52 protein-coding genes (1 of these 52 cut by a window edge) are annotated in these 56,296 nt (G+C 68.6%); 28 read left to right on the forward strand and 24 right to left on the reverse strand.

Features of this window, described 5'->3' with window-relative positions:
- Positions 1–32: 32 nt before the first annotated feature.
- The 10 genes from FZO89_RS00270 to FZO89_RS00320 all read left to right on the forward strand — a co-directional run bounded on the left by FZO89_RS00270 (position 33) and on the right by FZO89_RS00320 (position 6,802).
- Positions 33–518 carry a hypothetical protein gene (locus FZO89_RS00270; RefSeq protein WP_149101389.1) on the forward strand — a complete coding sequence of 162 codons (486 nt, stop codon included), beginning with the start codon at positions 33–35 and terminating at the stop codon, positions 516–518.
- Positions 519–1,145: 627 nt separating this feature from the next.
- Entirely contained in the window at positions 1,146–1,364 is a 219-nt protein-coding gene (locus FZO89_RS00275) for a hypothetical protein (protein WP_149101390.1), read from the forward strand.
- Between the two features lie 90 nt (positions 1,365–1,454).
- Positions 1,455–1,799, forward strand: a complete 345-nt coding sequence (locus tag FZO89_RS00280) for a hypothetical protein (protein WP_149101391.1) — start codon at positions 1,455–1,457, stop codon at positions 1,797–1,799.
- Between the two features lie 97 nt (positions 1,800–1,896).
- Positions 1,897–2,277: a hypothetical protein gene (locus FZO89_RS00285; RefSeq protein ID WP_149101392.1), complete on the forward strand. Its 381-nt coding sequence runs from the start codon at positions 1,897–1,899 to the stop codon at positions 2,275–2,277.
- 91 nt (positions 2,278–2,368) lie between these two features.
- Positions 2,369–2,584, forward strand: coding sequence for a DUF4287 domain-containing protein (locus FZO89_RS00290; RefSeq protein ID WP_149101393.1), 216 nt, complete (start codon positions 2,369–2,371; stop codon positions 2,582–2,584).
- Positions 2,585–2,653: 69 nt separating this feature from the next.
- Complete coding sequence (locus FZO89_RS00295; protein ID WP_149101394.1) at positions 2,654–3,055, forward strand: hypothetical protein; 402 nt, start codon at positions 2,654–2,656, stop codon at positions 3,053–3,055.
- Between the two features lie 797 nt (positions 3,056–3,852).
- Positions 3,853–4,668 carry a hypothetical protein gene (locus FZO89_RS00300; protein WP_149101395.1) on the forward strand — a complete coding sequence of 272 codons (816 nt, stop codon included), beginning with the start codon at positions 3,853–3,855 and terminating at the stop codon, positions 4,666–4,668.
- Positions 4,669–4,713: 45 nt separating this feature from the next.
- Positions 4,714–5,067, forward strand: coding sequence for a hypothetical protein (locus FZO89_RS00305; RefSeq protein WP_149101396.1), 354 nt, complete (start codon positions 4,714–4,716; stop codon positions 5,065–5,067).
- A 522-nt stretch (positions 5,068–5,589) separates the two neighbouring features.
- The gene (locus FZO89_RS00310; protein WP_149101397.1) at positions 5,590–6,036 is read left to right on the forward strand and encodes a hypothetical protein; all 447 of its coding nucleotides are present in this window, start codon (positions 5,590–5,592) and stop codon (positions 6,034–6,036) included.
- A 460-nt stretch (positions 6,037–6,496) separates the two neighbouring features.
- Positions 6,497–6,802, forward strand: coding sequence for a YciI family protein (locus tag FZO89_RS00320; protein WP_222928057.1), 306 nt, complete (start codon positions 6,497–6,499; stop codon positions 6,800–6,802).
- Positions 6,803–7,302: 500 nt separating this feature from the next.
- Here FZO89_RS00320 and FZO89_RS00325 read toward each other — a convergent pair whose 3' ends face one another.
- Both FZO89_RS00325 and FZO89_RS00330 read right to left on the reverse strand, forming a co-directional pair.
- Positions 7,303–8,307, reverse strand: a complete 1,005-nt coding sequence (locus FZO89_RS00325; RefSeq protein WP_149101400.1) for an alpha/beta fold hydrolase — start codon at positions 8,305–8,307, stop codon at positions 7,303–7,305.
- Positions 8,308–8,322: 15 nt separating this feature from the next.
- On the reverse strand, positions 8,323–9,411 hold the full coding sequence (locus FZO89_RS00330) for an Acg family FMN-binding oxidoreductase (protein ID WP_149101401.1): 1,089 nt from the start codon (positions 9,409–9,411) through the stop codon (positions 8,323–8,325).
- A gap of 296 nt (positions 9,412–9,707) precedes the next feature.
- Between FZO89_RS00330 and FZO89_RS00335 the strand changes: the two genes are divergently transcribed.
- The 3 genes from FZO89_RS00335 to FZO89_RS00345 all read left to right on the forward strand — a co-directional run bounded on the left by FZO89_RS00335 (position 9,708) and on the right by FZO89_RS00345 (position 12,941).
- Positions 9,708–11,036, forward strand: coding sequence for a PQQ-dependent sugar dehydrogenase (locus FZO89_RS00335; protein ID WP_262378458.1), 1,329 nt, complete (start codon positions 9,708–9,710; stop codon positions 11,034–11,036).
- 89 nt (positions 11,037–11,125) lie between these two features.
- The gene (locus FZO89_RS00340; RefSeq protein ID WP_149101402.1) at positions 11,126–12,214 is read left to right on the forward strand and encodes a DUF2235 domain-containing protein; all 1,089 of its coding nucleotides are present in this window, start codon (positions 11,126–11,128) and stop codon (positions 12,212–12,214) included.
- 73 nt (positions 12,215–12,287) lie between these two features.
- A complete protein-coding gene (locus tag FZO89_RS00345; RefSeq protein WP_149101403.1) occupies positions 12,288–12,941 on the forward strand; it encodes a glutathione S-transferase family protein in 654 nt (217 codons plus the stop codon).
- A 413-nt stretch (positions 12,942–13,354) separates the two neighbouring features.
- Here FZO89_RS00345 and FZO89_RS00350 read toward each other — a convergent pair whose 3' ends face one another.
- Entirely contained in the window at positions 13,355–14,203 is an 849-nt protein-coding gene (locus FZO89_RS00350) for an extensin-like domain-containing protein (RefSeq protein ID WP_222928058.1), read from the reverse strand.
- A 205-nt stretch (positions 14,204–14,408) separates the two neighbouring features.
- Between FZO89_RS00350 and FZO89_RS00355 the strand changes: the two genes are divergently transcribed.
- Complete coding sequence (locus tag FZO89_RS00355) at positions 14,409–14,777, forward strand: glycine zipper 2TM domain-containing protein (protein ID WP_149103959.1); 369 nt, start codon at positions 14,409–14,411, stop codon at positions 14,775–14,777.
- Positions 14,778–15,107: 330 nt separating this feature from the next.
- Here FZO89_RS00355 and FZO89_RS00360 read toward each other — a convergent pair whose 3' ends face one another.
- Positions 15,108–16,250 carry an NAD-dependent epimerase/dehydratase family protein gene (locus tag FZO89_RS00360; protein ID WP_149101404.1) on the reverse strand — a complete coding sequence of 381 codons (1,143 nt, stop codon included), beginning with the start codon at positions 16,248–16,250 and terminating at the stop codon, positions 15,108–15,110.
- A 347-nt stretch (positions 16,251–16,597) separates the two neighbouring features.
- On the opposite strand from FZO89_RS00360, the gene FZO89_RS00365 reads away from it, so the two are divergent.
- Together FZO89_RS00365 and FZO89_RS00370 are read left to right on the forward strand one after the other, a co-directional pair.
- Positions 16,598–16,987 (forward strand): BlaI/MecI/CopY family transcriptional regulator, encoded by a 390-nt coding sequence (locus FZO89_RS00365; protein WP_149101405.1) that lies wholly within the window; start codon positions 16,598–16,600, stop codon positions 16,985–16,987.
- Positions 16,980–18,854, forward strand: a complete 1,875-nt coding sequence (locus tag FZO89_RS00370; RefSeq protein ID WP_187470979.1) for a M56 family metallopeptidase — start codon at positions 16,980–16,982, stop codon at positions 18,852–18,854. The genes FZO89_RS00365 and FZO89_RS00370 overlap by 8 nt, the downstream gene beginning before the upstream one ends.
- Positions 18,855–18,905: 51 nt before the next feature.
- Here the strand turns inward: FZO89_RS00370 and FZO89_RS00375 are convergent, their stop codons facing one another.
- Complete coding sequence (locus FZO89_RS00375; protein ID WP_149101407.1) at positions 18,906–19,250, reverse strand: RidA family protein; 345 nt, start codon at positions 19,248–19,250, stop codon at positions 18,906–18,908.
- Positions 19,251–19,433: 183 nt separating this feature from the next.
- On the opposite strand from FZO89_RS00375, the gene FZO89_RS00380 reads away from it, so the two are divergent.
- Complete coding sequence (locus tag FZO89_RS00380) at positions 19,434–19,754, forward strand: DUF6122 family protein (protein ID WP_149101408.1); 321 nt, start codon at positions 19,434–19,436, stop codon at positions 19,752–19,754.
- A 194-nt stretch (positions 19,755–19,948) separates the two neighbouring features.
- Here the strand turns inward: FZO89_RS00380 and FZO89_RS00385 are convergent, their stop codons facing one another.
- Positions 19,949–20,536, reverse strand: a complete 588-nt coding sequence (locus FZO89_RS00385) for a YciI family protein (RefSeq protein WP_149101409.1) — start codon at positions 20,534–20,536, stop codon at positions 19,949–19,951.
- Positions 20,537–20,666: 130 nt separating this feature from the next.
- Complete coding sequence (locus FZO89_RS00390; RefSeq protein WP_149101410.1) at positions 20,667–21,122, reverse strand: DUF4410 domain-containing protein; 456 nt, start codon at positions 21,120–21,122, stop codon at positions 20,667–20,669.
- Between the two features lie 359 nt (positions 21,123–21,481).
- On the opposite strand from FZO89_RS00390, the gene FZO89_RS00395 reads away from it, so the two are divergent.
- Complete coding sequence (locus tag FZO89_RS00395; protein ID WP_149101411.1) at positions 21,482–22,441, forward strand: glutathione S-transferase family protein; 960 nt, start codon at positions 21,482–21,484, stop codon at positions 22,439–22,441.
- 12 nt (positions 22,442–22,453) lie between these two features.
- On the opposite strand, the gene FZO89_RS00400 is transcribed toward FZO89_RS00395, so the two are convergent.
- Positions 22,454–22,921: an FKBP-type peptidyl-prolyl cis-trans isomerase gene (locus tag FZO89_RS00400; RefSeq protein ID WP_149101412.1), complete on the reverse strand. Its 468-nt coding sequence runs from the start codon at positions 22,919–22,921 to the stop codon at positions 22,454–22,456.
- A gap of 344 nt (positions 22,922–23,265) precedes the next feature.
- On the opposite strand from FZO89_RS00400, the gene FZO89_RS00405 reads away from it, so the two are divergent.
- The gene (locus FZO89_RS00405; protein ID WP_187470980.1) at positions 23,266–24,318 is read left to right on the forward strand and encodes a sensor domain-containing diguanylate cyclase; all 1,053 of its coding nucleotides are present in this window, start codon (positions 23,266–23,268) and stop codon (positions 24,316–24,318) included.
- Positions 24,319–24,357: 39 nt separating this feature from the next.
- On the opposite strand, the gene FZO89_RS00410 is transcribed toward FZO89_RS00405, so the two are convergent.
- The 8 genes from FZO89_RS00410 to FZO89_RS00445 form a co-directional block, all read right to left on the reverse strand.
- The gene (locus tag FZO89_RS00410; RefSeq protein ID WP_149101414.1) at positions 24,358–25,230 is read right to left on the reverse strand and encodes an endonuclease/exonuclease/phosphatase family protein; all 873 of its coding nucleotides are present in this window, start codon (positions 25,228–25,230) and stop codon (positions 24,358–24,360) included.
- 84 nt (positions 25,231–25,314) lie between these two features.
- A complete protein-coding gene (locus FZO89_RS00415) occupies positions 25,315–26,598 on the reverse strand; it encodes an acyltransferase family protein (RefSeq protein WP_149101415.1) in 1,284 nt (427 codons plus the stop codon).
- A gap of 246 nt (positions 26,599–26,844) precedes the next feature.
- The gene (locus FZO89_RS00420) at positions 26,845–27,375 is read right to left on the reverse strand and encodes a DUF4175 domain-containing protein (protein ID WP_149101416.1); all 531 of its coding nucleotides are present in this window, start codon (positions 27,373–27,375) and stop codon (positions 26,845–26,847) included.
- A 112-nt stretch (positions 27,376–27,487) separates the two neighbouring features.
- A complete protein-coding gene (locus FZO89_RS00425; RefSeq protein ID WP_149101417.1) occupies positions 27,488–29,353 on the reverse strand; it encodes a right-handed parallel beta-helix repeat-containing protein in 1,866 nt (621 codons plus the stop codon).
- 390 nt (positions 29,354–29,743) lie between these two features.
- The gene (locus tag FZO89_RS00430) at positions 29,744–30,556 is read right to left on the reverse strand and encodes an OBAP family protein (RefSeq protein ID WP_149101418.1); all 813 of its coding nucleotides are present in this window, start codon (positions 30,554–30,556) and stop codon (positions 29,744–29,746) included.
- 120 nt (positions 30,557–30,676) lie between these two features.
- Positions 30,677–31,573, reverse strand: coding sequence for an exodeoxyribonuclease III (locus FZO89_RS00435; protein ID WP_149101419.1), 897 nt, complete (start codon positions 31,571–31,573; stop codon positions 30,677–30,679).
- Between the two features lie 121 nt (positions 31,574–31,694).
- Complete coding sequence (locus FZO89_RS00440) at positions 31,695–32,165, reverse strand: GlcG/HbpS family heme-binding protein (RefSeq protein ID WP_187470981.1); 471 nt, start codon at positions 32,163–32,165, stop codon at positions 31,695–31,697.
- A gap of 46 nt (positions 32,166–32,211) precedes the next feature.
- On the reverse strand, positions 32,212–33,708 hold the full coding sequence (locus FZO89_RS00445) for a PQQ-dependent sugar dehydrogenase (RefSeq protein WP_149101421.1): 1,497 nt from the start codon (positions 33,706–33,708) through the stop codon (positions 32,212–32,214).
- Positions 33,709–33,865: 157 nt separating this feature from the next.
- Here FZO89_RS00445 and FZO89_RS00450 point away from each other — a divergent pair, with 157 nt between their 5' ends.
- Together FZO89_RS00450 and FZO89_RS00455 are read left to right on the forward strand one after the other, a co-directional pair.
- A complete protein-coding gene (locus FZO89_RS00450) occupies positions 33,866–36,139 on the forward strand; it encodes an LpqB family beta-propeller domain-containing protein (protein WP_187470982.1) in 2,274 nt (757 codons plus the stop codon).
- A 238-nt stretch (positions 36,140–36,377) separates the two neighbouring features.
- A complete protein-coding gene (locus FZO89_RS00455) occupies positions 36,378–37,079 on the forward strand; it encodes a transposase (protein WP_262378459.1) in 702 nt (233 codons plus the stop codon).
- Positions 37,080–37,092: 13 nt separating this feature from the next.
- Here the strand turns inward: FZO89_RS00455 and FZO89_RS00460 are convergent, their stop codons facing one another.
- The 3 genes from FZO89_RS00460 to FZO89_RS00470 form a co-directional block, all read right to left on the reverse strand.
- On the reverse strand, positions 37,093–37,464 hold the full coding sequence (locus tag FZO89_RS00460) for a hypothetical protein (RefSeq protein WP_262378460.1): 372 nt from the start codon (positions 37,462–37,464) through the stop codon (positions 37,093–37,095).
- 232 nt (positions 37,465–37,696) lie between these two features.
- Positions 37,697–40,225: a diguanylate cyclase gene (locus FZO89_RS00465; protein ID WP_149101423.1), complete on the reverse strand. Its 2,529-nt coding sequence runs from the start codon at positions 40,223–40,225 to the stop codon at positions 37,697–37,699.
- Positions 40,226–40,253: 28 nt separating this feature from the next.
- Positions 40,254–40,472, reverse strand: a complete 219-nt coding sequence (locus FZO89_RS00470; protein ID WP_149101424.1) for a hypothetical protein — start codon at positions 40,470–40,472, stop codon at positions 40,254–40,256.
- 628 nt (positions 40,473–41,100) lie between these two features.
- On the opposite strand from FZO89_RS00470, the gene FZO89_RS00475 reads away from it, so the two are divergent.
- Positions 41,101–42,639 (forward strand): alpha-N-arabinofuranosidase, encoded by a 1,539-nt coding sequence (locus tag FZO89_RS00475; protein ID WP_149101425.1) that lies wholly within the window; start codon positions 41,101–41,103, stop codon positions 42,637–42,639.
- A gap of 166 nt (positions 42,640–42,805) precedes the next feature.
- Here the strand turns inward: FZO89_RS00475 and FZO89_RS00480 are convergent, their stop codons facing one another.
- The 3 genes from FZO89_RS00480 to FZO89_RS00490 form a co-directional block, all read right to left on the reverse strand.
- On the reverse strand, positions 42,806–43,846 hold the full coding sequence (locus tag FZO89_RS00480; protein WP_149101426.1) for a S66 peptidase family protein: 1,041 nt from the start codon (positions 43,844–43,846) through the stop codon (positions 42,806–42,808).
- Between the two features lie 137 nt (positions 43,847–43,983).
- On the reverse strand, positions 43,984–45,033 hold the full coding sequence (locus FZO89_RS00485) for a GGDEF domain-containing protein (protein WP_149101427.1): 1,050 nt from the start codon (positions 45,031–45,033) through the stop codon (positions 43,984–43,986).
- 578 nt (positions 45,034–45,611) lie between these two features.
- On the reverse strand, positions 45,612–46,160 hold the full coding sequence (locus FZO89_RS00490; protein ID WP_149101428.1) for a YaeQ family protein: 549 nt from the start codon (positions 46,158–46,160) through the stop codon (positions 45,612–45,614).
- 254 nt (positions 46,161–46,414) lie between these two features.
- Between FZO89_RS00490 and FZO89_RS00495 the strand changes: the two genes are divergently transcribed.
- From FZO89_RS00495 to FZO89_RS00505, 3 genes are read left to right on the forward strand one after another with little or no spacing between them, the layout of a single operon-like run.
- Positions 46,415–47,272, forward strand: a complete 858-nt coding sequence (locus FZO89_RS00495) for an N-formylglutamate amidohydrolase (RefSeq protein ID WP_149101429.1) — start codon at positions 46,415–46,417, stop codon at positions 47,270–47,272.
- Positions 47,269–48,492 (forward strand): tyrosine/phenylalanine carboxypeptidase domain-containing protein, encoded by a 1,224-nt coding sequence (locus tag FZO89_RS00500; RefSeq protein ID WP_187470983.1) that lies wholly within the window; start codon positions 47,269–47,271, stop codon positions 48,490–48,492. The genes FZO89_RS00495 and FZO89_RS00500 overlap by 4 nt, the downstream gene beginning before the upstream one ends.
- Positions 48,489–49,550, forward strand: coding sequence for an ATP-grasp domain-containing protein (locus FZO89_RS00505; protein ID WP_222928059.1), 1,062 nt, complete (start codon positions 48,489–48,491; stop codon positions 49,548–49,550). The genes FZO89_RS00500 and FZO89_RS00505 overlap by 4 nt, the downstream gene beginning before the upstream one ends.
- Positions 49,551–49,628: 78 nt before the next feature.
- On the opposite strand, the gene FZO89_RS00510 is transcribed toward FZO89_RS00505, so the two are convergent.
- Positions 49,629–50,441, reverse strand: coding sequence for a DUF5694 domain-containing protein (locus FZO89_RS00510; protein WP_149101431.1), 813 nt, complete (start codon positions 50,439–50,441; stop codon positions 49,629–49,631).
- Positions 50,442–50,630: 189 nt separating this feature from the next.
- Between FZO89_RS00510 and FZO89_RS00515 the strand changes: the two genes are divergently transcribed.
- Complete coding sequence (locus FZO89_RS00515) at positions 50,631–51,326, forward strand: hypothetical protein (RefSeq protein WP_149101432.1); 696 nt, start codon at positions 50,631–50,633, stop codon at positions 51,324–51,326.
- On the opposite strand, the gene FZO89_RS00520 is transcribed toward FZO89_RS00515, so the two are convergent.
- Entirely contained in the window at positions 51,323–52,135 is an 813-nt protein-coding gene (locus tag FZO89_RS00520; protein WP_149101433.1) for an alpha/beta hydrolase, read from the reverse strand. The two genes, FZO89_RS00515 and FZO89_RS00520, sit on opposite strands and share 4 nt — an antisense overlap.
- A 404-nt stretch (positions 52,136–52,539) precedes the next feature.
- Here FZO89_RS00520 and FZO89_RS00525 point away from each other — a divergent pair, with 404 nt between their 5' ends.
- Both FZO89_RS00525 and FZO89_RS00530 read left to right on the forward strand, forming a co-directional pair.
- Positions 52,540–55,197 (forward strand): glycoside hydrolase family 3 C-terminal domain-containing protein, encoded by a 2,658-nt coding sequence (locus tag FZO89_RS00525; protein ID WP_262378679.1) that lies wholly within the window; start codon positions 52,540–52,542, stop codon positions 55,195–55,197.
- A 146-nt stretch (positions 55,198–55,343) separates the two neighbouring features.
- A protein-coding gene (locus FZO89_RS00530; protein ID WP_149101434.1) for an alpha/beta hydrolase crosses the window boundary here: on the forward strand, positions 55,344–56,296 show its 5' portion. 37 nt of this gene lie beyond the right edge of the window; only the first 953 of its 990 coding nucleotides appear in the window; its start codon is at positions 55,344–55,346; its stop codon lies off the right edge, out of view.

Consider the following 56,296-nt stretch of genomic DNA (forward strand, 5'->3'; position numbering starts at 1 on the left):
CTCAGGCGTTAGGCCGCAGAAGAAGAGATATGGTGCGTCATTCACTCAATTGTCTAGGCAGCTATCTCGCGACCCTTTCACTAGTTGCGGGTCTCGCAGCCTTCGACGCCCGGAAAGAATCAGGGCAGCGTGACGGTTTTGCTCTTTACGAGGCATCGGGGAGGCTTAAAGGCCCAACTAATGGCGCCCGCTGCACGGTCTTTGGTGGCTTTGCGGAAAAGCTCTGTATCTACACGCTGCCGGAACTCGCGACTAAGCTCGATGCCAAAAGGCTACCCGTGCTCACCGAGGGCAATTTGCGCGTGTACAACGGTCACTTGGTAGTTTGTCCAAGCGAACCCACAAGTAGCCCCATCTTCATGCTTGATATACAAGACAATAATCTCCGTGCTCAAGATATAGCGGTCATGATCGGCAAACGTGTGGAGATCGCTGGCCATTACGATAGTTCTGGCAAAGCATGGAGCGACGGCGAGCAAGCCGGGTTGATTGTGGTTGGGTCAATGCGGTGGTTATAACGCTGCGGCCTAACAATTCATTCAAGCCGACCCCGCTTCGCGGGTCGGCTTAATTCAGGCGTTAGCGCTCATGAGACAGTCCAACATGATACGTGCCGCAACGACTTCACTACTTTGTTTCTGCGTTCTGTTGTCCACATTCGCGGCCGTCGCGTTTGATCGGAAAACAATCTATATGCGTGACTTGGAAGGATCATGGCTCGGACGGACACGTATTGAGCGCGAGCATTCTCCAGCTTGGGGTTACGCTCGCCTTAGCATAGACGGTTCAGGACAGGGGCACTTGACGTTGCTTGATGAAAGAGGCGCTATCTCCGTCTACAAAATTTCCAAGACCGAACTGGGTGGACCGGATGCGAGGTTTAGTAGCAGCGTAGTACGGGGTGGCGACCCGTCTAGCAAGCTAAGCGCGTACTTCAACGTCAGCGGGCTTTGGGTCGTTCGTCGGTACGGAGAACGCGGATATCAAACCATGAGCCTTCAGCCCGAGGGAGAGCTTCTCCGTCAGATCGATGCAGTCATAAAGGCGCGCTCTCAACAACAACCGCATGAGCGCTAACAATTCATTCAAGCCGAACCCGCTTCGCGGGTCGGCTTAATTCAGGTGTTAGGCGGCACGAGAGGACTATGGCGACTCAATTTCAATTATCTGACGACGAAGCTTTAGTGCTCTTCGAACTGCTTTCTTCTGGCAAGCTTGCGCAAGTCACGGATACAGTGGAAGCACATGCGCTTGGAGTGGTTCTGACCAGCCTGGAGAAGCAACTTGTTGCACCGTTCTCTTCTAGCTACTCGGAGCAACTGGCAGCAGCAAGGTCATCTTTGGTTGCGCGCTATGACGGGTAGTAGTCTGGCGGTGCCGCCTAACAGTTCATTCAAGCCGACGCCGCTTCGCGGCGCGGCTTAATTCAAGTGTTAGCCCTCACGTGAGGCCATATGCGACTTCTAGTCTCAGCAATCGTCTTGCTTCTCTGTAGCACGCTTGCTTTCGCACAGAACTCCCCTTCGCCAGAGCAGAAGCTCTACGCCGTTATCTTCGACGTCACGGTTGATGCATCAGGCAAGGTCGAGGATCTCGCTGTTGCTAAAGTCATTGACCCAGCCTCCGGAACTACAGACCCGGTGGAGGTTGAGGTTCCGGAGTCATTTGTTCGAGCAGCACGTAGCTCTCTTCTGCAGCGCAGCTACTCCGCATCTCGCAAGCAGTTCTACACGTACATCTACTATGACCCGCTGCAGCCAGATCGCGCGGACATCGACCCAAAGGCTGGCCGGCTGTGATGGCTAACCATTCGTTCAAGCCGACGCCACTTCGTGGCGCGGCTTAACTCAAGTGTTAGGGCTCATCGGCACCATTCACGCAACATGGAGGTATGCAATGAAAGCTGTCGCCGTTTCAACAGTACTGTTGAGTTCTTCTCTCACGGCGTTTGCCGCGATGCCGGAGCAGGTCCAGTTTGTTGGCTCCATTCAGCACGACGACCTGACGCCGGTCACCTTCGACCTCCACTTGCCATCCAAACAGAGCGCTACCTTGAAGCTGGCGGATGGCTCAACGCTGGAGCTGGTCACTCCTGGCGGCCAAGCCAGCCCGGACGGGGCACGCATTCGTCTGCTATCCCCCGCCGGCGAGATCATGCACGCGGCCACCGTGCCTGATCCGAGTCTGGCAAGTACGTCGTTCGCATACAGGATCTGCGACGGGCAAGTGACCTACATGAGTCCCGCGCCTGCTGTGGTTCCGGATTGCGGGGCGTGAGCCCTAACCATTCGTTCAAGCCGACGCCGCTTCGCGGCGCGGCTTAACTCAAGCGTTAGGCCCCCTATGATCGTCCACGGAGACTCAGGCCATGGCGAGTAACGAGAAGCCCAAGGGTCCGGCTTCGTACTTCCCCTCCATCGAGAAGACGTACGGGAAGCCCGTGGCGCACTGGTTCAAGGTGATCGATTCTTTGAAGCACTTGAAGCACATGGAGCAGGTGGCGCATCTCAAGCAAGAGCATAAGATTGGCCATGGCCACGCGAACGCCCTTGTTGCGTATCACCGTGCGCAGTCGGGGGCCTAACAGTTCATTCAAGCCGACGCCGCTCCGCGGCGCGGCTTAATTCAGGCGTTAGGCCGCTCTGGAGGCAGTATGGATTCCGCAAGTTTTGTATGGGATCACTTCAAGCTCAACGCCGAACAAAGGCTTAAGAGCTTCAATTTCTTCCTACTGCTTTCAATCTTCGCCAATGGCGGCGTGTTCACCGCCATCCAGAATAGAGTCGCCTCTCCTGTGCTTGGCCTTCTTGGACTGTTCGTTGCCCTCCTCGCACTGGTCTTCTGGCTGGCAGATGCACGGAGCAGGCAACTCATCCAGCTGACAATTCCGGCACTTAAGGAAATCGAGAGCACATTTCCGGAGTCGCATCGCCTCTTCGCAATTGACGCCGCAAGGCAAGGCAAGTTGGTTCGCTACACATTTGCGTTTCGTATACTAATGGCTGCGCAGTTTTTGTTCGGTATCGGGGTGGCGCTCTATGGCTTCTTATACTGAGCGCCCTAACAACTCATTCAAGCCGACGCCGCTTCGCGGCGCGGCTAAATTCAGGCGTTAGGGCTCACATCAGATATGCGGCCACCCATAATTCTTGACGAGCACGGCGACATCAGCTTCTTCCCGTCCGTGGAGGCGGCTGCCCGCTACGTCGAGCCGACTGATGTGTGTAATGGTGAGTACGTCGCGTATGACAGCTCCGGATTCCTGCTCAAGCTGGCTCCAACTGAGTCAGTGGTGAACATTTCCGGTTATCTGTCGGACCGGCCTCAGCAAGACCAATTGGAGCAGGCGCTTCGCTCATTCGTAGAGCGGGCCACTGGCGGTCCGGTCCCAGCAGAGGTAACGTCTCTTGAGGGGTTGTTGGCACTTTGCGTCAACCAGTTCGGCTATACGGGGTGAGCCCTAACAATTCATTCAAGCCGACGCCGCTTCGCGGCGCGGCTTAATTCAGGCGTTAGGCATCAAGAGAGAGATCTATGCGCGTCGATCTAGCGCTCTTCGATGGGGACGAGCTGTTGGATCGGGGCGAGCTCTTGGTGGGCAACACTGCACAGACCAGTTCATTCGCCCTGTTTCAGGCGACCTGTGAGCGGAGGGGCAATGCAGCGGACATTGTTCTGGCGAACTTCCCAGAGCACGTCGATCTCACCAAGGTCACTCTTGACATGCCGATCCATGAGTCCGCAGATTGGGAGTCTCTTGATCTTGGCAGGTACACGCTGGCTTTCTGGTGCCGGCTTGATGCCTAACAATTCGTCCAAGCCGACGCCGCTTCGCGGCGCGGCTTAACTCAGGTGTTAGCCAGCACTATGCGAACTCTTCCGGAACTTGCCAAATTCGTGAATGGCTCTGGCTTTCCACTGCAGATCGCGGTGGAGCGCGCCGTTCACCAAACCAGCACCAAATGGGCCGTTCTCCACAGAGAACATGCGTGGCTACATGCCAATGGTCAGAGTGGCTTCGCAGACTTGATCATTGCCAATGACCATAACTGCGTAATGACCATCGAGTGCAAACGCGTACAAGAGTCCGACTGGATATTCATAACGGAGGACAGTCCAGAAAAGACTGTCTCTAGCCGCATTTTTATCAACAACACCAAGGGCCATGGCCGAGAACACCACGGCTACTTTGACTTACAGAGCTCACCATCTTCCTTTGAGTCAGACTTTTGCGTAATCGCCGGTCAGGACGCGAAATCCCGTCCATTGCTCGAAAGGATTGCGTCCGAAGTTTGCACGGCAAGTGAGGCAGTAGCCCAAGAAGAGTGGCCGCACGCCAACGCGAGGAGTTACGGGTTCAGATGCTACGTCGGAGTCGTCGTAACAACAGCAAGGCTGTCCGTGAGCGCTATCGATCCGGCCGAGGTCTCATTGGCTGATGGTCAAGCGGAGAACCAGACGATCACCGAAGTACCGTGGATTAGATTTCGCAAGCAACTTTCGCACGATCTCGCTGTGCCCCCGGAAAACCTTGATTGGAGTTTCAATGGAATCTCAAAGGCCAAGGAAAAGCTGACGTTCGTTGTCAACTCCGGACATTTGGTTAGGTTCTTGGACAAGTGGGGTTTGTTCAATGAGTCTTTGCGTCCACTCGTACGCGCTGGCTAACAATTCATTCAAGCCGATGCCGCTTCGCGGCACGGCTTAATTCAAGTGTTAGCACTCATGAAATGCCGTCCGCCGCTGCTGCTGATATTGATCGTCACCCTCTACCTGTTTTTTGAGATTGCGCTCCTTATCACAGGGCCAGAGCCGGTTAAGTTTGTTCGCATCGGCATTGCCGCTGTGCTTGGCTTCTTCATGCTACGCGGCAGTTCGGTAGCAATCTTCTTCTGGGCTGGCACATCTGTACTCGCAGCCATCTATGGATTCACTTGGACGCTCAAAGTGTGGCAGAGCAATCCTCAGACCGCCGCCATTATCTTTGCCTTTGGCGGGCTACTCTTGGCGCAGGCCTTCTATCTGATGTTTAATCGGTCAGTGGGAGCGTTCAGGACGTCGGTCTGATCGCTAACAATTCATTCAAGCCGACGCCGCTTCGCGGCGCGGCTTAATTCAGGCGTTAGGGCTCAATGTCAGAGTTCATTGCGTGTGCAGTTGCAAATGTCGCCTTCCCGGCTTCGTTACCGGAGGTCGGCCGTCTCGATTACGACCTCTGGACACTGCGGCTCACTTTGCACTTTGGGGACCAACCACCGGGCTACCTGATCTTCAAAGACCTGTCTGGCTTTCGGGTTCTCCGGGAGGGAGACTTGCTAGAGTACTGGGGCCCTGTGCGTCCGAAAGGTTGGCTCTGGGAGGTTCAATCGGGCGGGTGGCGCGACTCTGAATCGCAAAGGTCGGGCTTTATCAGCGGAGGTATGCGGGGCATTCGAGAGTTCTTGGTGGTTGGGCAAGTGGACTGCATTAGCGTTCTCTCGTCGTCAGCCCCCGAGTTCACACGGGTTGAGCCCTAACCATTCGTTCAAGCCGACGCCGCTTCGCGGCGCGGCTTAACTCAAGCGTTAGGCCGCAATGGGAAGATCGCCGATGCGTGATGGCCAGTTAGTTCTGAAACTGTGGCGTGAAGCCATTAGGGCGCACAATCATCCAGAGACAGTAACTTGGCTTCCTCACCAGGCTATGGTTCTTAGAGACCGCTTGTACTATCGCCCGCCCAAGCCTTGTCTCACTGATTGTTCCATTCTCACTGCGTTACAGCATCTACCTGCTGAGGAGCCGGGTGTACTCATGGTTATCGGCACTGACACCAAGACCACCTTCGCCACGCTCCTTATGGATCCGTTTGGCTCGGATGATGAAGTATTCCTCGCGGAACAGAATTTCTATCTGTTTCTAACGCCGTATGTTGAGCATCTGGAGCGCGTGGAATCTCATGCAAAGTGGTTCTGGAAAAAGTATGTGCTACCCAATCTTTCGCCAAGGTTGAGCAGCCTTGACTACGCATTCTCTCAGTCTCAGGCTCGTGCGGCCTAACAATTCATTCAAGCCGACGCCGCTTCGCGGCGCGGCTTAACTCAGGCGTTAGGCCCCACATGCGAGATCGCGCCGAATACGAAAGGGCCTTTCAGATCGTCGGGCAAGTCATCCGCGACTGGGATCCGTACGGGCTACTGGAGTCTGGTGCCCCGGTAGACGAGTTCGATACCGAGATTTCTCTGCTTGTGTCGCGAGTTCCCCGCATGACAAGCGAGGCCCTCGCTGCCCAAGCTGTTTCAGAGGTGTTCTCCGCCCGGTTCGAGCCTGAGCGTTTTCCACCGGATGCGTGTGCCGAGCCCGGTCGCGAGCTGTTTGCTAGGCTTGCCTCAGCAGACCTGTTGGTGGGGGCTGCCTAATCATTCAAGCCGGCGCTTCGGCGCGGCTTGACTCAGGGTGTTGGGCCGCAGGAAGGAGCTATACGGTGCCTCGATACTTGATTTCGTTTGATGACGGCTCGATGGACCATATTCCCGATGAAGATTGGCCATCGGTAGGCGAGGCATCGCATGAGGTGGTGCGGGAGGCAAAGGCTGCAGGAGTCTGGATCTTCGGCGGCGGTGTCGAGCGCCAGCAATCGACCATAGTTGCGACAGACGGGACCATCACAGCAGGACCAGTACCGGAGACGAAGGCTGTCGTTGGAGGATTTTCGATCATCGAGGTTTCGACGCGCGAGGAGGCACTGATCTGGGCTGCCAGAATTGCCGCAGGATGTCGATGCGCACAGGAGGTCCGGGAAATCATGTTCGACCCGGAGTCGTAACGCATGGCTGGCCTGCGGCCTGACAGTTCATTCAAGCCGGCCCAAAGGGGACGGAGGGAATTAAACCGAGCCCTGTCATCGTCGGTCCGCCACGGATCGGTGCAAAGGCCACCCACATAGTGCCGCCGCCCGCCCGAATCGGTCCGAGGGCCGGTCAAATCGTGCCGCGTCCCACCTTAATCTGTCGGACGCCCGACCAGTTTGCTCCGCGATCCGCTCCCGGAGCCCAGCGCGCGAGCCAAATCGGGCGGAGCGCGGGCTTCCGGAGGCGGCGGCTGGACAAATTTTGTCCAAGGGTGGGCCTTTTCGGTTGGCGGTCCGGCCGAATCGCTCGGCGTGTGGAGCCCGAGACTCGGCGGGCGGGCTGAGCGCGCCGGGTTCCTGCGCTGGATCCGGCGGACTGGGCGCGTCGGGAACGGCGCTTGAGCGTGCGGCGGCAGCGGTGGGATCAACGACTTCGGTGCAGCACTTCGGTCGTGCCGGCTATCGCGCGCGGTAGCTCATTCGGGTGACGGTTGCCCGGCGAATCCAGGCTCGTGTCCAGCGTCATCTTCTACTTCCACCCGTTTCAGGAAGCCAAGTACCGCCCGCTTCAGTTCTACCCCATGCCCGACAAGCAGATGGCCGCCCGTGTCGAAGACGACCAGCTCGGCGTCGGGAACAGTCCGGGCGGCGAACTCCGCCGCGGGGAGCGTGTTGAACAGGTCGTCGCGGGCGGTGACGATCAGGGTGGGCACGGCGATGCGTTCGAGCGGCGGCCGGACCGTGTCCGGGGTGCTGTCGAGGTTGATCCCGGCCACGCGCCGGGACAGCGGCTGGACGCTGTGGACGACGTCGAACACGGCCTCGCGTTCCTGCGGGGTTGCCGCGTCGAGCAGCGCGGGGTCCACGCCCAGGAAACGCACGAGCGTCGACGGTGCGGTCTTCTCCACCGCCCACCACGCGAAGTCGGCCCCGGCACTGACCAGCCGGAACGCCAGCGCGCTGCCGCGGCTGTCCTCGATCGCGACCGGGTTGTCGGGCGCATAGGTGCCGGGCACGATCAGGACCAGCGCCGACACCCTGTCCGGATGTCGCAGCGCCAGTTCGAGCGCCGAACGCGCGCCGGCGGATACGCCCACCACTACCGCCCTGTCCACGGCCAGCGACGAGAGCAGCGCGGCGTGGGCATCGGCCTGCGCGGACACGGACGCTTCGCCCGGCAGCGGCGTGCCCAGGTAACCGAAGCGCGACGGGGCGATGACCCGGAACCCTGCGTCGAACACGCCGGCGACATTGGCCAGCCCCTGGTCCCAGCCGCCGCCGGCGCCGTGGATCGACAGCACCGGCACCCCCTCGCCTGCTTCCGAGTACTCGATCGGGCCAGCGGAGGTGAGCGCGACCGCAGCGCCTTCGACGGCGATGTGCGCACGGCGCATGTCGCGCCGGTACGCGCCGAGTACCAGGACCAGCGCGAGCGCCGATGCCGCGAGCACGAGCAACGCCATCTTTCCGGTCCTGCGCATGCTCCCTCCGTTTCGCTAGACCAGGATGGCGGCCACCGGGCGGCGCGGAGAGTACGGAAGCAGCGGCCCGTAACCGAAGCGCAACATCAGATCGGGCCGCATGCCGGGCGCGCCGACGAGCGTGGCCAGTTCGGGGCGCAGCCGTGCCACCTCGATCGGCTGGTTGATGTAGGCGTGCCGGAGGCCGAGCGTGGTCGCCGTCAGTGCGAACCGCTGGCAGGCGCGGCCGACGGCGATCCAGTGCGCCCGGTCCTCGCGCTCGGCGAGGAAGACCGCGATGCCGGGCGAGGAATCGATGTGCCTGGCGTACCTCTCGTTCTCGGCTTCGGCGGTGACGAAGGCATCGAATGCGGGGCGACCGAGGACATCCGGCAACGGCGGGTTGCCGTTGGCGCCGGAGTACAGACCGTCGCCCGTCGCCATGGCGCTGCGCGGATTGAAGCGCAGCCAGGCCTTGAGTTCGGCCATGAAGGCGGGATCGCGCATCTGCGCATCGTTGCCGGCGACCACCAGGTCGCGGACCCGGTCGATCTGGGCGCGATCGGTCAGGATCAGCAAGCGCACGCCCGGCATGCGGGCGGCGCGCTGCAGCGTCTCGATGTCGGAGGCGGCAACGGGGCGGCCATCGTAGGGCGCGCGCGTGGATTGCCGTCGCGCAATCGCCGCCAGCAGCGGCTCGCGGCGCGGTTCGGCTCTGGACCAGGCGTAATGGATACTGCCGTCCGCCTGTGGCGCCAGCGTGCCGGGTCGCCCGCTCGCGGCACCGGCGATGGCCAGGTTCTCGGCCGCACAGCCGAGGCTGACGTAGAGGTGGTGGTCGTCCGGATCTCCGACGGGCGTGGCCCGCGATGGATCGGGCAGGATGTCGAGCGAATGCTCGCCGATGCGAAACCGCCACGGCTGGGTGTTGTGGCTGTTGGCGGCAAGCGTCGCGTAGCGCACCAGATCGCCGACCCCCGCGTTCGTCGGCAGCGGCGCGCGCAGTCGTTCGACATAGGCCGCGTAAGCGTCCGCGGTGCCGACGCGCGAACGCCAGCCGAGGGCGCCGCCCCCCGCCAGCAAGGCAAGGCTGCCTGCTCCTGCCACCACGGTTCGACGTTTCATCGTGCCTCCTGCGGCCAACTCTACGCACCTGGTACGACACGTCGTTGACTTCGCTCAATGTCGCAAGCGCCGTGGCATCGGCTGTCGGCCAGACCGGGTGAACACGGAAGATGTTGCGACGCAACGGCGCGCGCGTGCCCGACGGCGCAAATCCTGCCAGCGGTCCGAAGCCGGTCTTCGCACCCATCCGGGCGCACAACGGGATCACATCCCGATAACGTGACCGGCGCTACTGGAGTCCCGTGGCCGCGTGCGTATCGTAGGGCCACCTCCCCCACCCGCCGCAGGAAGCCCGGATGCGCCTGTCCTTCATCGCCCTCGCCTGTTCCGCGTTGTTGCTCACCGCCTGCGACGATGTCGTCGTGGAAACCTCCGCCGTCGAAGACAAGTCGGAGGACGGCACGCTGGCAACAGCGGCACCCCGCATGGCTGTATCGCAGCGGCCCCGGTTTGCCCCTGCCGAGGCGAGCGATGCGCCGGCGCAAACCGCCTCGCCCCCGCGCAGCCCCGCACGCGCACCGGCCAGCGCGGCGGCTGGCGAACGCGGCACCGGCGGCCGCGGGCCGCGCCGCCAGGTGGTCGAGCCCGATCCGCCGTTCCAGAGCAACCCGGTCGCGACGCTCGACCAGCCCTGGGCGATGACCTTCCTGCCCGACGGCCGCCTGCTGGTGACCGAGAAGGCCGGCGAGCTGCGGCTGGTGAACGTGGCCACCGGCCAGGTCGGCACGATCAGTGGCGTGCCCTCGGTCGCGTTCGGCGGCCAGGGCGGGCTCGGCGACGTCATCCTGCATCCGCAGTACGCCAGCAACCGCCGTATCTACCTGAGCTACATCGAGCAGAGCGGCGCGATCTACGGCGCGGTCGTGATCCGCGCGCGACTGGACCTGGATGCCGGCAACGGCGGCAACCTCACCGACATCACGCGCATCTGGGAGCAGGTGCCCAAGGTCAGCGGCCAGGGCCATTTCAGCCACCGCCTGGCGTTCGATGCCGACCGCAAGCTGTGGATCACCTCCGGCGACCGGCAGAAGTTCGACCCGGCGCAGGACATGGACGGCAACCTCGGCAAGATCGTCCGGCTCAACGACGACGGCAGCGTGCCCAGCGACAATCCCTTCTTCGCGCAGGGTGGCGTCGCCGCGCAGGTGTGGACGCTGGGCCACCGCAACCCCCTGGGCATCGCCTTCGATGCGGAAGGGCGGCTGTGGTCGCACGAGATGGGCCCCGAAGGCGGCGACGAACTCAACCTGATCCTGCGCGGGCGCAACTACGGCTGGCCGATCGTCTCCAATGGCGACCATTACGGCGGCGACCCGATTCCCGACCACGACACGAACCCGGACTTCGAGGCGCCGAAGGAATGGTGGACGCCGGTGATCGCGCCGGCGGGGATGATCATCTACTCGGGCGAGCTGTTCCGGACCTTCCGCGGCGACGCCTTCATCGGCGGCCTGGCCTCGCAGGCGCTGGTGCGGGTGCGCTTCGACGGGACCGACGCGACCGAGCACCGGCGCTATCCGATGGGTCGGCGCATCCGCGAGGTGGAACAGGGACCGGATGGCGCGATCTGGCTGCTGGAGGACGGCGCCGACGGACGGCTGCTGAAACTGACGCCGCCGGACTGACCGCCTGCACGCCGCACCTGTCCTTCCCCGCCGCGGCGCCGCGTTGACTGCAACGAGGGCGCCCCCGCGCCCGACCGGCAGGCGGCGAGATGAAGCGGATCGCGATCTTCTGCGACGGTACCTGGAACAGCGCGGACCAGGCCAACGAAGGGGCGCCCTGCCCCACCAACGTGATCAAGCTCGCCCTGCGCACCGCCCAGCGCCGCGATGGCGTGTCGCAGGTCGTGTACTACGGCCAGGGCGTGGGCACCGGCGGCTCGATCGACAAGCTCACCGGCGGCGCGTTCGGCAAGGGCCTGGACGACAACCTGTACGCGGCCTACCGGTTCCTGGTGCTCAACTACGAGCCGGGCGACGAGATCTTCCTGTTCGGTTTCAGCCGCGGCGCGTATACCGCGCGCAGCCTGGCCGGCATGGTGCGCAAGTGCGGCATCCTGCGGCTGCGCCACGCGCTGCGCTACCGCGACGCGATCGCCCTGTACTGCGACGCGGTCCACCCCGACGACGACCGCGCGCGCCGCTTCCGCACGGAATGCTCGGTGACCCAGGGCGAGGACATCCCGATCCGCTTCATCGGGGTCTGGGACACCGTCGGCGCGCTCGGCATCCCGGTGCGAGGCTTGCGCTCGCTCACCGCGGACAAGTATCGCTTCCACGACGTGGAGCTGAGTGGCATCGTGCAGCACGCCTGCCAGGCGCTGGCGATCGACGAGCGGCGCGCGCCGTTCGAGGCCGCCCGCTGGGCCTACAAGCCCAAGCCGGGGCAGACGGTGGAACAGGTGTGGTTCTGCGGGGTGCACAGCGACGTCGGCGGCGGTTATCCGATCGAGGAATCCGGGCTGTCGAACATCGCCCTGCAGTGGATGCGCGACAGGGCGGCCTCCGCGGGGCTGGGCATCGACCCGGATGTCGATGCCACCTATCCGCCGCGTCCGGATCCGATGGCCGCGCTGCATGTGTCGAAGAAGGGGCTGTACCGGCTCACCCCCGGCAACGACCGCGTCATCGGCGTGGCCGCCGAGCCGACGCAGCAGCCCGACGGCACCTCGTCCACGCGCGATCCCACGCAGTCGCTGCATCCGAGCGTGCTCACGCGGTGGGACCGGGATCCGGACTATCGCCCGGGCAACCTGCGCGACTACTTCCGCAGCATCGGGGATCCACGCGGAGAGGGCTGAACGTGGTGCGGGCCCCGTGTCGATCCGCGGGCTTCCGGATCGTCGCGTCACGGACTGTCCATGGAACGCCCGCATGAAGCCCATTCTCTACGCCCATCCGTTCTCGTCCTACTGCCAGAAGGTCCTGGTGGCGCTGTATGAGCACGGCACGCCCTTCGAATACCGTCGCATCGACGAGGACGAGCACATGCGCGAGCTGGCGGCGCGCTGGCCGATGCGGCGCTTCCCGATCCTGGTCGACGGCGGACGCACGGTGATCGAGGCGAGCACGATCGTCGAATACCTGGAGCTGCACCATCCCGGCGCGACGCCGCTGATCCCGCAGGATCCGAAGGCCGCGCTCGAGGTGCGGATGATGGACCGCGTGTTCGACAACTACGTCTCCACCCCGCAGCAGAAATGCGTGTTCGACGTGCTGCGCCCGGAGGATGCGCGCGATGCGCATGGCGTGGCCGAGGCGAAGGCGATGCTCGACACCGCGTACGAATGGCTCGACCAGCGCCTGGCCGACCGCACCTGGGCGGCCGGCGAACAGTTCAGCCTGGCCGACTGCGCGGCCGCGCCCTTCCTGTTCTACGCGTACTGGACGCACGCGATTCCCGAGCGGCATGCGCACCTGCGTGCATACCGGCGCCGGCTGATGGACCGCCCGTCTTTCGCGCGGGTGGTGGAGGAAGCCAGGCCGTACCGGAGCTTCTTCCCGCTGGGGAAGATAGAGGACGAGTAGCGGCCGCCGGCGCAGGGCCGCGGCTTCTGGGGCGCTCCGCTTACCCCGGCTACGTGAGTTCGTGGCGGGAAGATCGGCGCCCCCGGGTGCGCCTCGCTTACCCGGGCCACGGGTTCGCGCTGTCCTTCCGTAGTCCGGATACGGCCGAAGGCCGCATCCGGGGGATGCGCGACGGACGCGGAGGTCGTCGCTTCCCGGGTGCGCTTCGCTTACCCGGGCTACGGGTTCGCGCTGTCCTTCCGTAGTCCGGATACGGCCGAAGGCCGCATCCGGGGGATGCGCGACGGACGCGGAGGTCGCCGCTTCCCGGGTGCGCTTCGCTTACCCGGGCTACGGGTTGGCGCTGTCCTTCCGTAGCCCGGATAAGGCCGAAGGCCGCATCCGGGGGCGGTGCGCGCCGGCCATGAGACGCGTCAGCGGCAGATGCGTCCGCCGCCGCGGTCGAAGTGGAAGTGGTCGGCGTGGGCGGCGTTGTAGTCCGGGCCGAGCACGACATCGAACCACTGGCAGGCGCCGTCGCGCACCGCGCGCAGGAAGGCGGCATCGTCGGTGAGGGTCTCCGGACCTGCCGCGGGTTCGGGATCGGCGGCGGATGCGGGAGCGTCAGCGCCCGATGCGGCGCCGTCCGCTTCGCGTTCGCTGGAGGCTACGGCGTCGGCCGTATCGTCTCCCACTCGCGGCGTCCGCGCCCCTCCCCAGTCCCCGAGCACGCGCACGCGGCGCCCGTCTTGCAGCACGAAGCCGGCGATGTCGAGCGCATCCGCGGTGGCGTGGCGACTGCGGCGGCCGCCCTCGCGACCATACCGGTTGCGGCAGGAATACGAACCGAAATGCTCGATCCGCGCGACCGGACTGCCGAGGTGCGTCCGCGCCGCCTGCTGCAGGGCGTGTCGCTCCCACATGGCGAGCGAGAGCGCCGCCCTGCAGCTCAGGGTGAACGCTTCGCCCACCGCCAAGCTGGTCCGCGAGATGCGGACCGCGTTGTCGAAGCCGCAGCCGGGGCCCGTGCTGCGGTCGTCGACCGGCACATGGCGCAGTTCCGCCTGCGCGAGCGCGTCCAGGCAGGCTGCGCGATCGGCCGATGCGCGGTCGAGCTTGAAGCGGGTCAGCGGGTTCGGCGTGTCGTCGATGCGCAGCGGTGCCCAGGGGTTCCAGCGGTCGGGAATCGCGATCGCACCGGACGTCACGCTCCATGCCAGCAGCGCGATCAGCAGCAGGAACAGCAGTCCGCCGTAGCGGCGGCGTGGCGGGGCGTCGGACATGCGCGGCATGATCCCGCCATCACGCACAAGCGCGCGTGATGGCGGTGCGGCGCGCCTTGCGACGCCGTGGCAGCGCTGCGCAGAAAAAGCGCGCGGGCATGTCCGGCAACTGAATCGCGCGCGTCGATCTCGGCGTATTTTCACCGCTGGCTCGCGGCGTGGTCGCCAGCATGGCCGCACCCGAACAAGACCCGGAGTTCGCGACATGAACATCAGACCGATCCACGCGATTGCCGCGGCGACACTTGCCCTCGCCACCACGGGCGCGGTGCAGGCACAGACTTACGGCGAGCAGGACGAAGGCCGCACGTTCAGCGACGGAAGCCGCGTGGTGTGCGAGGACGTCGAAGTCCGGCGCGGCAGCAAGGATCCCAACCGTATTGCCGGGACCGCGGCAGGTGCGGTGATCGGTGGCGTCGTCGGCAGCCAGATCGGCAGCGGCAAGGGGCGCGATCTGGCGACGGTGGGCGGTGCGATCGCGGGTGGCGCCGTCGGCCGCAAGGTGCAGGGCGATCGGCAGGAGGCGCGAGGCGATCGCGTGGTCGAGCGTCGCTGCGAGCGCGTCTGGCGCTGAGGCATGCTCGCAACCCGTGCTTGCGGCTTCGGGCACGTTCCGCTGCGCGGTGAGCTGAGGAACACCGGGTTCGTTCGTCAGCTCGACAGCGTCTGAACTCGACAGCGTCTGAAAATCTGCCACTTCGAGCGCAGCGAGAAGCGCTTTACAAGGGCGAAGCTGGGCAATCCATGCGCCTGATTTACCCTGGATTCCTCACTGCGTTCGGAATGACAATGCCGCGTTCGGAATGACAAGGCCGAATGACAAGGCCGCGTTCGGAATGACGATCCCGCATTGTTCAGGGATTCCCTGCAGGGCCGGCACTGCAGGTGTTCTTGGCGTGCTCGCCTACGCAGCCCGCGCCTTCCACGCCTTCAGCAGCTCGGCCTCGCGCTCGCGGCTGAGGCCGGCCTCGAGCTTCGCCTGGCGCTCGGCGGGGAGGCTGCGGAACCACGCCAGCAGATCCTGCACGGTGGTGGCCAGCGGGCGGAACGTCAGCCCGGCGGCGATCGCGCGCGAGTTGTCGACCGCGCCGTAGCCGCCGTAGGTCGCGTGGGTGCGCGACACCCAGATCGGCAGGCCGACCTCCTGCGCTTCCAGGAAATCGGCCGGCACATGGGTGAAGGTGGCGGGTCCGCCGGTGACCGCGTGGCAGCCATGCACCATCGCGTCCATGCCCAGCGCGTAGTCCGGGCCGCAGGCGTTGAAGGTGCCCGTCGTGCCCGCCTCGGCCAGGCGGATCATCCACTCGCCCAGGTCGCGGCCGTCGATGATCTGCACCGGATCGCGGCCGTCGCCGGGCACCAGCACTTCGCCGCCCTGGGCGATGCGGTGCGGCCAGTAGGTGAAGCGGTCGGTCCCGTCGCGCGGACCGACGATGTAGCCCGGTCGCACGATGGTGGTGCGCGGGCCGAACTGGCGGCGTGCCTCGGCCTCGCTCAGGGCCTTGAGCGGACCGTAGAGGTTGGCGATGTCGGCCATCAGGCTTTCGCGCGTTTCCGCCATCGCGTCGGCACCCTTGTAGGCGGCAAGCGGCGCGTCCTCGGTGATACCGGCCTTCGATCCGTCGGCATACACGGAGATGGTCGAGATGAAGAGGTAGTGCCCGACGTTGTCCTTCAGCACCTGGCCCGCGTCGCGCACCCAGAACGGCAGCGTGGTCGGATTGTCGATGCAGACATCCCACTTGCGGCCTTCCAGCGCCTGGAGGTCGCCGGTATTGCGGTCGCCGTGGAGCTGTTCCACTTCGCCCGGCCATTCCGGCGACGGGCTCTTGCCGCGGTTGAACAGCGTCACCTGGTGGCCGCGCGCCAGCGCGTACTGCACCTGGAACGGGCCGGTGAAACCGGTGCCGCCGAGGATCAGGATCTTCAGCGGACGCGCCGCCTTCGCGACGGGCGCCGGCGCAGCGGTGGCGGCGAGCGAAGGCAGCGCGGCGGACGCGGCGGCGAGCGCGCCGAGCTTGAACAGGTCGCGGCGGGAGGTACGCATGGATTGAATCCCCGATGATGTGCACGCGTTCTAGCACCCGCTGGAGGCGCCGGCCCATGCCGGAAGTCCGGGTGGCCGGACTGCGGCCAGTCCCGGCATGTTCGGCGCGTCCCTGGCCACGGTCGCCGCAGCCGCCATACGCTCCATCCTCCCCTTCGGCCGTCAGTCTGCCCTCGAGCGCAGCGAACGATGACGCGACACCCGGCCCTGGGCATCACACCGGACCACTGCAAACCGCCAGAAACGGCAAACCGGGGACGAGCTGATCCAGACCAGTTGGTCTAGACAATCCATTCTAGATGGAATAGCGTGGCGACCATCGATCCCCGCCGGACATCAGTTGCCACATGGCCCGCAACCCGCCGCCCCCCAGGCCCACCGCCGCCGAACTCGACCTGCTGCGCCTGCTCTGGCGTCTGGGACCGTCGACGGTCAAGCAGGTGCACGAGGCGCGCCTGCGCGAGCGCCCCGACGCGACCTACGCCACGGTGCTGCGCCTGCTCCAGGTGATGCACGGCAAGGGCCTGCTCAAGCGCGACGAGAGCCAGCGCTCGCACGTCTACGCCGCTGCGCAGGCGCGGGGCCCGTTGCAGACGCGCCTGCTGGACGAGCTGATCCACAAGGCCTTCGCCGGCTCGGGCAAGGACCTGGTGATGGCGGCGCTGCGCGGGGGGCGGGTGAGCGATGCCGAGCGCGAGGAGATCCAGCGTTTCCTCGAGGAGAGCCGCGATGACTGAGTTCACCGGGCAACTGGTTCCCGCGCTGGCGATGGCGCTGCTGCACTTCCTGTGGCAGGGCGCGGTGGTCGGCCTGCTGGCCTGGCTGGCGCTGGTCGCCCTGCGCGGCGCGCGCCCACAGGTTCGCTACGTCGTGGCTTGCCTGGCATTGCTGGTCTGCGCCGCATTGCCGGCCTGGCATGTGCTCGATGCGATCGCAGCGGCGCGTGCTCCGGCATCTTCGCAGGCAGCCGTGTCCATGCCGGAAGGCGGCGCCTGGCACGTGGCGATGTTCCTGCCCGATGCAGGATTTTCCTCGACCCATGCCACGCCCGCCTGGATCGTGGCGCTGTGGGCGGCAGGGTGCGCCGTGCTGTCGCTGCGCATGGCGATGGGACTGCACTGGGTGCGGCGGCTGCGCAAGGGCGGCGTGCCGGCCGCTGCGGACTGGCAGACGCGCATTGATGCCATCGCCTCGCGCCTGGGCCTGGCAGCGGTTGCGTTGCGCATCGTCGATGCGGGCGACAGCCCCTTGACCGCGGGCTGGTGGCGCCCGGTCGTGCTGCTGCCCGCTGCGGTGCTTGCGCGGATGCCGGCCGATCTGCTCGAGGCGTTGCTCGCCCACGAGCTCGCCCATGTGCGCCGCCGCGACTACCTGGTCAACCTGCTGCAGGGCGTGGTCGAGGTCCTGCTGTTCTACCACCCGGTGGTGTGGTGGCTGTCGCACCGCATCCGCCATGAGCGCGAGCTGGTGGCCGACGATCTGGCTGCAGCCGCGCTTGGCGATCGGCGACGGATGGCGGTCGCGCTCGCCGAACTCGATCGCATCGCTTCGCCACGATCGTCCTTTCCCCGGATCCATTTCGCGCAAGCCGCGCACGGAGGTCACCTCATGTCCCGCATCCGTCAACTGGTCCGTCCCCAACGCCGCAGTCCGGGCGCCCTGCTCGCCCTGCCCGTGCTGGGCCTGCTGGCCACCGGCGCCACGTTCTACGTCCACGCCGGCAAGGTGGATGCCTTGCCGGTGACCCCCGCCTCGATCGCGCAGGCGGTCGTCGTCGCCGCCAATCCATCCCCCGTTCCGCTGGCTACGCCCGCATCGGATCCTGGCGCGGCCGCCTCGACGACCGCAGCGCCCGGGACGACCGCCCATGCCGATCGCGAAGACGGATACGCACTGGTCCGCGAGGGGGAAGACGGCTTTTCCATGTCCGGGCACAGCGCCGATTCCGACGCCATCGGCATCGCGTCGCGCGCCATCGACGGCGATTTCCTCTGGTTCCGCCGCGACGGCAAGGCCTGGATCGTGAGCGACGCCGACACCGTCGCCCGAGCCCGCGCCGCGTGGCAACCGATGGCACCGCTGGAGGCGCAGATGCGCACGCTCCAGGGCAGGATGCAGCCGCACAGCGAGCGCATGCAGGCCCTGTCCGCGCGCATGCAACCGTTGCAGGCACAGGCCGGCACGGAATCGACCGCGATGCAGGCGGCCGGCGCGCGCATGCAGGAACTGGCCGGGCAGATGCAGGAGATCGCGCAGGAACAGGCCGCCTTCGCCCAGCGGATGCAGGCGGGCGACCCGCAGCAACTGCAGTCCGAAATGGAAGCGCTCGAGGCGCGCCAGCAGGTGCTGCATGAGGAAATGGAACGGCACGCTTCGACCATGGAGGCCGAGGGACGCCGGATCGAGGCCAGCCACGCGCCGATGCAGGCGCTGGGACGCGAAATGGAGGCCGCAGCGAAGCCGATGGAAGCCATCGGCAAGGAGATGGAGGCGGTGGGCGCGCGGATCGAACAGGTGGCGAAGGTGGCCGATGGCGAAGTGCGTCGGATCATCGACGATGCCTGGGCACGCGGGCTGGCGTCGCCCGCGCCCGCCACGCAGTAGATCACGCAGACGGGAGTGCCGGCGGCCAGGTGGCCGCCGGTCCGCCGGGACTCAGACGGCCGCGGTCACCACGATCTCGACCTTCCACTCCGGCCGCGCCAGTCTGGCCTCGACCGTTGCGCGCGATGGCGCGTTGCCCGCGACCACCCAGGCGTCCCAGGCGCGGTTCATGCCCGCGAAGTCGGCGATGTCGGCAAGATAGATCTGCGCGCGCAGGATCCGGGTCTTGTCGCTGCCCGCCTGCGCCAGCAGCGCGTCGATCGCCTCGAGCACCTCCCGGGTCTGGATCTCGATGTCGGCGCCATCGGTCTCGGGGACCTGGCCGGCAAGGTAGACCACGCCGTTGTGGATGCTGGCCTCGGACATGCGGGGGCCGGCGTCGATGCGCTCGATCATGGGCGTTCCTGCTAAGAAGGAGCCGGCACGATAGGCCAATCGATGGCGCGCGTGAAGCGCTGGGGCTCCGCGCGATCCGGCATCCCCAGCGGATGCGTGCGTGACATCGCACCGGAGTCATGACAGCCGCCCACGGTCGCGTCATCCTGTGCTCCCGCCTTCGCGCGTCCCGCCCGTCCGCGCATGCCCGAACTCGAATTGCGCGCCGTGGTCCACCTCCTGCTGCACGCGACGGTGCCGCTGGCGGTCGCGCGCCTGTTCTGGCCCGCACGGTGGAAACGCGCCGCGCTGTGGATGCTGGCCGGCTGGGCGATCGACATCGACCATCTGCTTGCCGACCCGGTCTACGCCCCGGGCCGCTGCAGCATCGGCTTCCATCCGCTGCATACCTGGCCGGCGATCCTCGCCTACGGCGCACTGGCCATCCCGCAGCGGACGCGCTGGTTCGGCACCGGCCTGCTGATCCACATCGCGCTGGACGCGATCGACTGCCTGATGATGTGAGGTGCCGGCCTGTCGGGCCGATCGCGATGGCAGGCCTGCCATCGTGGCCGGTTGCCGCGGCGGTGCGCCGACGGCCCGTGCGATCCTCGCGAAGCCTGGGATACACGGCGCGGCGCACCCACGCTCACCGGGGTAATTCGATTACTTAGATAACTTGTTTAACATGCTGATTATAAACAAATCAACGTCGTCGATTAGCTGGCGGGCCGGCTGTGCGCCGTTCCGGCAGGCGCCGGCCCCGGACCTGTAGAACCGGCTCCGGAGCCGCCCGTGCCAGGGGCGCGCGAACTCGGGCGATCCCGCGGCGCGGCGGGGGGCACCAGCCGTTCGTGCCAGGCCGGGAGCAGCATCAACGCCGCGCTGCCGTACCAGGCGTGGTACTCGGGGACCATTTCACCCTGCACCACGACCGGGTCGGTCTCCGCCAGGGCCTTGGCCTCGTCGAGGCTGTCCACCGCGAACACGTACAGGCCGCGCCAGCCGTCCGGATGTTCGACGAAGGGCCCGGCCAGCACCAGCTGGCCCGCGTCCGAGAGGCGCTGCATGTTGGCGAAATGTCCGGCGAACATCGCGTCGCGCTCGGGCCCGTCGGCCATCCGCCGATCGCCCGTGGTCAGGATCACCAGCACGTAGCGGCGCATGCCGCGCTGGTCCGCACCGACGCGCGCGGCCAATGCCGCGTCGTGACCGGGGGGTGCGCCGGAGGGATCCGCAGGGGGCTTCGCGGCAACCGGCATCGCCAGCGTGAGCCAAAGGGCCGGCAGGAGGATCATGGCACGCATGGCGCGACTCCGTTGGACGGTGCGCCGAGTCTAGATGCGCCAGGGGCGGCGCGCGTGGTCGTCGGACGAACGGGGCGTCCCGTCGGTCCCGCCGGACGCCGACCGCCGCCCCCGCACCGCCGTTTCGCGCCTAGGGCAACTGTTGCAGCCGCGCCACGATCTCGTCGGCATGCTTCTCGTGCAATCCCGCGGTCGACCCGAAGGCGGTCGCGTTCGCGCTTTCGACCTCGAACTCGCCCAGGACGCCGCCGCCGGCATCGAGTACGCGGACCCGGCTGGCCACCTTGTCGCGTCCGGCCATGATCCCGGCCCATGCGCGCGCACCGTCGGAGCGTGCGTAGTAATGCGTCACGGTGACCTCCACCCTGCCCTCGCCCCGCCCGGATGCCAGCAGGCCCGCGTCGCGCAGCCGCTGCTGGATGAAACTGTCGAGGCGGGCGATGCCTTCTACGTCGTCGCCGCCTTCGTTGGCGAAGGCGTACGCATAGGTCCTGCCCTGCGCTTGCGCGGAATCGTCCTGGGCATTGCAGGCGGAGGCGAGGCCCCACAGTGCGAGGCACAGCAATGCAATGGTCTGGCGAATCACGGGTCCCTCCGGTCAGTGTCCACGACGGTGCGGGTCGACCGCGTGCGGACGATAGCCGCACAGTCGTGAAACTCCCGTTCCGGCATCCAGCGCTGCCATACCCTGCCCTGCCGGTATTCCGCCATGGGACGGCGCCCGAAGGCCGGGGATGCGTATCGCGCATCGCCGTGCGCACGAGCAGCATGACGACGTTCGATCCCGATCCCTGCAGCCGACGGAGCGCCCGCGCGCTCTCGCGAGACTTTCATGCGGCAAAAGCGCGTGCGCGGGGCGTTCGGTCCGCGGTCGGCCACCTGGAGTTGACGGGCGCAGCGGCATACTGGCGTTCGCAATCGGGACCAAACTACGGAGGCATTGCCATGGGCATGCTGGTCGACGGCCGCTGGACCAACGACGAGGACGCGCTCACCGACGCCAGGGGACGCCTGCAGCGTCCCGATGCGGCGTTCCGCAACTGGATCACCGCCGACGGCAGCGCCGGCCCGACCGGCGAAGGCGGTTTCCCGGCCGAACCCGGTCGCTACCACCTCTACATCGCCCGCGCGTGTCCCTGGGCGCACCGCGCCACGATCTTCCGCGAGCTCAAGGGGTTGCAGGACCTGATCGGCCTTTCGGTCACCCACTGGCTGATGGCGGAGGATGGCTGGACCTTCGCCCCGGCCCCGGGCGTGATTCCCGATCCGCTCTACGGCGTCGACACCCTGTGGCAACTCTACGTACGTTCGAACCCCGGCTACACCGGCCGCGTCACCGTGCCCGTGCTTTGGGACAAGACACGGGGCTGCATCGTCAGCAACGAATCGGCCGACATCCTGCGCATGTTCAACAGCGCCTTCGACGGCGTCGGCGCGCGCGCCGGCGACTACTCGCCGGTCGCCCTGCGAGAGGAGGTAGACGCGGTCAACAAGCGCGTCTACGACGGACTCAACAACGGCGTGTACAAGGCCGGATTCGCGAAGACGCAGTCGGCCTACGACGACGCGGTGGCCGGCGTGTTCGAGACGCTCGACTGGCTGGAACAACGGCTGTCCGCTTCGGAATGGCTGTGCGGCGCACGCATGACCGAGGCCGACTGGCGGCTGTTCACCACGTTGTTGCGGTTCGACGCGGTCTACCACGGCCACTTCAAGTGCAACCTGCGCCGGCTGGTCGACTACCCGGCGCTGTGGCGCTACACGCGCAGGCTCTACGCGCATCCGGCGGTGGCGCCGACGGTCGATTTCGACCACATCAAGCGCCACTACTACCAGAGCCACCGCCACATCAATCCGACCGGGATCGTGCCGCAGGGCCCGATCCTCGCGTTCGACGCGGAGTGACGCTCTACCGGCTCACGGCGAGCCGGCGCGACCGTTCTGCTTCTCGTCCTCGGTCGCCTCGCGCACCTCGAGTACGCGTACGTCGAAGTGCAGCGTCTGCCCGGCCAGCGGGTGGTTGCCGTCGATCCGGACCTTGTCGTCGTCGACCGCCACGACCGTCACCAGCAGCGGCCCGCGCTCGGTGCGCGCCTCGAACTGCATGCCGGGTTCGACCTTGTCCACGCCCTTGAACGAATCGCGCGGCAACTCCTGCACCAGGCCCTCGTTGCGCACGCCGTAGCCTTCTTCCGGCTTGACGTCGACCTTCAGCGTGTCGCCGGCATGGCGTCCGGCCAGCGCCTTCTCCAGGCCCGGGATGATGTTGCCGGCGCCGTGGAAGTAGCGCAGCGGCCGCGCGTCGGAGGACTGGTCGATGACCCGGCCGTCGTCGTCGGTCAGGGTGTAGTGGATGCTGGCAACGCACGCAGGCGCAATCTCCATGGAAGATCTCCTTGGAAGAGTGGAAGGAAGGGGAATGGTCCGGAAATGGCACCGGTGAAAAGCACGGTGCGGAGTGTGGACGCGCCACCACCTTAGCGACTGCGCGCGGATCGCGCAAATCCGGTCTGGGTGAAACCTGCGGGGAAAATTCCCGATTTCCTGCTGCAGGCGCACAACGAGCGGCCTGGTGCCGCGACGCGCGTACGATGGATGCGGGGCGCCGGCGGCACCCCCGGAGCGCAAGTGCCCGACGCGTGGCGCCCGCTGCCGCCCGCCGGGGTCTTCAGGTTCCGGCGACAGCGTCGGGGATACCATGCCGGAACCCTTGCCACCGATACAGGCGGATGCCGCACGACTCGATCGCCGGGGACCCGCGAAACCGGAACCTCCAGTTCGTCCGCCGCATCCACGGCATGCGCATGCTCGGGACGCTGCTGTGCATGCTGCCGATCGCGTCGGTGCTCGACGAGCGCGGTGCCTCGCCCTGGGCCTGGGCTCTGCTTGTGGCGAACGCGCTGGCATGGCCGCAGGTCGCCTACTACACGAGCCGGCGCGCGCGCGATCCGGTGGCCGCGCAGTTCCGCTGCCTGCTGCTCGACTCGGCCTCCGCCGGGGCCTGGGTCGCCCTGATGGCGGTCAGCACCGCGCCCGCGGCCCTGTTCGTCACCATGGCCACCGCAGACAAGATCGCCGCAGGCGGCTGGGCCTTCGTGCGGCGATCGACGCTCGCGCTGCTGGGCACCTTCGTGCTGGTCTGGGCCCTGCTCGGCTTTCCCTTCCAGCCGCTCACCTCGCAACGCACGCTGCTGCTGTGCATTCCCTTCCTGTTCGTCTACACGGTGGTGCTGAGCGTGGTGACCCACCGGTTGAGGAGCCGGATCCTCGACCAGAACCGCGAACTCGAACGCCTCAACCGCACCGACCCGACGATGCAGGTGCCGAACCGGCCACACTTCGAGGCCGTGGCCTCGGCGGAACTGGCGCGTTTCCGCCGATCGGGACGTCCGGCGACGCTGCTGCTGCTGGACGTCGACAGTTTCAAGGCGATCAACGACCGCTACGGCCACGGCATGGGCGACGTCGTGCTCAAGCGCATCGCCGCCCTGCTGCGGGTGAGCGTGCGCGAGGCGGACCTGCCGGCGCGCTATGGCGGCGACGAGTTCGCGGTGCTGCTGGTCGACACCGACACGACGCGGGCGATGCAGGTCGCCGAACGGATCCGCCAGGAAGCCGCGCAACAGACCTTCGATGCCGAGCCGGGCCTGCGCTGCACCCTCAGCATCGGCGTGGCGGAGGTGACCGCCGACGACGCCACGCTCGATGCATGGGTGCACGCCGCCGACGCGGCCCTGTACCGGGCCAAGGCGGCGGGCAGGAATCGGGTGGTCGCTGCCTGAGTGACGCGCGATCCGGGGCCATGCCCCACGGCCCGGTGCTCAGTGCGGAGGTTCGTCGCCGCTTCCGCCGTCGCGCACCGCGGCCGGCTCGAATTCGACCAGCAGCGGGAAGTGGTCCGAGGGCAGGCGCCCGTCCACCGCCCGATCCAAGGTGCGCGCAAGGCGCACGCGCAGGCCGCGGTGCATCACCCAGTCGATGCGTTTGCCGGCATCGCCGGTGAAACCATGGAAGGTGCCCTCGGGACCCTCGCGCCGTGGCGCTTCGATCCAGGCGTCTTGCAGGGCGCCGGTGAGCGCGCGATGCACGGCACTGCCGGGCGTGTCGTTGAAATCGCCGACCACGATCACCGGTACCCCGGGCGGCAGCTCGGCAAGCCGTCGCAGGACGAGTTCCGCACCACGCACGCGTGCCGCTCCGTCCTCCGCGCGGTACGGCAGGTGGGTGTTGAACAGATAGAACCGCTGCCGGTCGGTGCGACGCTCGAACAGGCCCCAGGTCGCCATGCGCGGGTACGGGTGCCCCCAGCTGATGCTGCCCGCCACCTCGGGCGTGTCCGACAGCCAGAAATGGCCGGATTCGAGCAGGCGCATCGCATCGCGCCGGTAGAACACGGCCATCTGCTCGTCGTCGTCTCCCGCACCGCGGCTGCGTCCGAACCACGCGTACTGCGGCAGGCGCGCGGCCAGGAATTCGCCCTGGGCGCGGACCAGCTCCTGGGTCCCGAGCAGGTCCGGGTCCGCGTCGCGGATCGTGCGCACCATCGCGTCGCGGCGCAGCTCCCAGCGGTCGGGACCGTCCGCGTCCACCGGTACGCGGACGTTGAAACTCATCACCCGCAGCGGCGTCTCCGGCGCCATCGACTGGCAGGCGCACAGCGCCAACAGCAACAGGCAGGCGCACAGCGGTTGCATGAGTCGCGACCGGATTGCGAAGGCGCGCAGGCAGAGGATCATCCGCGCGGAGTCTAACCGGACTCCCTGCGCGCCATCGATGCTTCAGCCCGTGCCCGATCGCCGCCGCAACTGCCAGGACGCCAGCGCGACCGCGGGCAGCGCCACCACCGCGCCTGGCCACACGCCCCACGCCAGCGCCGCCGCGAGGCCCGCATACAGCGCCACGCCACCGACGATCGCGCGCCTGGCGTCGTCGACCGCGGGCACGTCGCGATCGCGCCGCAGCTCGAAGCGCAGCACCAGCGCGATCACCGGCGCAACCATCAGCAGGCACAGCGCGATCCAGCCCGCGCGCCCGGCCCAGAAGCCCGGCTCGCCCGGCAGGCCGGCGTCGATCGGCAGACCCAGCCGCTCGCCTAGCCATGCCGCCGGCAGTTCCGCCAGCTTGTGCCACAGGTACAGCGGCATGCCCAGCGCGCCGAGCACCGCGATCGCGCGGGCGGGCGCGTGTCCGGCCAGCAGCCGTCGCGCCAGCGGTTCGAACAGCAGCACCGCGCCTGCCTGCAGCCACATCACCCCCACCAGCGCCAGCGTCGGCGGCAGCATGTTGTTGCCGGCCAGCGCCACGCCCACCATCGCCACCGGATACCCGCTGGCGAGGGCCAGCAGCAGCCACACGGCGCCCAGCACGAGCAGGCCGGCACCCGCCCCCGCGCCACGGAACCTGCCCCGCTTCCAGGCGATGCCGAGTTGCTGCGGCAGCAGCCAGACCACCAGCATGTTGAGCCAGGCGATCCCGGCCGGCCGCGCGTCGACCAGCGCGCCCAGCCGGCGCACGTCATCGGGCGACGAGGCGCCCGCGCGCAGAAGATCGAGTCCCGCCGCGACCGCGACCAGCCCCAGAACCGCGCCCAGGCCGAACCGTGCATCCAGGCGCAGGCACCACGGCAGCAGCGCCTGGACCGTCAGCAGCATCAGCAGGAACCACAGGTGGATGGTGAGCGACTGGTCGAACACGCCGAGCAGGCGACCGCCCGAAAGCAGCGATGCCGCCGCCAGCGCCACCAGCACCGCCAGGTAGGTGACCGTCGGCCGTGCCAGCGACAGCGCGCGCGCCGCCCACCAGTTCCACTGTCCGCCCCCGGCCACGCGCCGCGCCACCCCGTCGCTGCTGACGGCCGCGGAGACGAACACGAACAGCGGCACCACCTGCACCACCCAGGTCAGCAGCCCGGCCGCGTCCCATGTCGCAAGCAGGTGGTCGGTATCGACCAGGCGACCATCCTCCAGCCGCGGCAGGGTGGCGATCCAGTGTCCGAACACCACCACCAGCAGCGCACAGGCGCGCAGGGCGTCGGGGTACGGGTCGCGTTGCGGCGTGGACATCAGGACCAGCCTGTGCAGGGGAACCAGCCGAATGTTAGCCGCCGGGAGATGCGCAATGGCCCGGCGTGCCAGGCATGTTGGGTGATGGCGATCCGCCGCCGTTCGCCGATGTCGCCTCGCGCGGGCGATGCCTGGCGCCCGAAGCGCGGTGTCGGGAGCCGGCGAGGGCCTGCAGGCGTGCCTCAGGCGCCAGGCGCCGGCGGGGCACCGGGCTCGTCGGGCGCTCAGGCGGCCGTGCGGCGGGGATCAGAGCGTCTGCGTGATCTCGCCGCCACGGCGCGAGAGGAATTCCGCGGCGCGCGTCTGCTGCTCGGCCGACAGGGCGTGGACCACGATCGTGGTACCGCCCTCCTCCATCGCATCGCGCGTGGCCTGGATGTAGCGGTCGTGGTCGGGGCGCAGCGACACCAGGCCACCGATCAGCAGGCCGGCGGTGGTGCCGAACCCAAGCGCCGCCAGCCCGGCGGCCCATGGCGATTGCACGACGAAGGGCACGCCCGCCCACGTCAGGATCCCGAACAGCAGCAGGCCGAATACCGCGCCCGCGATCCCCAGCCGGACATGCGCGATCACGATCGTGCGCCAGATGCCACCGCCCTCCGGCTCCAGCTTGATGTCCACGTCGGCGCTTTCGGGCGTGACCATCTTGACCTGGGCCGGTTGCAGATCCAACTGCGCGATCATGGCCGCCGCGGCGTCGCGCGCGGCGTCACGGCTGGCGAAGACGGCGGCCAGCTTGCTGTTGGACACCTCGCCGGTCACGGGCAGGTCTGACATCGCGGCGGTCCTCGTTGCGAGCCGCGATTCTTGCAGGGTCTGCGTCGATCCGATGTGAGAAGACCGCGACACCGCGGGCGGCGATTGCCGCCGCAACCCGTGCCTGCCGTGTTCAGTCGGGCGCCGGAACCGCTCCCGGCAGCGCAGTCTCCGCCTGCCAGCCCAGCGCCTCGCGTGCCTCGGGCGCCACCGCCACTTCCTCCATCCCCGGCGGTCGTCCGGCCAGCTCGAAGCGACGCAACTCGACGCTGCGGAACAGCGCACCCGCGTGCCCCTGCAGCGACACGCCACGCGTCTCGAGCCCGGTGGCCTTGCGGAAACCCTGCAAGGTCGCGAAGCGCGCCTCGCAGTCCTTCGCCGCGACGGGGCTCCACACGATCAGCGGCTCGCCGTCCTCGTCGGCCCGGGCGTAGACGTTGCCGTCGACCCGCGTGGTCATCGGCCGCCTCAGCGTGTCGCACAGCGCGGCCGGCTGTTCGAACCGCAGCAGCGACGCGTCGAAACCGGCGCTGGCGGCCAGCAGGTTGCCTTCGAACGCGTGACCCTCGCGCTCGTCCACGTCCGGGCCGGTGCGCGGATGCCAGCCGAAGTGGTCGCCCTGCGCGCTGCGCTCGTTGCGGTCGATCAGGACCGGCGAATCGAGGAAGGTGTTGTGGTAGATGCGCGCATCGGCGCTGTTGAGGATGCGGACGCCCTGCTCGTTGTCGACGAACACGTTGCCGGCCACCACCACGCCCCTGGAGATCTCGAAGAAGAAGCCGATCAGCGTGCCTTCGACATGGTTGTTCGCGAACACGCCGTCGACATTGCCCACGTCGTACCACACGCCGTTCGAATGCGGATGGTCGATCACCAGGTTGTCGCGCACCGTCACCCGGTAGGACTGGTTGAAGATCTTCACCGCCGCCGGGTAGTAGCCGGTCAGCTGCTCGATGTTGTTGCGGCGGATGATGTTGCGCTCCAGCAGCACGTCGGACGAGCCGATGACGTAGATGCCCTCGGTGCCGGTGTCGCTGATCAGCGAGTTGCGGATCACCAGCCCGTCGCCGCGGAAATAGCCGGCCACGCGCGAGGTGAAGCTGATGGTCACGTTCTCCAGCGTGGTGCCGACCACTTCCTTGCCGTGGTCGGCCGGGTCGGACACGTCCACCGGATCGTCGGTGGGTTCCTCGTTCGGGCCGGTGGACGGCTTCTTGCCCTCGATGTCGATGGCGCGGAACGCGTACTGGGTGAAGGTCAGGCCGCGGATGGTCGGGCCCTTGCGGTCGGACGGCTTGCCGTGCACCTCGCGCGAGGGCCGGTGCAATGCGATGTCGTGGGCGGTGATCTCCACCAGGCGATCGGCCGGATCGACGCCGATGTAGACGTAGCCCTGCTCGTAGTCGATGTAGTAGCCGTCCTCGCCCAGTTCGCCGGCCCAGCCCTGCGACAGCAGCGGCTTGCCGTCGACGAAGACCATGTCGTTGTTGAACCGGTGCAGCGGCGTGCGCATGCCCTCGCGCTCGCGCCGCCACCAGGCCAGCGGCTGCGCCGGGAACAGCGTGGTCCACTTCGTGCGCCAGACCCCGTCGCGCAGTTCCTCCCATTCGCTCGCCACGCGCGTGCCCTTGAACACGGGCCGCTCGTCGCGGTACGGCTGCAGGGTGATGCCCTGGTTGAGCTGGAGCCCGCCGGTCCGGTAGGTGCCGCCGCGCAGGACGATGGTGTCGCCGGTGACCACCCGTGCGATCGCGGATTCGATCGTCGTCGGTCGTGCCAGCTCCGCCCCGGTCGCGTTCGCCGTGCCGTCCGGCGCGACGTAGTAGACCGTGCCCTGGCCGGGTACCTCGTAGGACCGGGCGACGGGGCCATACGGCCCACCGGACGGCTGCGCGAAGGCCGGAACGGCCACAGCCACGCCGGCTGCGAGCAGACCGAGCACGAACAGTCGGGACAGACGGCGACGATGCGCGCGGAGCACGCAGTGGATGGACGGCATGTGGTTTCCTCCCGGGTGGCGACCGCGCGACGCCACGCGGCATCGGCAATGTGTTAGCGCTACCAGAAGGTAGCACCGGGACGCCGTTGTTGCGACCCGATCCACGCTTGCGGTGGCGTGCAAAGGTTTGCTGCTTCGCAACATTCCTGAGCGCCATGCCACCTGGGACGGGCGATCCGTCACTCGCCCGCGCCCGTGCACTCGCCCGCGCCCGTGGTGTCTCTCGTGCCGCAGACCCGTGACGCCAGCGCGTGTGGCTCCACGCTGCCACGAATCACGAATCACGAACGCGGACAGGATTCCCCGCCCGTCCCTGGTCCCGCGGCGTGCCACAACCCCCATGACGACCTCCGCGCGGCTGGCTGCAGACGCGGGACGCCGTCGTCGCGATCAGCGCGGCGGCACGCGCGAACGCGCATTGTCCTGCGGTGCGTCCCCGTCGCGCTCCCGGTCCCGTGCTCCGCCATGCGAGGCATGCGCGTGCCCGGTCGGGTCCTCGAGCTGGATCGCGTTTCCCCGCTGCCAGGCGTCCGCGCCGGGCAGGACCGGCGGCACCTGGATACCGGCGCGATCGCGCCTGCGCTGCGTACTGTCCACGCCCAGGCGCGCGTCGCGGGCGGCGACCATGTCCGGATCGGCCTGGCCGTCGGCGGTGAAGCCCATCATCAGCTGCGGCACGCCGTACGGCAGGTCCTTGTCCAGGTCGGTGTGCCAGGTATGCCAGGTCTTGCCGTAGGTACGGACCAGTTTCTCCATCAGCTCGCGTTCGGCCACCCGCGGCAGCCCGGGTGCCACCAGCTGGCCGGATTTCACTTCGTGGACATGGCTGTGCCAGAGCGCCTTCTCCGCCTCCGGCAGGCCCGCGAACAGCGACTCGCCGATGATGTACTCCACGCCCATGATCCTGGCCTCGCGCACGTTGCCGTCGTAGATCACGCACTGGATGACGTCCTCGTTGAGCACCGAGCAGTAGTGGTGCGCCTCCATCTGCGCCTGCAGCCGGCCGCTGTAGAAGTGGAAGCCGTCGAGGTAGGCGTTGATCGCGTCGATCGGGGGCTTGTCCTGCAGCATCGCCGCGCCGGCGTCGAGCACGCGCGTCTTCGGGGGCTCGTCGCGTCCGGGTGTCTCCACGTTGGGCACGGTATCGCCGCCACCGCAGGCGGCGAGCAACAGGGCCAGCGAAGCCGTGACCAGTGATCGCATCGCGTGATTCCTCCGTTGCGGCCGGCATCGATCGTGCGAGCCGGCGGGCAGGATCCCGGCGGCCGCAGCCCCCGTCTCTGCGAGGCTAGCGACGCCTCCGGGGCGAGCGTGTGAACGCGTTCAGTCTGCCGGTGCTCGTCGCGGAGCGCGCCTGGCCGGGCTCGCGGTACGCGGCTTCGCCGGAGCGGTGCTGCGGGCGGCCTTGCGGGCACGAGGCGCCGGTGCGGTGGCGGTGATGCGGATCCACGTCGGCGCGTGGTCGCTGGCCTTGTCCTGCAGGCGCACCCAGCGGTCGACGCCTGCATCCACCAGGCGTGGCGCCAGCGCGGGGTTCAGCAGCAGGTGATCGATGCGCAGGCCCCGGTCGCGCTCGGCATGGCGACGGAAGTAGTCCCAGAACGTATACGGCGCGGCCTCGCCGAAGTGGGCGTGGAGCGCGTCGGTCCAGCCCTGGGCCAGCAGTTGCGCATATGCCTCGCGCACTTCGGGCTGGATCAGCGCGTCCTTGCGCCAGGCCCAGGGGTCGTAGACGTCGCCGTCGGTGGGGATCACGTTGTAGTCGCCCATCAGCACCACTGGATGCGGCAGGTCGACCAGGCCCGACGCATGGCGCGCCAGGCGCTGCATCCAGCGCAGCTTGTAGTCGAACTTCGGCCCGGGTTGCGGATTGCCGTTGGGCAGGTACAGGGCCGCGACGACGATGCCGTGCACGGCCGCTTCCAGGTAGCGGCTCTGCCTGTCCGTGGGATCGCCCGGCAGGCCCCGCCGGCTTTCCAGCGGCAGCACGCCGCGCCCCAGCAGCGCCACCCCGTTCCACGAACGCTGTCCCTGCCAGAGCGCGCCGTAACCGGCTTCCTCCAGCGCGGCCGCAGGAAAGGCGTCATCCGCGGCCTTGAGCTCCTGCAGGGCGACCACGTCCGGCGCTTCCTTCGCCAGCCACGCCAGCAGCTGCGGCAGGCGGGTACCGATGCCGTTGACGTTGAAGGTCGCCAGCTTCAGGGTCCTGTCGCGCGCCATGGCTTCGCCGCTGTAGGGAGGGCGACAGGTTGGACCGAACCAGGCCACGTTGCCAGCACCGTGCCCGGGGCTCGCGCCGGAGGTCCGCTGCCGGCCGTGCGTCGCGGCGCCCTGCCCCGTCTCAGGGAGGCGCCACCACCAGGCCCGCGGCTTCCGCGGCCAGCGTCCCGCACTCGGCATCGAATTCCGGCGCCGCACCGGACACGCCGACGCCGCCGATGCCCGTTCCGTCCCTGGTGAACAAGGGCACGCCGCCTTCGACGGTCGCGATCATCGGTGCGGACGGTATGTTCCAGGTGCCCGTCACCGCGGACGGATTGAGGTAGACGGCAGCCGAACGCCCTTTCCATTGCGCCACCGCGCCGGTCGCCGGCGTCGCGCCGTCGTGCCGGCCGAAGCTCACCAGGTCGCCGCCGTGGTCGAACACCGCGACCGCAATCGGAACGCCGGTGCCCGCCGCGCGGGCGAGGCAGTGGTCGCGGATGGCGTCCGCGGTGGCCGACTGGAGTACTGCGCGCGACTCCTGCGCCGCGATGGAAGGGCTGATGCACAGCAGGGTGGCCGCGGCCAGGCAAGCGACGAGATGGTTCATGGAATCTCCCTGAGATGGTGGGTGGAGGACGCGCGTCATCCAGCGCTTATTGCCGGCGCTCCTCCTGCGCCGTGAGCCTCAGGATCTGGCCCGGGTTGTCGGTGACCAGGTAGATCGCGCCGTCGGGCCCGACCACCGGTTCGTACGGACGTCCCTGCGTGGTGACCAGGACTTCTTCGTGCTGGACGCGATCGCCGTCGATGGTGAGTAGGCGCAGCTGGCGCGGCGAAAGCGCGGTGACCAGGGCCTTGCCCTGCCACAGCGGGAACTGGTTGCCGGCGTAGAACGCCAGTCCCGACACGCCGATCGAGGGCCGCCAGTACCATGCCGGCTGTTCCACGCCCTCGGCACGCTGGTGCGGGGTGAGCACGGTGCCGTCGTAGTTGATGCCGTGCGTGACCACCGGCCAGCCGTAGTCGCCGCCGCGGCGGACGATGTTCAGTTCGTCGCCGCCGCGCGGACCGTGCTCGGTCGCCCACAGGCGTCCGGTGGCCGGTTCGATCGCCATACCCTGCGGATTGCGGTGGCCGAAGCTGAAGACCGTGGCCAGCGCATCGTCGCGAGCCTGGAACGGGTTGCCGGGTGCTGGCGTTCCATCCGGCAGCACGCGATGGATCTTGCCGCTCGGCCGTCCCGGTTCGCGCGAGAGTTCCTGCACGCCGCGATCGCCGACCGAGAAATGCAGCCGCCCGTTGCGATCGAACGCCATGCGTCCGCCGAAGTGCCAGAACGGTTCGCCGTAGTGGTCGTGGTCGGCTTCGTACACCACCTGCTGGTCGACCCAGTCGTTGCCGCGCAGGCGACCTCGCACCACGCGGGTCATGGCCAGCGGACCGCCTTCGGGGCCGGTTTCGTCCAGCGGGTGGCTGTAGCTGAGATAGATCCAGCCGTTGCTGCGATAGTCCGGGTCGAGCGCGATGTCGAACAGGCCCGCCTGGTTCCAGCGATGGCCGTGCACGTAGACCGGCGGAACACCGGCCACCGGCTGCGGTTGCAGCACGCCGTCGCGGATGATCCTGAGACGGCCCGGCCGCTCGCTGACCAGCACGGTGCCGGGGTCGAGGAATGCCATCGCCCAGACCGTCTCGAGCCCGTCGGCGAACACGTCCAGGCGCACCGCGTAGTCCAGCGTATCGACCACGCCGGGGACGGCATCGAACTCGCGCGGCGGTTCTTCGGCGGCGGCCTGTTCGTCTTCGTCCGCTTCCGGCTCGGCCTGCCCCACGCGCGCCGGCAGGAACGCGGCGATCGCGGTGATCTCCTCCGCGGCCAGGGTCCCGCCGAAGGCCGGCATCCCCTGCGAGGGCACGCCGGTGCGGATCACCCGCTCGATGTCGCCCCGGGTACCACCATAGCGATACGTCCGCGCGGACAGCGCCGGCCCCAGGCCCGTCCCCTGGCGGTCGGCGCCGTGGCAGGACGCGCAGTTGCGCTGGTAGAGCGCCGCGCCGTCGGGCGGATCCGCGGCCGCCACGGCGCCAGCGAATACGAGCAGCGCCGCGGCCGCGGGCATGGCCAGGGTTGGGATGCGGGCAACACGCATGGCACGTCCTCATGGGCAGCGGCGAGCCGCCGCGACCCGACGAGGAGAGCCCGTAAGCCCGGTCCGGTGGGATGGAGGCAACCTAGGGTTTTGCTATAGATTCGATGCAGGCGCCATCCGGCGTCGCCGAGGAGCCCGGCAGCGGGCGATGGGACGGGTGAGCGAGCAGACGGCCATCGGCAAGATCGACGCGGGGTCCGTGGAGCGCCCGGGCCGCGCCGGGCCCGTGAACTTCAGCGCCGGCGAGGCGCTGGTCCAGCCCTCGCTCAACCGGATCTCGATCCGCGGCCGCGTCGCCCAGGTCGAACCCAAGGTCATGCAGGTACTGGTGCTGATGGCGGAGCGGCCGGGGACCGTGATCGCGCGGGACACCTTCCTCGACACCATCTGGGCCGGCACCGTCGCCGACGACTACCTGCTCAACCGCGCGATCTCGGAACTGCGCAAGGTCTTCGAGGACGATCCGCAGACGCCGCGCTACATCGAGACGATCCGCAAGGGCGGCTACCGCCTGGTCGCTCCCATCGCGCCGGCGAGGGTGGCCGCCGCGCTGGCGCCGCCCGCACCGGAAGCGCTGTCGGAAAGCGCGGAAACCGCCGGAACCGTGCAACCCGCCGAACCCGCAGTCGCCGGCGTCCCTCCGCCCGCGCAGGCGGCTGCGCAGGGCGGGCGGCCACGGGCGACGCGGCTCGTCCTGGTGCTGGCGGCCGCCGCGGCGCTGGGGCTGGCTGGCTGGTTCCTGCTGCCGCGCGCGCCGTCCGGCCCTGTCGGCGGTCCTGGCGGCGCGTATGAAATCCGGCCGCTCACCAGTTTCGTCGGTCGTGAACTCGAACCGGCGCTGTCGCCCGACGGCAGCCGCGTCGCCTTCATCCGGGACGGCGATGGCGGCTTCGATGTCTACGTGAAGACGATCGGCAGCGAGGAGGTGCTCAACCTGACCGACAGCCCGGTCGACGAACGCCATCCACTCTGGACCGCGGACGGGCGAGCGCTGCTGTTCGCGCGAACCGACGACGGCGGCCTCTCGGTCATGCGCGTTTCCGCACTCGGCGGCGGCGTGACCCGGGTGCTTCACGATGACACGATGCGCGAGATCCGCGGCATGAGCCTGTCGCCGGACGGCACCCGGATCGCCTACGCCGCGCGCGAGGCCGCCAGCGAGCCCTACCGCATCGTCCTGGCGACGCTCGATGGCGGCGAACGCCGGACCCTGTCGATGCCCGATGCCGGAACGCTGGGCGATACCGACCCGCGCTTCTCCCACGACAGTCGCACGATCGTGTTCGTCCGCGGCGTCAACGAGGTCACCCGCGACGTGTACCGGGTGCGCGCCGAAGGCGGCGTGGCGACGCGCCTGACCTTCGACAACCGCAAGATCAACGGCCTCGCGTGGTCGCCCGATGGCGAACGGATCCTGTTCACCTCGACCCGCTCGGGCATGTACACGCTGTGGTCGGCGGATCCGGAGAACGGTGCGCTGGAGACGGTCGGAGTGGGCAACGAGGACATCCACCAGCCGGCGACGACGCCGGGTGTCGACGCGATCGCGTTCGAGCAGTGGATGCACCGCTCGCAGCTGCGACAGATCGAGCTGAGCGCAGAGGCGGACGCCAGCGCCGGCGCCGCACACCAGTTGCGCTCGACCCGCTGGGATTCCAGCCCGGCGTGGTCGCCCGACGGCGAGCGCATCGCCTTCGCGTCCAATCGCAGCGGCCCGCACGGCGTGTGGATCAGCCGGCGCGACGGCAGCGGCGCCGTGCAGGTCGCCGCGTTCGACGGGATGTTCGTGGACAATCCGGCATGGTCGCCCGACGGCAGGTCGATCGCGTTCGACGCCAGTCCCGGCGGCAGGACCGCCATCTTCACCGTGTCGCCCGAAGGTGGTACGCCGCAAGCGCTGGTGGACGGGCCGGGCGACAACCGCAATCCGGCCTGGTCGCGCGACGGCGCCTGGCTCTATTTCGAATCCAACCGCAGTGGCGAATGGCGCGTCCATGCGCTGCCTGCCGGTGGCGGCGAGGCGGTTGCGGTCACGCCCGGGCCCGGTGTCCATCCGCGCGAGACGGTCGACGGCGGCCAGTTGCTCTACAGCAAGCCGGACCAGCCGGGGCTGTGGGCACTGCCCCGCGTGGACTGGCGGGACGCTGCCCGGCGCACGCCGGAGACCCTGCTCGTCGCCGATCTCGATCCGCGCGACGGCGGCAACTGGGCGCCTGCGGATGCAGGCCTCTACTACCTCCGCCGTCCGCCTGTCGGGGGCACGGTCCTTTCGCTGTTCGCTCCCGCGGACGCGACCTCGACCGACGTGACCACCCTGCCGCCGGACTTCGAGGGCTGGGGTTTCGACCTGTCCCCCGACCAGTCCCGGCTGCTGTTCTCCGAGATGCTCACCCGGGAAAGCGACCTGCGCATCGCCACGCCCCGGGGATAGGCGGCAGCGGATCGGGCCGGATGCGCGGCGACGATGCCATTGCTGCGTTCGTCGCGCGCCGACGCGACATTGCGGACGGTTCGCGCCGCCAACCCGCGCGGCGCGGGAGACCGCAGCGCGGAGTGCGGGGCGAGCGCGGTGCCCGCGCGGGCTTTTCCTACACTCCGGACGGCTCCGGACGGATCGCGTGCGCGGCGTCGCCTCGGCAGACTGGAAGCATCATCGCAAGGACGCGATCATGCCCCGCCCGCCCCGCTTCGATCTCCCCGGGATCGCGCAGCACGTCGTCCAGCGAGGCCGCGAAGGCGCGCCCTGCTTCGTCGACGACATCGACCGGCTCCACTACCTGCGCGAACTGCGCGACGTCGCGCGTCGCGAGTACTGCCGCGTGCACGCCTACGTGCTGATGCCGGACCACGTGCACCTGCTGCTGACGCCGATGGCCGCCGGCCGCGTGGGTCGCCTCGTGCAGCAGCTCGGCCGTCGCTACGTACGTCGCTTCAACGCACGCCACCGGCGCAGTGGCGCGCTCTGGCAGGCACGCTACGCCGCCTGTCCGGTTCTCGAGGACCGCTACCTCCTCGCCTGCCAGCGATACATCGAATGCAACCCCGTGCGGGCGGGGTTGGTGGGCCGACCCGCGCAGTATCCCTGGTCCAGCCATCGCGCCCATGCCTTCGCCGAAGACGACCTGGTGTCGCCGCATCGGGCCTGGCTGGCGCTGGGCGCCGATGCCGCGACGCGTCGGCGCGCCTGGCACGCGTGGTCGACGCGGCCGGTGGCGGCAGCGGAAACCGACGCGATCCGGGAGCACCTGCGATGCCAGCGCCTGCACGGCCCGGCACGGTTCCGTGGCGCCGGGCCCACGCAACGGGAACGCGTGCCGACGTCGCGCGACCCGATCATCGGCGGCGAAGACCCGCGCGCGTTCCGACCGTGACCGCGGCCTTCGCTCAGCGCACCGGCGCCAGGCCGTGCGAGGCCTGTTCGCAGACCACGACCTCGCCCGGTTCCCCGGACGAGCCGGTTGCGCGCACGCGCATGCCGACGGCGAGCGCGTCCATGTCGACGGGCGCCGCCTTGCACAGGTTCCAGCGCGCCGGCAGGTGGACCGCGACCTGGTCCCGACCGGGGACGTCGAGCATCACGATCGCATTGCCGTCATAGGTCCAGGGCCGGGTATCGATCGACGCGATCGTGCCTTCGACCGACGACGTGCCGCCGGAAACCGGGGCCGGATCGGGCGCGGTCGCGCAGCCTGCGACGGACATGACCAGGCAGAGCACGCCGGGCAGATGGGGGACGTGGCGGGAATGGCGTCGCATGTGGATTCCTTTGCGGCTGGATGGTCGCCCCATTGTGGCGTGGCCGGGGCCGGAACGCGCCGGGGATTCGCCCGGTCCAGGCGTCGATCGGACCACGCTGGCGTGCAATCGTGTCGTCGTCCGTGCTGATGCCGGGCGATGTGCACCGGAAAGGACGCCACTTCGCGAAGGACACATGCGGACGCGCGCCAGCCCACGAATCCGCTGCCGCCCTGCGCTTCACGCGCATGCATCAGCCGGGCGGATCATCCGCGGGCGCCGTCCCCGGGCCCTGCGCAGCCGGATCGCCGCGCAACTCGCCGAGCGGCAGGATGACCAGCGTGGTGTATTCCTCGTAGCGCGCATCGGGAACGTCGCGCAGGGCGAGGCGTTCCAGGCGCGCGGTCTCTATCGGCAGCCGCGCCGCCTCGTACAGGATCACCTCGTGGTCCGCCGGGTACCAGCGCAGCAGCTTGTCGACCAGCGCCTGCAATCCCTCGCGCTCGGCATGGAAGCGGCTGCAGGACAGGTCCCCGGACAGCGCCACCTGCCACAGCAGCACCAGCCCGCAGGTGTCGGGCACGCGGTCGTAATGCAGGAAGTGGGTCGCCTCCATCGACTGCACGCCGCGCCGGCCGGGATCGATCCCGAGATCGGCGTAGAGGCAGGCTTCGGCGGAAATCCCCGGCTCCATGCGCGCGGGAATCCCCTCCGCGCGCGCCTTGCGCACCACCGCATGCGGCACGTCGGCGAACACGCCCGGATGGCCGTAGAACACGGCGCAGACCCGCTTGCCGTCCCGCAGTTGCGCCATGATCGCCGCATCGATCTCGCGATAGGTCTGGCGCCGGTCCTTGCCGTCGGCGTAGTACGCGCCGAGGTTGATCGCGTCGGGGCGGAAGTTCTGGATCATCGCCAGCGCGAACGGATCGGTCAGGCAGAACACCACCTGCGCCTCGCGGATCTCCGACAGGCAGCGCTCGTTGACGTGGCGCCCGAACTCGATGCCGCTGCCGACCACGACCAGGCTCGCGGCAGGTGCCGATGCCGCGGCGGCGGCATCGTTCGCACAGACGACGCGCCCCCGGCCGTCGCGCTTGGCGCGGTACAGGGCCTGGTCGGCATCGTGGATCAACTGTTCCAGCGTGGCCGTGCCGCCATCGTCCTGGCACACGCCGGCACTGATGTTGAAGCCGAACGTCTGGCCGAAGACGGTGATCGGCTCGATCCGGTCGCGCAGGCGCTGCAGCAATGTCCCGGCCTCCGCCGCATCCGCATCGAGCAGGATCGTGAACTCGTCGCCGCCGCTGCGCCCGGCGATACCGCGTTCTCCGACCACCTCGCCGATCCATGCTCCGAGCGAGCGCAAGGCCTCGTCGCCGGCAGCGTGGCCGTGGCTGTCGTTGACCTGCTTGAACAGGTCGATGTCGGCCACGATCGCGGAGAACGGACGGCCGCCGGCGCGCGCCCGTGCGAACGCCGCCTCGCCCAGCTTGCGGACCTGCTGGTAGTTGTACAGGCGGGTCAGGCTGTCGCGTTCCGACTGCCAGCGGTAACGGCGGCGTTCGCGGAACGAGCGGCGCAACAGGCCCGACAGCAGCAGCGCGGTGATCAGCAGCCCGGCGATTCCCAGGATCAGCAACCACTGCCGGCGCTGGGTGGCCGTGACCTGCAATGCCGCCAGTTCCCGCTCGGCTTCGAGCAATGCGATCTGCTGTTCCTTCATCCGGGTGTCGAACTCGACCTGCAGGTAGGTCAGGCGCCGAGCGCGGGCATCCGCTTCGGCGGCGGCCGAGGCCGACATCGCCTGCTTGAGGTGCGCGAGCGCCGTGGCCGGGTCGCCGCGCCGTTCGGCCAGCCTGGCCAGCAGGTGCTCGGTCTCGGCAATGGCGAGGTTGGATTCGTGTTCCCTGTAGTAGCGCAGGGTGTCGAGCAGCAGTGCCCGGGCGTGGTCGAGGTCCCGGTTGGATACGATCAGGCTTTCGGCAAGGACCAGACGCGTGCTCCAGGCGCCGGCCGCGTATCCCGCGGCCTCGAACTCCGCGAGCGCCTGCCGGGCCCAGCCCCATGCCTCGTCATGACGCCCCTGCTTCGCCGCCATCTTGGCGACGCCATACCTGCCCACGGCAGTGAAGACCGGGTCGCCGGCATGGGTGCAGGCTTCGATCTGCCGACGCCGCCAGGCTTCCGCGGCGCGGAAATTGCCGGCATGGTCCTCGGCCAGGGCCATTTCAGACAGGGCCACGCACAGCCCTCTGGGATCGTCCCTGGCCTCGACCGCCTGGACGGCGCGCAGCGCCATGTCCCGCGCCTTCTCCGTTTCCCCGACCAGGGTATGCAGGTAGCTGGCGGTCCCGAGCAGCGTGTGCGATTGCTCGGGCGCCTCGGGCAGGTACGACAGGCCCTCGTTGAGCCAGGTGAACGCCCGCGACCAGTCCTCGATGTTGGCGGCCACGCTGGTGGCGGTTCCGTAGATGCGGATGCGCAGAGCGGCCGGCATCTCCTGCTCGAGCAGCGCAGCCAGGCCCTCCATCGCCTCCGTCAACTGGCCGGCGAGCGCAAGGTTGCGCAGACGGACATACTCGATACGCTGGCGCTGCCCGGTCGAGAGCGCATCGGCCTGCGATGCCAGCGCTTCGATTCTTGCGTTCGATTCCCGCCAGTGCGCGGTGACCGCCAGCGCCTCGATCTCGCTGACCTGCTCCTCCAGCCTGTCCGCGGCGAAGACCGGCATGCCGACGAACGCCAGCAGCAGGACCGCGAGCAGGATCAGCCGGCGCATGTGCTTGTGACGGACGAAGACGCGAAGGCTATTTTTCGTAACACTTGATGCTGTGATTGGTGGCGAACTGTCCGTCCGTCAGCCCCGTGAGCTCCTTGATCGCGGTGTAGTCCTTCTCCACCATCGCCCTGCGCTCGGCGTCGGACAGGCCGGCGCGCCGCATCACCGCCTCCGGATCCTTGTCGTACTCCGCGGCCAGCGCCGCATCGCTGCCCAGCTTGCGCATCAGATCAAGCAGTTTCGACATGCTTCTCTCCCCCTGAATAGACCACGCATCGTCACCCCGCGAACGCGACCTGGCGCGATGCAGTGACCCCATGACAACCACCACGACGCGTGCGCCGCATCCGGCGCCGCATAACAGGCCGACATTAGCACAGGACCATGCCGTTCCGGCGCCTGCGGCCGGCGCTTGCGCGCCCGCGGCGGAGACCCGGACACGCTCGCCGGGCGGTGCGCCGCAGGTTCGCGATGGCGCCCGGTCGCCGCACCGTCCGGGCAGGTCCAAAGCCCCCGGTCGCGTGCGCACGACCACGCGCCACCATGTCGAAACAGGTGGCATCGCATACGCAACCGCATATGTGCGTCCTGCCGCGCTCCGGATTGCCGCTACGGGGCCGGGAAGCGATCGGCGCTCGCCAATGTCCGCAGGATCGTGGCGTTCCGGGGTACCGGTGCGCTGGCACGCCCGGGCTGCAAACGTTCCCGTCCCGGATGTTCCGGCCCAAGCGCACGTGCCGGCGGTGCGCGCGATTCGACTCCGCCACGGCTTTTCGACAGACTCTGCCCCGTCCGCCGCCAGGCACGTCTGCGTCCATCGCGCGTACGCAAGGCCTGGCTGCGGACCCGTCCAGCCCAAGGAACGCCAAACGCCCATGACCGTCCTGACCTCCCTGCGCGCCGCCGCCTGCTGCGTGATGCTCTCCGCGACCCCGCTCCTCGCCTCCGCGGGCACCGTCACCGGCAGCGTGCGGGCCGACCAGCCCGGGCCGGTGATCGCACCCGAACTCTACGGCCAGTTCATGGAGCAGCTCGGCACCGGCATCGACGGCGGCGTCTGGGTCGGCCCGGATTCGGACATCCCCAACACCCGCGGCTTCCGCAACGACGTGCTGGCGGCGCTGAAGGAGCTCCAGGTCCCGGTACTGCGCTGGCCGGGCGGCTGCTACGCCGACATCTACGACTGGCGTACCGGCATCGGCCCGCGCGACCAGCGTCCGGTCACCCTCAACCGCTGGTGGGGCAACAAGGAAGAGCACAACGCCGTCGGCACCCACGAGTTCTTCGAATTCGCCGAGATGCTCGGCGCCAGGACCTTCCTCAACGTCAACGTCGGCACCGGCAGCCCGCGCGAGGCCGCGCAGTGGGTGGAATACATCACCTCGCCCACCAATTCGACGCTCGCGCAGGAGCGCCGCCGCAACGGCCGCGAGGAGCCGTGGAAGATCGACTTCCTCGGCATCGGCAACGAGCCCAACGGCTGCGGCGGCCGCATGCGTGCGGAGACCTTCGCCGACCTGTTCCGCCAGTACTCGGGCTTCATCGCCCCGCATGGCGGCACCACGATGATCGCCTCCGGCCCGGACGCGACCAGCGCCGAATGGACCCGCACCACGATGGAGATCGCGGGCGAGCATCTCGACGCGTTCTCGATGCACTACTACACCCTGCCCACCGGAGACTGGAGCGCGAAGGGCCCGGCCACCGGCTTCGACGAGGCGCAGTGGCTGGCCACGTTCGAGCGCACCTACATGATCGAGCCGATGATCCGCGAGCAGTCCGCGATCATGGACGAGTTCGATCCGGAGGCGGAGAAGGCGCTGGTGATCGGCGAATGGGGCACCTGGTACGACCCGACGCCGGGCTCGCCCGGCGGCTGGCTGCAGCAGCAGAACAGCATCCGCGACGGGCTCGTGGCTGCGGTCAACCTCAACATCTTCCACCGCAACGCCAGGCGCCTGCGGGTGGCGGGCATCGCCCAGATGGTCAACGTGCTGCAGGCGATGCTGCTGACCGACGGCGCGAAGATGCTGCGCACGCCCACGTACCACGCGTTCCGGATGTACCGGCCGTTCCAGGGCGCCACTTCGCTGCCGCTGCAACTGGACTCGCCCGGTTACGGCAGCCTCCAGGCCGTCGACGGCACCGCCGCGCGCGGCCGCGACGGCAAGCTGCATGTCGCGCTGGTAAACATCGATCCGGACACGGCGATGGAAGTCTCGCTGTCGCTCCAAGGCGTGCAGGCGACCCGCGCGTCCGGGCAACTGCTCACCGCCGACGCGATCGACGCGCACAACACCTTCGACGATCCGGACCATGTGAAGCCCGCGCCGTTCGATGGCGCGCGCATCTCGGAGGGGACGCTGACCACCACCCTGCCCGCCAAGTCGCTTGTCGTGTTGACGCTGGAGTAACCGCGAGGCGAACACGGTTGCCGGCCCGCAGAGACCGCCTCGCAGGTTCCGGCCCGCGATCCGGAGGCGGCTCCGTCGTACCTGGCGGCATCCGGACACACCGCCTGCCGCGCATCCATCGCCGGCGGCAGGCGGCTCCCAACCGGCGTGTGCGGACCGGAGCGTTCTAGGCGGACTGGAACACCGGTTCGAGCAGCCGGAAGGTGCCGGCGTCGGCATCCAGTTCCACCTGCCCCCCGACCGGCACGATGAACTGCTGGCGGATGTGGCCGATCATCGCGCCGCGGTAGGCCGGGATGCCCAGCGGTCTGATGTGGTCGTCGAGGATCTGCGACAGGGTCAGTGAGCCGTAGCCGTCGCCCGGGTCGCAGTCGGTGCACTCGCCGAAGATGAAGCCGGCGATCCGGTCGAGCGCGCCCATCAGCCTGAGCGTGGTCAGCATCCGGTCCACCCGATAAGGCGCCTCGGATACGTCTTCCAGGAACAGGATGCGGCCATCGAAATCCGGCAGGTAGGGCGAGCCGGCGATGGCGGTGAGCACCGTGAGGTTGCCGCCCACCAGTTCGCCCCTCGCCTTGCCGCCCGTGATGGTGACCGTGCGGTTCCTGCGCGGCACCAGTTCGTCGCCGGCCTCGACCAGGTTCCGGTAGTGCATCAGCTCGCGCTCGAAGAACAGGCGCCGGAACTGGTCGACGTTGAAGCGGTTCCAGCTCCCCGCCCCGATCGGACCATGGAAGGTCACCAGACCGGTCTTCGCGTGGATGGCGCTGTGCAGCGCGGTGACGTCGGAATAGCCGAGCAGCGGCTTGGGGTCGGCGCGGATCGCGTCGTAGTCCAGCAGCGGCAGCAGGCGCGCTGCACCGGAGCCGCCGCGCGTACAGATGACGGCGCGGACGTCCGGGTCGGCGAACGCGGTGTTGATGTCGCCGGCGCGCTGCGCATCGGTCCCCGCGAGGTGGCCGCGCCGCGCGGCGTAGTGCGCGCCGGTCCGCACCGTGAAGCCCAGCGCCTCCATCACCTCTTGCGCCAGTTGCAGGTCGAAGCTGTCGTCGACGGCCGACGACGGGCTGACCAGCGCGACGGTGTCGCCTGGCGCGAGCGGCCTCGGCAGCAGGGGCGCTTTCGGCGCCGCGGCCGCGCCAGCGCCGGCGAGCGGAAGCAATGCGCCTGCCAGCGCCGCGTTGCCGATGAAATCACGCCTGCGCATCAGGGCCGCCTGTGGAAGCTGGGATACGAAGCAGGGTACCAACCCTGGCATGGGCGCAACAATCCGCGAACCGACAGAATCGCCGCCAGACCCGCCTGCGGGCGTGGATCGAACTCGAAGAAGCGCGACCTGCGGCTTCAGTCGCCCGCGAAGCCCGCACCAGGCGACGATGCAGCGCGTTCGGGGTCGCCGTCGCCGGTGCGCACATCGATCACCGTGCAGTTGCGGCCACTGCGCTTGGCGCGATACATCGCGGCATCCGCGCGGGCCAGCCAGTCCGTCGCCGATTCGCCCGGACGGAATGGCGCGGCGCCGATGGAGATGGTGATTCCCCTGCCCCGGCACTGCACCTCCCCATCCACGGCCATGCGCAGTTTCTCCGCAATGCTCCACAACGCTCCGGTATTGGCCCCCGGCAAAAGCAGGCCGAACTCCTCACCACCGAGGCGGAAGAACCGGTCGTTCACGCGCGTGCTCCGGCGTACAAGTTCAGCCACCTGTACCAGCACGTCGTCTCCGGCCTCATGGCCGAAGCTGTCGTTGACCTGCTTGAAACGGTCCAGGTCGAAGATCAGGAATCCGAGCGGGATCCCGCTGCGGATGCTGGACGCGATGGCGATCTCCAGTTCCGCCTGCATGCCGCGGCGGTTGATCGCGCCGGTCAATGGATCCTGGACCGCGATCGCCTCGAGCTGGGACCGCTGCAGTTCCGCACGCGATGCGAAGACGAAGGAGAACAGGCTCATCACCACCGACGTGGTCACGAACATGACCTTCTGCAGGTTCGAGGCCAGCGCCGCGTCGCTCGCGGTGATCGCCGCCACCGCCAGTGTCGAGATCAGCAGCGCCGGCCAGCGCCCCACCAGCAGGAAGTTGGCGACCAGCACCGGATACACCCAGAGCACCCCGGGCAGGCCGGCCAGGTGCGCCACGGCGATGCAGCCGATGGAATACGTGACCGACATGAAGTTCGCGGCGCCCACGGTCCTTCCTGTCCGCCACGCGTAGACCGAGCCGGCCGCGATGCCCGAGACGATCAACATGTCGAGGATCCCGATGGCGCGTTGTCCCACCATGAAGCGAAAAAACGCGAAGGGCGTAATGCCCAGCACGGTGATCGTGCCGAACATCACCACGATCGCGAGGTGGAAGTCGCCTTTCAGCCTGGTCCAAAGCCTGGTCCACATGACGGGTTCAAGGTCCTCGTGAGGAGCGCGATGCGCGGCTGCGTTGGCGCGGCGATGGGGCATCGCCCGGCGGGCCCCAACTGGGGAAACCCGCACGCAAAGCGCTTCAAACTAGTCAACCGCGGTGCGGAGCGGCGTGAACGCGAGACGTTCCGGGGCTTCGTTGCGGGGGGGGAGGTCGGCTCCGGCCGTGTGCCTGTGCGATGCCCGTTCTCAGGACCGTCGTGCGCCTCCTCCCACCGCGCGCGCCAGGGCCAACCACCGCTAGACCGGACGCGATTGTGCATTGCAGCAGACCCGAAGCGGGTTGGTCTTGCGGATGGTCCACCCAGGGTATCGGCCACGACCGCCGGATATTGAGTAGCCAGTTCCCATACCAGACCGCCGGGTGCGAACCGAAGCCCGAGGCCACAGGGCCGGCACTCGCGGATCAGGACAGGCTGTCCATGGAGGCCGCGGGTGAGCGACCGTCCCTCCCCCCGCCCGGCAGGAGTGCGCGCCGCGCGCTTCAAAGCGGCCCGGAGGCGCTGCATTACCCTTTCCACTTCTGCGCTGATCGATCGACCCGCGCAAGGAAGCTAGCGGGCAGCGTTCACCCGCACGCGCGGCGTCATCGCCACGTTGGCATGCTCGCTCATCAGCTGCAGCTCGCCATCCTGGATCATCGCGGTCAGGCGCATGCCGCGTTCGAGCAGGCCGACCGTGGCCTCGACGTCATCCGGCGCGAGATCGAGCACCGTCAGGTTCTTCAGCCGCGACAGCGCCGGCGCGGTCCTGTTCCACCAGATCTCGGCGCCGTTGCCGCTGTAGTTCACCACCACCACCTGGCGCGCGCGTGCGCAGGCCTTGCGGATCCGGCTTTCGTCCGGCTGTCCGAGGTCGATCCAGCGCTCGATGTCGCCGGTGTAGTCGCGTTGCCACAGGTCGGCGTCCTCGTCGCTGCTCAGCCCGCGACCGAACTCCAGCCGTTCGTCGGCGTACAGCGCGAACGCGATCAACCGCACCATCAGCCGGGCCGGCGTCTCGGACGGGTGCTGCGCCAGCGTGAGGTTGTGGCTGGCGTAGTAGTGCCGGTCCATGTCGCTGACCTGCAGTTCCAGCTTGTAGATCGTCGAATTGGGCGCCATGGGACGGCCGGTGGGAAAGAGGCGCGATTGTAGTCGGATGGGCGAAGGATCGTCGCGGCGCCGGTCGCGGGCGGAGACCGCCGCCTCCGGTCGTGGGTGGATCCAGCAGCGGACGTTGGCGGCCCCGTCGCGTCGCGCAGCGGTTCGCAAGCGCTCCGTGGCCGCATCGTCCGTGGCCGCAGCGAAAGACACGCGTGGCGCGGCGTCGCCGTCCATCACGGCACGATCATTCTGCCGATGACAGCATTCCGCCCATGATCGGACGCGCGACCCACGACCGGCCAACCGCCTTCTTCACGCCGCAGGACCTGTTCGCACCCACGGAATCCGCACGGGCATGGGACGTCTCCGTGGCCGACGGTCCCGTTGTGGCGACGGCGATCCACGACGGCCATGCGATCCGCCCTTCGCTCAGGCCATTGATGGCGTTGTCGCCGCAGCAGCGCCTGCGCGAGGAGGATCCGCTGACGGGGTTGCTGACCACGGTGGGCGACGTGCGCATCCGCGTGCCCACGTCGCGTTTCGAGGTCGACCTCAACCGCCCGCGGGACGGCGCGGTCTATGCGCGGCCGGAACACTGCTGGGGCCTGGAGGCGTGGCACGCGCCCCTGCCCGCTGCGGAGATCGAGCGTTCGCTCGCAATGTGGGACCGCTTCTACGCGATGGTGACCGAGTTGCTCGATCGCATGCTCGAGCGCTGGGACGCCGTGCTGCTGATCGATCTCCACAGCTACAACCACCGCCGGGACGGCGCCGACGCCCCGCCGCAACCGCAGGCGGACAATCCCGACATCGAACTCGGGCTCACCACGGCCGATCCCGGACGCTGGGGCGCGGTGGCCGAACGCTTTGCCGACGCGCTGCGCGCGGTACCGCTACACGGTCGCGCGCCCGACGTGCGGGCGAACGTGCGCTTCCCCACCGGCGGCCACTTCCCGGAGTGGGTCTACGCCAGGTGGGGTGCGCGCGTGTGCACGATCTCGCCCGAATACAAGAAGATCTTCATGGACGAATGGTCGGGCCATGCGGACATCGCCGCGCTCAATGCGTTGCGCGAGGGCCTGCACAAGGCCGTCGAGGCGGTCCGGCCGATGTTCGGACGCGCCCGATGAGTCGCGAAGCCGCGACGCCTGGCACGCGGGCGTTGCCGCGGATCGCCGCCGGGGTCGACGCCGCCCTCGCCTCGATCGATGCGGAGCTCGACTGGCTGCTCGCACTCAGTCCGCTGGGCACCGACGCCCTGTGGGACGAGTTCGACGCCAGCGGCCGCACCCGCGTCTCACCGCTGCGCTATGCCGAACCCGCGCTCGATCTCGACGCCACGCGACGGCGGCTGCTGGCACTGCCGATGGACGACATCGAGTCGCCCCTGCTCGCTGGCGTACTGTCGGAAAAGCAGCGAGAACTCGACCGGACCATCGAGCTGGTGCGCCTGCGCGGCACCGACGGCTTCATCGCCGCGAGCATCGACCTGTTCGGCGGCGTCGAGGCGGGCCTGCTCGAACTTGCGAACCGGATCCTGGCCGAGGTCGCGGCCAGCGATCCGCTGCCGGCGGACAGCGGCGTGGACGAGGTGGTAGCCGCCGTCGAGGCGGAGGTGGCCTGGTACCGCACGCAAGCGCCGGACTTCGGCCTGGAGATCACCATCGATGCCGACATCGGCTCGCTGATGATGGTCTCGCACGGCAGGCTCTACCTCGACGCGGAGCTGCGTCTGCCGCGGGCGCGCGTACAGCCACTGGTGCAGCACGAGGTCGGCACCCACGTGGTCACCCGCTACAACGGCGCGCGCCAGCCCCTGCGGCAGCTGGCGGTGGGCCTTGCCCACTACGATCCGCTGCAGGAGGGGCTGGGGGTGCTGGCCGAGTACCTGTGCGGCTATCTTCCCGGCGAGCGGCTGCGGATCCTGGCCGCCCGCGTGCTCGCGGCCGACATGGCGATCCACGACGCGGGCATTCCGGCGATCTTCGCCTGCCTGCACGAGGATCACGGCTTCGCCACCGACGACGCCTTCGACGTCGCCGTCCGCGCCCTGCGCGGCGGCGGGCTGACCAAGGACGCGGTCTACCTGCGTGGCCTGCGCGACCTGCTCGACGACCTGCGCGGCGGCGGTGCGTTCGAACCCCTGTTCGCGGGAAAGTTCGCCCTGTCGCACCGCGTGGTGCTGCAGCAGTTGGCCGAGGCCGGCTGGGTGGCGCCGCCCGCGCTGCTGCCGCGCTACACCGCCGCGGACGACTTCGCCCAGGCGCTGGCGCACTGCCGCACGCTCACGGTCGACGCGCTGTACCACGCCCATCCCCCCCGGACCCCCGCCCAGGAAGTGCCCGCATGAGTGGCAAACCGATGCACCTCGGTTTCGTCGTCAACGACGTCGCGACCGAAAAGAACAACTACACCACCATCCGTCTCGCGCGCGTGGCCCTGAACCAGGGCCACCGGGTGGCCCTGATCGGCCTGGGCGACTTCATCTACGACGCCAACGGCACGGTCCGCGCGCGGGCGCACGTGCCGCGCGGCGGCCCCTACGAGGACGACGACGCGCTGCTGGCCGAGATCCAGGGCGAGGATGCGGACGTCGAGCGGATCGACGTCGAAGCGCTCGACGTGCTGATGCTGCGCAGCGACCCCGCGGAAGAGGTGGTCGACAGGCCGTGGGCGCCGAACAGCGCCCTGCTGTTCGCGCAGCTGGTGACGCGTCGCGGGGTGATCGTGCTGAACGATCCCACCCACCTCACCGATGCCTCCAACAAGACCTATTTCCAGCACTTTCCCGAGGACGTGCGTCCGGTGACCTGCATCAGCCGCGATGCCGACGAGATCAAGTCCTTCATCACCGCGCACGACGGCCGCGGCGTGATCAAGCCGCTGCAGGGGTCCGGCGGCCAGGGCGTGTTCGTGGTCAAAGGCGACGGCGGCGCAAACCTCAACCAGATGATCGATGCGGTGATCCGCGACGGCTACGCGATCGTGCAGGAATACCTGCCCAGGGCCGCCGAGGGGGACCTGCGCCTGCTCACGCTCAACGGCCGGCCGCTGCGGGTCGATGGGCGCTATGCCTGCTTCCGCCGCTACAACGACAGCGGGGATGCGCGCAGCAACATCAGCGCCGGCGGCAAGATCGAGATCGCCGAGCCCGATGAGGACGCCCTGCGGCTGGCGGAGATCGTCGCGCCCAAACTGGTCCGCGACGGCATGTACTTCGCGGGCCTCGACATCGTCGGCGACAAGCTGATGGAAGTGAACGTCGACACCCCCGGCGGCATCAACATGGCCGAGGAGCTGACCGGCGTCGACTTCAGCAGCCACATCGTCGCCGATCTCGCCCGCAAGGTGCGCCTGCGCAACCAGTACGGCGGCACCCTGCGCAACGTCGAACTCGCGATGCTGTAACCACGGCCGGCCCGCCGGCGGGTCGCCTTGCCTTGGCGCAACTGTCGCCGCCGTGGGACATCGCGCCGGCAGCTCCGCTCAATCGACCAGCCAGTCGTTGGCTTCCACCAGGTCCACGCCCGGCGCCTCGATCACGCACTGGCGCAGCAGGTGGGCGTGGCCGTCGCCATAGAACACCACCGCCCTGCCGCCGGCGGGCAGCGCCTGCAACAGGCGCGCGCAGATGCCGAGGTTGCGGGCGTACCAGGCCGAGGCCAGCGCCGCGCCGGGCTGCTCTGCGCCTTCGCCGAAGCGCAGCAGGTCGATGTAGAAGCCGTGCGTCTCCAGGGCGCGGCCGGGCGTGTTCATGTACCGCAACACGGAACCGAGGCTGCCCGCCGCGATCCGCCGGCTCATCTCCTGCACCTCGCGGCCTACCCGTGCAAGCGCCTCGTCCAGGCGTGCGCCGCTTCCGCGGGCATCGGCGAAGGCCTTGACCGGGCCGAACGGGAAATCACCGTCGACATCGATGCCGTCGACGCGTTCGAGTCCCATCCTCGCCGCCAGCCGGAAGCCCAGTTGCACCACCTCGTTGCGAGAGGGATCGAGCGACCCGGCGCGGTAGAGCGCATACCGCTCGTCCGTCACTTCAGGCTTCCACTCCACCATCACCGTGGTCGGCCGGAACCGTGCGAGGCCATCGGCGATCCGCTCGATCTCGGCCTGGCGGCCGTCGGCGAGCACGTCGTCCACCCGCAGGTTGAACATGTCGCGCCCGGGGTTCGAGAAATGGAACAGCCCCACGACCATGACCTGGGCCGGTGGCGACGAGGGCGGCGCGGGCTCGGCAGCCAGGGCGACGGGACCGGCGGCGAGCGCCAGCAGCATGGCGAACTTGCGGAAACGCGACATCGGTGGCTCCTGCGAGATCGACCGCCGTGGGATGCACGGCCGCACGAAAAGGTTCAACGGATCGGGAAGCGCGATCCGGCGGCAGCCTTCCCCGACCCATCCGGCGCAGGTTCGCCCGGCCCGCGTGCGGCCGCGGAATGGATCGCGGCGTGAACGCGGCCTTGCACCCGGCGGTGCTACAAGCTCGCGATGGCCCGCACGCGTCGAACCGACCCGCCACCCCCATCCGGCCTGCCAGGCGCCCTGCGCTGCCGTCGCAAGTTCCTGCGGCAGTTTCCCGGCGGCTTCCGCGATCCCACCTACCTCGACTGGGAACGCGACTACAAGCGCGAAACGCACCTGCGCTGGCACGAGGCGCTCTCGCGCGACACGTTCCGCCGGCTGCTGCGCGAGGACCAGGCCACGGAAGTGGCGGCGCGCGCGATGCGCGTGGAGCAACGCTCGCGCCACAGCATGCTGTTCTCGTTCGAGAAGATGGCCCTGCGCGACGCGCTGCGCTCGGCGGAGGGCGCGCACGCCTTCGCGCACGGGCTGTACGCCTACCTGCACGGGCGCGGCAGCCTGGAGCAGCGCTTCGGGCAATGGGTCGCCATCGTCGACGCGCTGCCGCGCCGGCAGACCCGGGTGCTGACCTGGCCGCTGGTGACCGTGTTCGGCTTCATCGCCCAGCCGACGCGACACATGTTCATGAAACCCAACACCATGCGCGCGGCGGCCCGTGCCTACGGCTATGAACTGCCCTACCGTTCACGACCGTCCTGGCAGACCTACGGCAGCCTGCTGGCCTTCACCGACCTGGTGCGCGAGGATCTTGCGGACCTGCGCCCGCGCGACATGATCGACCTGCAATCGTTCCTGTGGGTGCAGGGGTCGGACGAGTACTAGGGCCGCCGGCTCGCGCCTGGCGCGTGGCGCAGGAACCATCCGCCCACCAGGGAGCGCACGCGCGCGAGGTCTTCCGGCGCGCGTATCGCGTGCGGCAGGCCGGGGACCATCTCCAGTCGCAGGCGGCCGGCATCGTCGCCGTCGTAGTGCGGCGCGAGCGCGCGGTGCAGCCCGCGCACGCCGGCATCGTCCAGCATCGCATCCGCCGCGCCGTGCACGATCAGCAGCGCCGGCGGCGGCTCGCCACGCGCGATCTCGGCAGCACGCCCGGCGCCATCGGACCGACGGGCAAGCGCGCGTGTTTCCGCCGTCCAGCCGAAGGACCCGCCGCTGGCGCGCTCGTACGCGGCGACCGACGCGCCGAGCCCGGTCGAGGCATTGAGCAGCACCGCCGACTCCACCGTCACCTCGCCCTCCGCCAGCGCGTACAGCGCAGCGGCGCCGCCGGCGGAGAATCCGAACAGGCCGATGCCCTGGCCCGGCGCAAGGCAACCGAGCTTCCGCAGCGCATCGGCCACTCCGGGAAGTTCGCGCGCGGCACCCAGCACCACCGGCTCGAACACGCCCGTCGCAAGGTTCTCCGCCTGCCGTCGCGCCAGCTCCGACGGGTCCGCGGGCGCGCGTTTTCCGAACAGCGGGAGCCCGAGGTAGACCTTGACCGCAGGCACGTCGTCCATCGGCAGCAGGACCATCAACGCCTCTTCGCTGGCAGGCGGGCCGAAGCCGTGCCACAGCACGATGGGCGGCGCCGCAACGCGGGCCGGCACCCGGATGATCGCGGGCACGCCGGCGAGATCGACTTCGCTCACGCGCGGTGGTTCCCCGGGCGCGGACGCCGCGCACGCGCGCCCCGCACCAGGCGCCGTGGCCGCAAGGGCCGGAGAGGAAAGCAGGAATGCGAAGATCAGCCAGACGATGGGACGCATGGGGATGCCGGCATCGGGGAACGGACGGATCCTGCAGGGTCGGCGCGACCACCGGAAGGTCCGATCGTCACGGCTCACCGCATCCAGGTCGATTGGCGAACCTGCGCATAGACGCAGGTATATCGAAAAACGAATCGACCCATATCTGTCTTGGACCTGTCGTTTTGGCAGCATGCGACTTCGCTCGATCGGCGGGTCCGTGCCCGTCATCCGCGAGCGCTCGAAACCCGGTCGCGCGGTTTGCAGGGCCGACACCAGGAGAGTGGGATGCAGCTTCCGTGAACCGCATGCGCCTGTTCGCGCTGGCAGGCATGCTGGCCGCCGCCATGCCCCTGTCCGCGCAGCAGCCACCGCCGCGCGAGTCGCGCAGTGCCGAGGAGATGGCGAGCGCCCTCGTCGCCCGCATGAACGTCGACGAGAAGCTCCCGCAACTGCTCAACACCGCGCCGGCGATCCCGCGGCTGGGCGTGCCGCGCTACAACTGGTGGACCGAGTCGCTGCACGGCGCCCTGGGCACGATTCCCACCACCAACTTCGCCGAACCGATCGGGCTGGCGGCCACGTTCGACGACGCCCTGGTGCAGCGCGTCGCAGCTGCGATCAGCAAGGAAGTCCGGGGCCTGCACGCGCTCGCGCGCCGGACCGGGCGCACCGGACGGATCGGGACCGGGCTCAACACCTGGTCGCCGAACATCAACATCTTCCGCGATCCGCGCTGGGGCCGTGGCCAGGAAACCTACGGCGAGGACCCCTTCCTGGCCGCGCGCATGGGCGTCGCCTACGTGCGCGGCATGCAGGGCACGCATCCCGGGTGGATCGACGTGGTCGCCACGCCCAAGCACTACGCGGTGCACAGCGGCCCGGAGTCGACCCGGCACCACGCCAACGTCTACGTGTCGCGGCGCGACCTAGAGGACACCTACCTGCCGGCGTTCCGCGCCGCGATCGTCGAGGGTGGCGCCGGCTCGATCATGTGCGCCTACAACCGCGTCGACGGGCTGCCTGCCTGCGCCAGCGACCTGCTGCTCGACGACGTGCTGCGCGAAGCGTGGTCTTTCAAGGGCTACGTCGTCTCCGACTGCGATGCCGTCAAGGACATCCGCGCCAACCACCACTTCGCGCCGGACGCCGCGACCGCCGTCGCCGCGGCGATGCGCGCGGGCGTCGACAATGAATGCAGCGGCGCCACGCTCACCGATACCGACGGCCTGGCCGAGCCGTATCGCGAGGCCTTGCAACGCGGCCTGCTGACGATGGCCGACATCGATCGCGCCCTGGTCCGGCTGTTCGCCGCACGCTACCGCACCGGCGACCTGCCGGGCCTGCGGCCGCTGTCGACCGACAGCGCATCGCCGGAAGACGTCGGCGCCCCCGCGCACGCGGAACTGGCGCTGGAGGCCGCGGAAAAGAGCCTGGTGCTGCTCAAGAACGACGGCCTGCTGCCGCTGCGCGCGGATGCCCGCATCGCGGTGGTCGGTCCGCTCGGCGACGCGACCCGCGTGCTGCGCGGCAACTATTCCTCGCCGCAGTCCGCGCCTCCGATCTCGGTGTTCGAAGGGCTCAGGCGCGCGATGCCGGATGCGCAGGTGCGCCACGTGCCCTACGGCGTCTCGCATACCGATGGCGATCCGGTGCCGACCAGCGCCCTGCGCACGCCCGATGGCGAACCGGGCCTGCTGGCGCGCTACTACAACGCCGCCAAGGCGCCGCCGGCGCGGTTCGCGCCTGGCGAGCTCGACACCTGGATCCGGGACACCGGCTTCGAGCCGGCGCCTGTCGTCACCCGGGTCGAGCGCGACGTGAACTCGCGCAGCCTCGACCTGGCGCAGGTCCGCGACGTGCACCGCGTCGAGTGGACCGGCTACCTGGTACCGCCGGAATCCGGCACCTATCGCCTGGGCATCGCCGGCTTCAACGGCGAGATGCGCTTCGACGGCGAGCCTTTCGTCGACCTGAGCAAGGCGTCATGGAACAGCCTGCCGACGATGAAGACCGTGCAACTGGAGGGCGGCCGTCGCTACCCGATCACCGTGACCACGCAGGCGCGGATCCTCACCGGCATCGGCATGGTCTGGAAGCGCGTCTCCGAAACGCCCGAAGCCGACCTGCGCGCCGCGGCCGCGGACAGCGACGTGCTGGTGGCGGTGGTGGGCCTGACCTCCGACCTCGAGGCCGAGGAAGCGCCGATCGAGGTGCCGGGGTTCAAGGGCGGCGACAGGACCTCGCTCGACCTGCTGCCCGACCAGCAGGGCTTCCTCGAGGCCGCGAAGGCCACCGGCAAGCCGCTGGTGGTGGTGCTGATGAACGGCAGCCCGGTGAACCTGGCCTGGGCGAAGCGGCACGCCGACGCGATCGTCGAAGCCTGGTATCCGGGGCAGTCGGGTGGCCTTGCGGTCGGCAACGTGCTCGCCGGCCACGTCAATCCGGGCGGACGGCTGCCGCTGACCTTCTACCGCTCGGTCGAGGACCTGCCGCCCTTCGGCGACTACGACATGCGCGGCCGCACCTACCGCTATTTCGAGGGCACCCCGGTCTATCCGTTCGGCCATGGCCTGAGCTACACCCGCTTCGACTACGCGCCGCTGCAGGTGCAGCCGCACGCCGGAGGCGCATCGGAGGGACTGGTCGTGACCACCGAGGTGCGCAACAGCGGCGATCGCGCCGGCGACGAAGTCGCCCAGCTCTACCTCGACTTCCCCGACACCGAGGGCCTGCCCCGCATCGCCCTGCGCGGCTTCCGGCGCGTGCACCTGGCGCCCGGCGAGCGGCGCACGCTGCGTTTCGAACTCGATCCGCGCGATCTCAGCGCCGTGGACGCCGCGGGCCAGCGCCAGGTGATGCCGGGACGCTATCGCGTGTTCGTCGGTTCGGGCCAGCCGGGCGCCGGCGTAGCCGGCCGGGATGCCGCCTTCGCGATCGACCGGCTGCGCCCGGTGGCGCGTTGATGGACGTCGCGACACGCCGCCATGCGCAAGGGGTGATCGCTCCGATGCGTATTCGGATCGACCGCCGGTACGACCGTCCACCCGCACCATCCTCGGCCACTGCGGCGACGCCGCACGCCTCCACCCTGCCCTGCCGGAGCTTTCCGATGACACTCAAGACACGTTTGCAGCACGCCGTCGTCCGCGCCACGCGCAGGCGCGCGCCGATCGCGCTCGTCGCGCTGCTGGGCATGCTGTCGCTGCCTGCGTTCGCGCTGGACGACACCATGACGCCGATCGATGTGCCGCCCCAGCCCGATGCCATCGCCCTGGGCACCGGAGCCCTGCCCGATGCGCAGAACGAGGAATCCTGGCATCGCCAGTACGGCAGCGTCTTCGCCCGCAACGTCACCGAGGCCACGCTCACGCCGTTCCTGCCGGATCCCGCCAAAGCCACCGGCGCCGCCGTGATCGTGGCGCCGGGCGGCGGCTTCCGTTCGCTGTCGATGGAGAACGAAGGCTGGGACGTGGCGCGCGCGCTCGCCGATCGCGGCGTGGCCGCGTTCGTGCTCAAGTACCGCCTGAACCAGACCCCCGCCGACCTCGACGGTTTCGCGCGCTCGATCCGCGAGATGCTGGCGGGCCCGCGTCCTCCGCGCGATCCCGGTTCGCCCGAATCGGCGACCATGCTCGCCCCGCAACTGCAGGACTCGCGCGCGGCGTTCGCGCTGGTGCGCAGCCGCGCCGGCGAATGGCGCGTGGATCCCGACCGCATCGGCATGGTCGGGTTTTCCGCCGGCGCGATGCTGACCATGGTCACCGCGCTGTCCGGCGAAGACGCCAGGCCGGCCTTCATCGGCAACATCTACGGGCCGATCGCCGCGCTGCAGGTGCCGGCCGATGCGCCGCCGCTGTTCGTGGCGCTCGCCGCCGACGACGGGCTGTTCTCCAACAGCGGCTTCGGCCTGATCGAGAGCTGGCAGAAGGCCGGGCGCCCGGTCGAATTCCACTACTACGAGCGTGGCGGCCACGGCTTCGGCATGTACCCGAAGGACACCACCAGCACCGGCTGGTTCGAGGCATGGGTATCGTGGATGAAGATGCACGGCATGCTCGATCC

The sequence above is a fragment of the Luteimonas viscosa genome (genome assembly GCF_008244685.1).
GTDB classification, from domain to species: Bacteria; Pseudomonadota; Gammaproteobacteria; order Xanthomonadales; family Xanthomonadaceae; genus Luteimonas; species Luteimonas viscosa.

Coding starts and splice junctions, on each gene's coding strand:
- FZO89_RS00275 (WP_149101390.1), top strand. CDS start 1,146: ATGGCGACTCAATTTCAATTATCTGACGACGAAGCTTTAGTGCTCTTC.
- FZO89_RS00280 (WP_149101391.1), top strand. CDS start 1,455: ATGCGACTTCTAGTCTCAGCAATCGTCTTGCTTCTCTGTAGCACGCTT.
- FZO89_RS00285 (WP_149101392.1), top strand. CDS start 1,897: ATGAAAGCTGTCGCCGTTTCAACAGTACTGTTGAGTTCTTCTCTCACG.
- FZO89_RS00290 (WP_149101393.1), top strand. CDS start 2,369: ATGGCGAGTAACGAGAAGCCCAAGGGTCCGGCTTCGTACTTCCCCTCC.
- FZO89_RS00295 (WP_149101394.1), top strand. CDS start 2,654: ATGGATTCCGCAAGTTTTGTATGGGATCACTTCAAGCTCAACGCCGAA.
- FZO89_RS00310 (WP_149101397.1), top strand. CDS start 5,590: ATGCGTGATGGCCAGTTAGTTCTGAAACTGTGGCGTGAAGCCATTAGG.
- FZO89_RS00320 (WP_222928057.1), top strand. CDS start 6,497: ATGGACCATATTCCCGATGAAGATTGGCCATCGGTAGGCGAGGCATCG.
- FZO89_RS00325 (WP_149101400.1), bottom strand. CDS start 8,307: ATGCGCAGGACCGGAAAGATGGCGTTGCTCGTGCTCGCGGCATCGGCG.
- FZO89_RS00330 (WP_149101401.1), bottom strand. CDS start 9,411: ATGAAACGTCGAACCGTGGTGGCAGGAGCAGGCAGCCTTGCCTTGCTG.
- FZO89_RS00335 (WP_262378458.1), top strand. CDS start 9,708: ATGCGCCTGTCCTTCATCGCCCTCGCCTGTTCCGCGTTGTTGCTCACC.
- FZO89_RS00340 (WP_149101402.1), top strand. CDS start 11,126: ATGAAGCGGATCGCGATCTTCTGCGACGGTACCTGGAACAGCGCGGAC.
- FZO89_RS00345 (WP_149101403.1), top strand. CDS start 12,288: ATGAAGCCCATTCTCTACGCCCATCCGTTCTCGTCCTACTGCCAGAAG.
- FZO89_RS00350 (WP_222928058.1), bottom strand. CDS start 14,203: ATGTCCGACGCCCCGCCACGCCGCCGCTACGGCGGACTGCTGTTCCTG.
- FZO89_RS00355 (WP_149103959.1), top strand. CDS start 14,409: ATGAACATCAGACCGATCCACGCGATTGCCGCGGCGACACTTGCCCTC.
- FZO89_RS00360 (WP_149101404.1), bottom strand. CDS start 16,250: ATGCGTACCTCCCGCCGCGACCTGTTCAAGCTCGGCGCGCTCGCCGCC.
- FZO89_RS00365 (WP_149101405.1), top strand. CDS start 16,598: ATGGCCCGCAACCCGCCGCCCCCCAGGCCCACCGCCGCCGAACTCGAC.
- FZO89_RS00370 (WP_187470979.1), top strand. CDS start 16,980: ATGACTGAGTTCACCGGGCAACTGGTTCCCGCGCTGGCGATGGCGCTG.
- FZO89_RS00375 (WP_149101407.1), bottom strand. CDS start 19,250: ATGATCGAGCGCATCGACGCCGGCCCCCGCATGTCCGAGGCCAGCATC.
- FZO89_RS00380 (WP_149101408.1), top strand. CDS start 19,434: ATGCCCGAACTCGAATTGCGCGCCGTGGTCCACCTCCTGCTGCACGCG.
- FZO89_RS00385 (WP_149101409.1), bottom strand. CDS start 20,536: ATGCGTGCCATGATCCTCCTGCCGGCCCTTTGGCTCACGCTGGCGATG.
- FZO89_RS00395 (WP_149101411.1), top strand. CDS start 21,482: ATGGGCATGCTGGTCGACGGCCGCTGGACCAACGACGAGGACGCGCTC.
- FZO89_RS00400 (WP_149101412.1), bottom strand. CDS start 22,921: ATGGAGATTGCGCCTGCGTGCGTTGCCAGCATCCACTACACCCTGACC.
- FZO89_RS00405 (WP_187470980.1), top strand. CDS start 23,266: ATGCCGCACGACTCGATCGCCGGGGACCCGCGAAACCGGAACCTCCAG.
- FZO89_RS00410 (WP_149101414.1), bottom strand. CDS start 25,230: ATGCAACCGCTGTGCGCCTGCCTGTTGCTGTTGGCGCTGTGCGCCTGC.
- FZO89_RS00415 (WP_149101415.1), bottom strand. CDS start 26,598: ATGTCCACGCCGCAACGCGACCCGTACCCCGACGCCCTGCGCGCCTGT.
- FZO89_RS00420 (WP_149101416.1), bottom strand. CDS start 27,375: ATGTCAGACCTGCCCGTGACCGGCGAGGTGTCCAACAGCAAGCTGGCC.
- FZO89_RS00425 (WP_149101417.1), bottom strand. CDS start 29,353: ATGCCGTCCATCCACTGCGTGCTCCGCGCGCATCGTCGCCGTCTGTCC.
- FZO89_RS00430 (WP_149101418.1), bottom strand. CDS start 30,556: ATGCGATCACTGGTCACGGCTTCGCTGGCCCTGTTGCTCGCCGCCTGC.
- FZO89_RS00435 (WP_149101419.1), bottom strand. CDS start 31,573: ATGGCGCGCGACAGGACCCTGAAGCTGGCGACCTTCAACGTCAACGGC.
- FZO89_RS00440 (WP_187470981.1), bottom strand. CDS start 32,165: ATGAACCATCTCGTCGCTTGCCTGGCCGCGGCCACCCTGCTGTGCATC.
- FZO89_RS00445 (WP_149101421.1), bottom strand. CDS start 33,708: ATGCGTGTTGCCCGCATCCCAACCCTGGCCATGCCCGCGGCCGCGGCG.
- FZO89_RS00455 (WP_262378459.1), top strand. CDS start 36,378: ATGCCCCGCCCGCCCCGCTTCGATCTCCCCGGGATCGCGCAGCACGTC.
- FZO89_RS00460 (WP_262378460.1), bottom strand. CDS start 37,464: ATGCGACGCCATTCCCGCCACGTCCCCCATCTGCCCGGCGTGCTCTGC.
- FZO89_RS00465 (WP_149101423.1), bottom strand. CDS start 40,225: ATGCGCCGGCTGATCCTGCTCGCGGTCCTGCTGCTGGCGTTCGTCGGC.
- FZO89_RS00470 (WP_149101424.1), bottom strand. CDS start 40,472: ATGTCGAAACTGCTTGATCTGATGCGCAAGCTGGGCAGCGATGCGGCG.
- FZO89_RS00475 (WP_149101425.1), top strand. CDS start 41,101: ATGACCGTCCTGACCTCCCTGCGCGCCGCCGCCTGCTGCGTGATGCTC.
- FZO89_RS00480 (WP_149101426.1), bottom strand. CDS start 43,846: ATGCGCAGGCGTGATTTCATCGGCAACGCGGCGCTGGCAGGCGCATTG.
- FZO89_RS00485 (WP_149101427.1), bottom strand. CDS start 45,033: ATGTGGACCAGGCTTTGGACCAGGCTGAAAGGCGACTTCCACCTCGCG.
- FZO89_RS00490 (WP_149101428.1), bottom strand. CDS start 46,160: ATGGCGCCCAATTCGACGATCTACAAGCTGGAACTGCAGGTCAGCGAC.
- FZO89_RS00495 (WP_149101429.1), top strand. CDS start 46,415: ATGATCGGACGCGCGACCCACGACCGGCCAACCGCCTTCTTCACGCCG.
- FZO89_RS00500 (WP_187470983.1), top strand. CDS start 47,269: ATGAGTCGCGAAGCCGCGACGCCTGGCACGCGGGCGTTGCCGCGGATC.
- FZO89_RS00505 (WP_222928059.1), top strand. CDS start 48,489: ATGAGTGGCAAACCGATGCACCTCGGTTTCGTCGTCAACGACGTCGCG.
- FZO89_RS00510 (WP_149101431.1), bottom strand. CDS start 50,441: ATGTCGCGTTTCCGCAAGTTCGCCATGCTGCTGGCGCTCGCCGCCGGT.
- FZO89_RS00515 (WP_149101432.1), top strand. CDS start 50,631: ATGGCCCGCACGCGTCGAACCGACCCGCCACCCCCATCCGGCCTGCCA.
- FZO89_RS00525 (WP_262378679.1), top strand. CDS start 52,540: ATGCGCCTGTTCGCGCTGGCAGGCATGCTGGCCGCCGCCATGCCCCTG.